This window comes from Cupriavidus sp. 05N39 (genome assembly GCF_056397325.1).
Window position 1 is genome coordinate 113434 of sequence record NZ_JBFTNE010000013.1, and the last position, 57671, is coordinate 171104.

Annotated in this window: 44 protein-coding genes (1 of these 44 running past the window's edge); 24 read left to right on the forward strand and 20 right to left on the reverse strand. The window is 65.5% G+C overall.

Going from position 1 to position 57671, the window contains the following annotated elements; all coding sequences use genetic code 11:
• Nucleotides 1-281 precede the first annotated feature (281 nt).
• The 9 genes from AC1DN0_RS08820 to acs all read left to right on the forward strand — a co-directional run bounded on the left by AC1DN0_RS08820 (nt 282) and on the right by acs (nt 11940).
• Nucleotides 282-632 (forward strand): hypothetical protein, encoded by a 351-nt coding sequence (locus tag AC1DN0_RS08820; protein ID WP_441625929.1) that lies wholly within the window; start codon nt 282-284, stop codon nt 630-632.
• A 538-nt stretch (nt 633-1170) separates the two neighbouring features.
• On the forward strand, nt 1171-1476 hold the full coding sequence (locus tag AC1DN0_RS08825) for a DUF485 domain-containing protein (RefSeq protein ID WP_441625931.1): 306 nt from the start codon (nt 1171-1173) through the stop codon (nt 1474-1476).
• A complete protein-coding gene (locus AC1DN0_RS08830; RefSeq protein WP_441625933.1) occupies nt 1476-3140 on the forward strand; it encodes a cation acetate symporter in 1665 nt (554 codons plus the stop codon). The genes AC1DN0_RS08825 and AC1DN0_RS08830 overlap by 1 nt, the downstream gene beginning before the upstream one ends.
• Before the next feature lie 10 nt (nt 3141-3150).
• Complete coding sequence (locus tag AC1DN0_RS08835; RefSeq protein WP_441625935.1) at nt 3151-3399, forward strand: hypothetical protein; 249 nt, start codon at nt 3151-3153, stop codon at nt 3397-3399.
• 1 nt (nt 3400) lies between these two features.
• Nucleotides 3401-6142: an ATP-binding protein gene (locus tag AC1DN0_RS08840; RefSeq protein WP_477145656.1), complete on the forward strand. Its 2742-nt coding sequence runs from the start codon at nt 3401-3403 to the stop codon at nt 6140-6142.
• A complete protein-coding gene (locus AC1DN0_RS08845; RefSeq protein WP_477111129.1) occupies nt 6139-6525 on the forward strand; it encodes a response regulator transcription factor in 387 nt (128 codons plus the stop codon). Before AC1DN0_RS08840 ends, AC1DN0_RS08845 begins: the two co-directional genes overlap by 4 nt.
• A complete protein-coding gene (locus AC1DN0_RS08850) occupies nt 6522-8675 on the forward strand; it encodes a 3'-5' exonuclease (protein WP_441625941.1) in 2154 nt (717 codons plus the stop codon). Before AC1DN0_RS08845 ends, AC1DN0_RS08850 begins: the two co-directional genes overlap by 4 nt.
• 14 nt (nt 8676-8689) lie before the next feature.
• Nucleotides 8690-9808 (forward strand): DUF294 nucleotidyltransferase-like domain-containing protein, encoded by a 1119-nt coding sequence (locus AC1DN0_RS08855; protein ID WP_477145657.1) that lies wholly within the window; start codon nt 8690-8692, stop codon nt 9806-9808.
• Between the two features lie 158 nt (nt 9809-9966).
• The gene (acs, locus tag AC1DN0_RS08860; RefSeq protein ID WP_477145658.1) at nt 9967-11940 is read left to right on the forward strand and encodes an acetate--CoA ligase; all 1974 of its coding nucleotides are present in this window, start codon (nt 9967-9969) and stop codon (nt 11938-11940) included.
• Between the two features lie 61 nt (nt 11941-12001).
• On the opposite strand, the gene AC1DN0_RS08865 is transcribed toward acs, so the two are convergent.
• Nucleotides 12002-12463 (reverse strand): PRC-barrel domain-containing protein, encoded by a 462-nt coding sequence (locus AC1DN0_RS08865; RefSeq protein ID WP_477103993.1) that lies wholly within the window; start codon nt 12461-12463, stop codon nt 12002-12004.
• Nucleotides 12464-12903: 440 nt separating this feature from the next.
• On the opposite strand from AC1DN0_RS08865, the gene AC1DN0_RS08870 reads away from it, so the two are divergent.
• From AC1DN0_RS08870 to AC1DN0_RS08880, 3 genes are all read left to right on the forward strand, one after another.
• A complete protein-coding gene (locus AC1DN0_RS08870; protein ID WP_441625949.1) occupies nt 12904-13854 on the forward strand; it encodes a DnaJ C-terminal domain-containing protein in 951 nt (316 codons plus the stop codon).
• Between the two features lie 4 nt (nt 13855-13858).
• A complete protein-coding gene (locus AC1DN0_RS08875; protein WP_441625951.1) occupies nt 13859-14176 on the forward strand; it encodes a chaperone modulator CbpM in 318 nt (105 codons plus the stop codon).
• Between the two features lie 75 nt (nt 14177-14251).
• Entirely contained in the window at nt 14252-15925 is a 1674-nt protein-coding gene (locus AC1DN0_RS08880; RefSeq protein ID WP_441625953.1) for a PHA/PHB synthase family protein, read from the forward strand.
• A gap of 75 nt (nt 15926-16000) precedes the next feature.
• Here the strand turns inward: AC1DN0_RS08880 and AC1DN0_RS08885 are convergent, their stop codons facing one another.
• The 5 genes from AC1DN0_RS08885 to AC1DN0_RS08905 all read right to left on the reverse strand — a co-directional run bounded on the left by AC1DN0_RS08885 (nt 16001) and on the right by AC1DN0_RS08905 (nt 25157).
• On the reverse strand, nt 16001-16153 hold the full coding sequence (locus AC1DN0_RS08885) for a hypothetical protein (protein ID WP_441625955.1): 153 nt from the start codon (nt 16151-16153) through the stop codon (nt 16001-16003).
• Between the two features lie 291 nt (nt 16154-16444).
• Nucleotides 16445-17875, reverse strand: a complete 1431-nt coding sequence (locus AC1DN0_RS08890) for a C25 family cysteine peptidase (RefSeq protein ID WP_441625957.1) — start codon at nt 17873-17875, stop codon at nt 16445-16447.
• Nucleotides 17876-17919: 44 nt separating this feature from the next.
• Complete coding sequence (locus AC1DN0_RS08895) at nt 17920-19242, reverse strand: hypothetical protein (protein WP_441625959.1); 1323 nt, start codon at nt 19240-19242, stop codon at nt 17920-17922.
• 85 nt (nt 19243-19327) lie between these two features.
• Nucleotides 19328-23107, reverse strand: coding sequence for a WD40 repeat domain-containing protein (locus tag AC1DN0_RS08900; RefSeq protein ID WP_477111130.1), 3780 nt, complete (start codon nt 23105-23107; stop codon nt 19328-19330).
• 1 nt (nt 23108) lies between these two features.
• Nucleotides 23109-25157 carry a CHAT domain-containing protein gene (locus AC1DN0_RS08905; protein WP_441625963.1) on the reverse strand — a complete coding sequence of 683 codons (2049 nt, stop codon included), beginning with the start codon at nt 25155-25157 and terminating at the stop codon, nt 23109-23111.
• Nucleotides 25158-25655: 498 nt separating this feature from the next.
• Here AC1DN0_RS08905 and AC1DN0_RS08910 point away from each other — a divergent pair, with 498 nt between their 5' ends.
• Complete coding sequence (locus AC1DN0_RS08910; RefSeq protein ID WP_441625965.1) at nt 25656-25844, forward strand: hypothetical protein; 189 nt, start codon at nt 25656-25658, stop codon at nt 25842-25844.
• A gap of 3 nt (nt 25845-25847) precedes the next feature.
• Complete coding sequence (locus AC1DN0_RS08915) at nt 25848-26042, forward strand: hypothetical protein (RefSeq protein WP_441625967.1); 195 nt, start codon at nt 25848-25850, stop codon at nt 26040-26042.
• Nucleotides 26043-26082: 40 nt separating this feature from the next.
• Here AC1DN0_RS08915 and AC1DN0_RS08920 read toward each other — a convergent pair whose 3' ends face one another.
• Nucleotides 26083-26985 (reverse strand): oxidoreductase, encoded by a 903-nt coding sequence (locus AC1DN0_RS08920; RefSeq protein ID WP_477145659.1) that lies wholly within the window; start codon nt 26983-26985, stop codon nt 26083-26085.
• 130 nt (nt 26986-27115) lie between these two features.
• Here AC1DN0_RS08920 and AC1DN0_RS08925 point away from each other — a divergent pair, with 130 nt between their 5' ends.
• Nucleotides 27116-28021 carry a LysR family transcriptional regulator gene (locus tag AC1DN0_RS08925; RefSeq protein WP_441625971.1) on the forward strand — a complete coding sequence of 302 codons (906 nt, stop codon included), beginning with the start codon at nt 27116-27118 and terminating at the stop codon, nt 28019-28021.
• A gap of 46 nt (nt 28022-28067) precedes the next feature.
• Here AC1DN0_RS08925 and AC1DN0_RS08930 read toward each other — a convergent pair whose 3' ends face one another.
• Nucleotides 28068-28946: a LysR family transcriptional regulator gene (locus tag AC1DN0_RS08930; RefSeq protein ID WP_441625973.1), complete on the reverse strand. Its 879-nt coding sequence runs from the start codon at nt 28944-28946 to the stop codon at nt 28068-28070.
• Between the two features lie 337 nt (nt 28947-29283).
• On the opposite strand from AC1DN0_RS08930, the gene AC1DN0_RS08935 reads away from it, so the two are divergent.
• Both AC1DN0_RS08935 and AC1DN0_RS08940 read left to right on the forward strand, forming a co-directional pair.
• Nucleotides 29284-31047: a sensor domain-containing protein gene (locus AC1DN0_RS08935; protein WP_441625975.1), complete on the forward strand. Its 1764-nt coding sequence runs from the start codon at nt 29284-29286 to the stop codon at nt 31045-31047.
• A 70-nt stretch (nt 31048-31117) separates the two neighbouring features.
• Nucleotides 31118-32692, forward strand: a complete 1575-nt coding sequence (locus AC1DN0_RS08940) for a methyl-accepting chemotaxis protein (RefSeq protein WP_441625977.1) — start codon at nt 31118-31120, stop codon at nt 32690-32692.
• Nucleotides 32693-32737: 45 nt separating this feature from the next.
• Here AC1DN0_RS08940 and AC1DN0_RS08945 read toward each other — a convergent pair whose 3' ends face one another.
• Nucleotides 32738-33442: a Crp/Fnr family transcriptional regulator gene (locus AC1DN0_RS08945; protein WP_477145660.1), complete on the reverse strand. Its 705-nt coding sequence runs from the start codon at nt 33440-33442 to the stop codon at nt 32738-32740.
• A 188-nt stretch (nt 33443-33630) separates the two neighbouring features.
• On the opposite strand from AC1DN0_RS08945, the gene AC1DN0_RS08950 reads away from it, so the two are divergent.
• Nucleotides 33631-34350: a Coq4 family protein gene (locus tag AC1DN0_RS08950; protein ID WP_441625981.1), complete on the forward strand. Its 720-nt coding sequence runs from the start codon at nt 33631-33633 to the stop codon at nt 34348-34350.
• A 49-nt stretch (nt 34351-34399) separates the two neighbouring features.
• Here the strand turns inward: AC1DN0_RS08950 and AC1DN0_RS08955 are convergent, their stop codons facing one another.
• Nucleotides 34400-35821 (reverse strand): aminotransferase-like domain-containing protein, encoded by a 1422-nt coding sequence (locus tag AC1DN0_RS08955; protein WP_441625983.1) that lies wholly within the window; start codon nt 35819-35821, stop codon nt 34400-34402.
• A gap of 380 nt (nt 35822-36201) precedes the next feature.
• Between AC1DN0_RS08955 and AC1DN0_RS08960 the strand changes: the two genes are divergently transcribed.
• The 5 genes from AC1DN0_RS08960 to AC1DN0_RS08980 all read left to right on the forward strand — a co-directional run bounded on the left by AC1DN0_RS08960 (nt 36202) and on the right by AC1DN0_RS08980 (nt 41278).
• On the forward strand, nt 36202-37557 hold the full coding sequence (locus AC1DN0_RS08960) for an amino acid permease (RefSeq protein ID WP_441626078.1): 1356 nt from the start codon (nt 36202-36204) through the stop codon (nt 37555-37557).
• Nucleotides 37557-38789 (forward strand): NAD(P)/FAD-dependent oxidoreductase, encoded by a 1233-nt coding sequence (locus AC1DN0_RS08965; RefSeq protein ID WP_441625985.1) that lies wholly within the window; start codon nt 37557-37559, stop codon nt 38787-38789. Before AC1DN0_RS08960 ends, AC1DN0_RS08965 begins: the two co-directional genes overlap by 1 nt.
• Before the next feature lie 78 nt (nt 38790-38867).
• Entirely contained in the window at nt 38868-40022 is a 1155-nt protein-coding gene (locus AC1DN0_RS08970; RefSeq protein WP_441625987.1) for a branched-chain amino acid ABC transporter substrate-binding protein, read from the forward strand.
• 238 nt (nt 40023-40260) lie between these two features.
• Nucleotides 40261-40656, forward strand: a complete 396-nt coding sequence (locus AC1DN0_RS08975) for a nuclear transport factor 2 family protein (protein WP_477145661.1) — start codon at nt 40261-40263, stop codon at nt 40654-40656.
• A 19-nt stretch (nt 40657-40675) separates the two neighbouring features.
• Entirely contained in the window at nt 40676-41278 is a 603-nt protein-coding gene (locus AC1DN0_RS08980; RefSeq protein ID WP_441625989.1) for a hypothetical protein, read from the forward strand.
• Nucleotides 41279-41362: 84 nt separating this feature from the next.
• Here AC1DN0_RS08980 and AC1DN0_RS08985 read toward each other — a convergent pair whose 3' ends face one another.
• From AC1DN0_RS08985 to AC1DN0_RS09015, 7 genes are all read right to left on the reverse strand, one after another.
• On the reverse strand, nt 41363-41626 hold the full coding sequence (locus AC1DN0_RS08985) for a hypothetical protein (protein ID WP_441625991.1): 264 nt from the start codon (nt 41624-41626) through the stop codon (nt 41363-41365).
• Between the two features lie 95 nt (nt 41627-41721).
• A complete protein-coding gene (locus tag AC1DN0_RS08990; RefSeq protein WP_441625993.1) occupies nt 41722-43284 on the reverse strand; it encodes a DHA2 family efflux MFS transporter permease subunit in 1563 nt (520 codons plus the stop codon).
• A gap of 119 nt (nt 43285-43403) precedes the next feature.
• Entirely contained in the window at nt 43404-44687 is a 1284-nt protein-coding gene (locus AC1DN0_RS08995) for an HlyD family secretion protein (RefSeq protein WP_441625995.1), read from the reverse strand.
• A 51-nt stretch (nt 44688-44738) separates the two neighbouring features.
• Nucleotides 44739-46211 (reverse strand): efflux transporter outer membrane subunit, encoded by a 1473-nt coding sequence (locus tag AC1DN0_RS09000; RefSeq protein ID WP_477145662.1) that lies wholly within the window; start codon nt 46209-46211, stop codon nt 44739-44741.
• Between the two features lie 37 nt (nt 46212-46248).
• Entirely contained in the window at nt 46249-46686 is a 438-nt protein-coding gene (locus tag AC1DN0_RS09005; RefSeq protein ID WP_441625999.1) for a MarR family winged helix-turn-helix transcriptional regulator, read from the reverse strand.
• Nucleotides 46687-46949: 263 nt separating this feature from the next.
• A complete protein-coding gene (locus tag AC1DN0_RS09010; RefSeq protein ID WP_441626000.1) occupies nt 46950-47180 on the reverse strand; it encodes a hypothetical protein in 231 nt (76 codons plus the stop codon).
• 89 nt (nt 47181-47269) lie between these two features.
• A complete protein-coding gene (locus AC1DN0_RS09015) occupies nt 47270-47524 on the reverse strand; it encodes a hypothetical protein (protein ID WP_441626002.1) in 255 nt (84 codons plus the stop codon).
• Nucleotides 47525-47834: 310 nt separating this feature from the next.
• Here AC1DN0_RS09015 and AC1DN0_RS09020 point away from each other — a divergent pair, with 310 nt between their 5' ends.
• On the forward strand, nt 47835-49367 hold the full coding sequence (locus tag AC1DN0_RS09020; protein ID WP_441626004.1) for a CYTH and CHAD domain-containing protein: 1533 nt from the start codon (nt 47835-47837) through the stop codon (nt 49365-49367).
• A gap of 250 nt (nt 49368-49617) precedes the next feature.
• Here the strand turns inward: AC1DN0_RS09020 and AC1DN0_RS09025 are convergent, their stop codons facing one another.
• The 3 genes from AC1DN0_RS09025 to AC1DN0_RS09035 form a co-directional block, all read right to left on the reverse strand.
• Nucleotides 49618-50256, reverse strand: coding sequence for an MFS transporter (locus tag AC1DN0_RS09025; RefSeq protein ID WP_441626006.1), 639 nt, complete (start codon nt 50254-50256; stop codon nt 49618-49620).
• 39 nt (nt 50257-50295) lie between these two features.
• On the reverse strand, nt 50296-53061 hold the full coding sequence (locus AC1DN0_RS09030; RefSeq protein ID WP_477145663.1) for a UPF0182 family membrane protein: 2766 nt from the start codon (nt 53059-53061) through the stop codon (nt 50296-50298).
• 572 nt (nt 53062-53633) lie between these two features.
• A protein-coding gene (locus AC1DN0_RS09035) for an AAA domain-containing protein (protein ID WP_441626010.1) crosses the window boundary here: on the reverse strand, nt 53634-57671 show its 3' portion. The gene runs 1491 nt beyond the window's last position; 4038 of the gene's 5529 nt are visible here — the last part of the coding sequence; its start codon lies beyond the right edge, outside the window — the gene reads right to left on this strand; the stop codon is at nt 53634-53636.

A 57671-nucleotide genomic window follows, 5' to 3' on the forward strand; every position in this document is an offset into this window, starting at 1 on the left:
GAATCCAGGGCGATATGATTTTGCAAATTGGTACGCTTGCGGACAGTAATTATTTCAAAAACAAGCTATAAATACACGTAGGGGCGCACATGCCGCAACATACCAGAATCGGCGCCGGGATTTTATGGAAGATGTCCGGCATGGGGCCCCACCAGTTTCAGATTCGGATTTGCTGGTTGGCGATTTTTTATAAAAATTGAAAGAAATAAAATCGATCCCTATCCGGATATTTTCATATTGAATGTGGGATAAAGAACCAGATTCTGGTTGGGGGTAAGGGTATGTCAAAGGAAGTTTGTCGCGCCGTCGTCGTTGTCTATCGAAGTAGTCCGGCCAGCTGGTTCTTTGCTGAAGTGGATGGCAATGACATCTACCGGTTCGGGCCGTTCGAGAGTGAACGCATCGTTAGCGAAATCCTCCCCGTGATCTACCCTGCCGACCTGCAGCGTGAAACCATCACCGCGATGATCGATTGCGACGATGCCACCCTGCTATGCGCGGCGCGCGGAAACATCGCGCCGCCGCCTCCCGGCCCCAGGGCGAATGAAAAGCCGCAGGCGCAGGCATCCGTCTCCTCTGGCTCCGTCTGGCGAGCCTTCTTCAGTCGCCATATCCAGGGCCGGATGGCGTGAGGAACAGTCTCGCGCGCCGTCACGGGAAATTCCCGCGATGGGGGCACGGCCATTCCGCATGACACTACGTGAATGCCGGCACCGCGTCGGTACGCAAGCGGGCATGCCCGCTTGCGATTGCGGGACTTGGCTGATGAACCCATATCGCATTGCTGCCTCTGCCTCGCCAGCGAATGTGTCAGTCCTGCCGGGCAGCTTTGCTGCCGTCGCGCTTCAGCTGGAAACTGTCCGGCAAATGTCCGGAGAATGTCTGAAGAAGAAGTCTGAAATGCCGAAGCGCGGGCGCGCATCAAGCCGTAAGACAACCGGTACGGGACCGTACCGATTCTTATTTCAATCCCGGGCATGATGCCGCCGGTTGCCTTTTGACTTTCCGCGCATACCGGATGCCATGAACGAGACTGCAGCGAAGATCGGCTTTACGTCACTTGCCCATGGGCTGCATGCATATCGCCATTGATTGTTGCCGCTGTTCGACATAAGACTGAAGACAGCGCGTCGCATGCGCACCTCCTGCCCGAAGAACCGGAGATAAGACATGGAAGAAGATCTCGTTCAGCGGATACGGTCCAATCCCAACTATCAGCGGCTGGTATCGACCCGTTCTACCTACGGATGGGTGCTCGCCGGGATGATGATGGTCGTGTATTACGGCTACATTCTCCTGGTTGCCTTCGGCAAGACCCTGCTTTCCACCAGGATCGGCGACGGCGTGATGACCTGGGGTATTCCGATCGGACTCTTTGTGATCGTATTTACCGTGGCCATCACCGGCATCTACGTCTGGCGCGCCAATCGCGAATTCGACGACCTGACGGCTCAGATTCGCAAGGAGGTGCTGTAATGTCGACCCGGAACCGCATCCTGAGCACACTGACGCTGCTTGCCCTGTGCGGGGCGGTCTGGGGAGCCGGCGGCGACCTTGGCCAAATGCAGAAGCAGCCGACCAACTGGACTGCGATCTCCATGTTCGCTGTCTTTGTGGTGTTTACCCTGTTCATCACGAAATGGGCCGCCAGCAAAACCAAGTCCGCCGCGGATTTCTATACGGCCGGCGGCGGCATCACCGGCTTCCAGAACGGCCTGGCAATCGCGGGCGACTATATGTCCGCGGCATCTTTCCTCGGGATATCGGCCGCGGTTTATTCGAACGGCTATGACGGCCTGATTTATTCGATCGGCTTTCTGGTCGGCTGGCCCGTCATCACCTTCCTGATGGCCGAGCGGCTGCGTAACCTCGGCCGCTTCACCTTCGCCGACGTGGCTGCCTATCGCTTCGAGCAGACACCGATCCGCGTATTCGCGGCCTCGGGCACGCTGGTGGTGGTGGCGTTCTACCTGATTGCCCAGATGGTCGGCGCCGGACAGCTGATCAAGCTGCTGTTCGGCCTGGAGTACTGGCTTGCCGTGGTGATCGTCGGCACGCTGATGATGGTTTATGTTCTGTTCGGGGGCATGACGGCGACCACATGGGTCCAGATCATCAAGGCCGGCCTGCTGCTCGCGGGCGCGACGTTCATGGCAGTCATGGTGCTGGCGCAGTTCCATTTCAATCCCGAAGCGCTGTTTGCCAAGGCGGTCGACGTCCATGCCAAGAAGGATGCCATCATGGGTCCCGGCACCTTCATCAAGGATCCGATTTCCGCCATTTCATTCGGCATGGCGCTGATGTTCGGCACGGCAGGGCTGCCGCACATCCTGATGCGGTTCTTTACCGTGCCAAGCGCCAAGGAAGCGCGCAAGTCCGTGTTCTGGGCGACGACATGGATCGCCTACTTCTACCTGCTGACATTCATCATCGGCTTTGGCGCCATCGTGCTGGTCAGCACCAACCCGGTATATAAGGATGCGCTTGGCGGCTTGCTGGGCGGCAACAACATGGCTGCCATCCACCTTGCGAACGCCGTTGGCGGCAATGTGTTCCTCGGTTTTATCTCCGCGGTGGCCTTCGCCACGATTCTTGCCGTGGTCGCCGGGCTGACGCTGTCCGGCGCTACTGCGGTTTCGCATGACCTTTATGCGACCGTGTTCAAGAAAGGCAAGGCGGCCAGCGATAAGGAATTGCGCGTTTCGCGGTATACGACAGTCGCGCTGGGCGTCGTGGCGGTGATTCTCGGGATTGCGTTCGAGAAGCAGAACATCGCGTTCATGGTGTCCCTGGCCTTTGCCGTTGCGGCATCGGCTACCTTCCCCGTGCTGTTCATGGCTGTGCTCTGGAAAGACTGCACGACGCGCGGCGCGACCATCGGCGGCTTTCTCGGCCTGATCACCGCGGTCGGGCTGACCATTGTCTCCAAATCGGTCTGGGTGGATGTATTCGGCTACAAGGATGCGATCTTTCCGTACACATCGCCTGCCTTGTTTTCGATGACCGCAGGCTTTGTCGGCATCTGGCTGTTCTCGATTCTCGACAATAGCGATCGTGCCCGGGTTGACCGCGCAGGGTACGAGGCGCAGAGAGTCCGGTCGGAAACCGGCATTGGCGCGTCGGGCGCTTCCGGCCACTGAAGGACGTGCCGTGTTGCGCCGCAACCTTGTCGGACACCGCCTGATCGCGCTGTTTGCCCTGGGCTGGCTGCTGTTCAACTATCCGCTGCTGGCCCTGTTCAACAACACGCTCACCTGGTTCGGCATCCCGCTGTTGTACGCCTATCTGTTCGCCGCATGGGCGGTGCTTATCGTTCTGCTGGCAGTCACCGCGGAGCAGGAAGCACCGCGAAAAGGAAACCCTCAGTTCGCCCCGCCCGCACCTGCGCCGAGGGACTGACATGCTGCAGGGCTGGGTCGTTGCGCTGGCGTCGTTCACGTACCTTGGCATGCTGTTCGCCATTGCGTATTACGGCGACAAGCGCTCGGACGCGGGCGCCAGCGTCATCAACAACCCATACCTGTATGCGTTGTCGCTGGCCGTGTACGCCACCTCGTGGACATACTACGGCAGCGTCGGCCGCGCCGCCGTCAGCGGCATCGGCTTCTTGCCCATCTACCTCGGCCCTACACTGATGGCGGCGCTATGGTGGACCGTGCTGCGCAAGATCATCCGTATCAGCAAGAACAACCGCATCACGTCGATTGCCGATTTCCTGGCTTCGCGATACGGCAAGAGCGCGCTGCTTGGCGGCCTTGTCACGCTGGTGTCGGTGGTGGGCATCGTGCCTTATATCGCGCTGCAACTAAAGGCCGTCTCGGCGAGCGTGGCGGTACTGGTGCATTCCGCCGACATCGGCATCCGGCGCGGCACGGCAGGGCCGGTGTGGTCGGACACCACGCTGTACCTCGCGCTGATGCTGGCCATATTCACCATCCTGTTCGGCGCCCGCCATATCGATGCTGCGGAGCGCCATGAGGGCATGGTCGCCGCGATTGCGTTTGAATCGCTGGTAAAGCTGGCGGCCTTTCTCTCGGTAGGGATCTTCGTCACCTTTGGCCTGTACGATGGCTTCGGGGATCTGTTCGGGCGCGCGGGCGCGGTTCCCGCGCTGAAGGCGCTCCTGACATTGAATGGCGGTACCGTGACATTCGGCAGCTGGGCCGCGCTGGTATTCCTGTCGATGCTGTCGATCCTGCTCCTGCCGCGCCAGTTCCAGATCGCCGTGGTCGAGAACGTCGACGAGAATCACCTCAGGAAAGCCATCTGGATGCTGCCCTTGTACCTCCTGGCGATCAATCTCTTTGTGTTGCCGATCGCCTTCGCAGGCGTGCTGCGCTTTCCGGGCGGCCAGGTCGACCCGGATATGTTCGTGCTGGCGTTGCCGCTGCAGGAAGGCGCTCCGGCGCTGACGCTCCTTGTGTTCATCGGCGGGCTGTCGGCCGYGACCGGCATGGTCATCGTCGAAACCATCGCGCTCAGCACCATGGTCTGCAATGACCTGGTGATGCCCTTGCTGCTGCGCCTGAAGCCCCTGCGGTTCGGCCATCGCGCCGATATCAGCGCGATGCTGCTCGCGATCCGGCGCGCGGCCATCGTGCTGTTGATGATGCTGGGATACGCCTACTTCCGCCTGGCCGGCGAAGCGTACGCGCTGGTCTCGATCGGCCTGATCTCGTTCGCGGCCGTGGCGCAGTTCGCGCCCGCGATGCTGGGCGCCATCTATTGGAAGAACGGCACGCGGCGCGGCGCGCTGGCTGGCCTCGGCGCAGGCTTCCTGCTCTGGCTGTACACGCTCCTGCTGCCATCGTTCGCGCAGTCCGGCTGGCTGCCGGCCAGTTTTGTCGAATACGGGCCGTTCGGCATCGGGTGGCTGAAGCCGCAGCAACTGTTTGGCCTGGCCGGGCTGGACCCGGTCTCGCATGCGCTGTTCTGGAGCATGCTGGCGAACGTCGGCGGCTATGCCGGCGTGTCGCTCACCAGTCCGCAAAGCGCGGCGGAACGGGTGCAGGCCATCCTGTTCGTGGATGCCTATGCCCACGGCGGCAGCGCACTGGGTTCCCATGTGTGGCGCGGCAGCGCTTCGGCCGAAGCGGTACTTGCGTTGTTGCGGCGCTTCCTTGGCGGCGTACGGGCCGACGAAGCGTACGCGCGGTTCCACCGCGAGCGTGCCGGCGCCARCCCGCTGGCCGCCGACGCCGCGCTGGTGCATTTCGCGGAAATCCAGCTGGCAGGTGCGATCGGCGCCGCATCGGCGCGCGCGATGATCGCCTCGGCGGTGAATGAAGAGCCGCTCGGCCTGGACGAAGTCATGGCAATACTGGATGAGACCTCGCAAGCGGTCGCCTACAGCCGGCAACTGGAACAGAAATCGCGAGAACTGGAGATGGTATCGGCCGGACTCAAGGCCGCCAACATGCGGCTCACCGAGCTTGATCACATGAAGGACGACTTTATTTCGACAGTGACGCACGAGTTGCGCACCCCGCTTACGTCAATCCGCGCGTTCTCCGAAATTCTTCGCGACCATCCCGATCTTGCCGCTGCCAGGCGCAGCGAATACCTTGACATTGTGATCAAGGAAAGCGAGCGCCTCACACGTCTCATCAACAACGTGCTCGACCTTGCCAAGATCGAATCCGGCAGCACCGAATGGCACCCCGTGCCACTAGACTTGAAACAAGTGATCGAGGATGCGGTAAGCGCCACCCGGCAACTGTTTGCGGACCAGCGCATTCAGCTTGAGCTGCACCTGCCGCCGCAGGTCCCGCTGATACTGGCCGACCCCGACCGGCTGATGCAGGTGATGCTCAACCTGCTGTCGAACGCGGCAAAGTTCTGCGACCGCGCGGACGGCCGGGTCGCGGTGAGCCTGGAGGCGGCGGGCGGCAATTTGCGCGTCGCGGTGCGCGACAACGGTTGCGGCGTGCGCCCGCAGGATCGGGAGCTGATCTTCGACAAGTTCCGCCAGGGCGGCGACAGGCTGGCGGGCAAGCCCCAGGGCACCGGGCTCGGATTGCCGATCAGCCGGGAAATCATCCGCCATTTCGGCGGTGCGCTGTGGCTGGAGACCACGCAGGACAACGGCGCGGTATTCGTATTCACGCTGCCGCTGCCGAACGCACCGGAGACAACGTCATGACCCACAAAGTCCTTATCGCCGACGACGAACCGAACATCGTGATCTCCCTGGAATTCCTGATGCAGCAGAGCGGCTACGAGGTGGGCATCGCGCGCGACGGGGAGGAAGCCCTGGCGCAGATGGCCGCGTTCCAGCCCGATCTTGTCCTGCTCGACATCATGCTGCCGCTGCGCAGCGGCTTCGAGGTCTGCCAGAAGATCCGCGAGAACAAGGCCTGGGATCGGGTCAGGGTGGTCATGCTATCGGCGAAGGGGCGGGACCTTGAGGTGAGCAAGGGCCTCGCGCTGGGCGCCGATGCGTACATCACCAAGCCGTTTTCCACCAAGGAGCTGGTTGAGAAGGTGGGCGCATTGCTCGCGAGCTGTCAGAGAGACCCCGAATGATTCGAACGTGGATCGCCGGGCACCGCTTCGGCGTGACATTGGCGCTGCTCTTCCTGGCGCAGTTGCTGCTCGCCGGCGCGATCCTCCTGCCGCTCGCGATCGACCTGCCGGACGCGCAGCGCACCTGGTTGCGCGCGTTGCTGCTGCAGCGCGGCGCGCTGTGGATTGCCCTCGCGTTGCTGCTGCTGCTTGGCCTGGGCATTGGCCTGAAAGCCCTGTTCGACGCCTACCTGACGCCGGTCGCGCGGCTGGCCGAAGACGCCGCGCTGCTTGCGGCCAACCCCGGTCATCGCATCGCGCCACAGGGCGCGCGCGATGTGCGCATCCTGGTCGACAAGCTTAACCTGCTGGCGGCGTCCCATCAGGCCGTGCACGACGACGTGCAGGCCAGGATCGAGCTGGCGAACCGCGCGCTGGCCGAGGAGAAGAACCGGCTCGCCGCGCTCATGGCGGAGCTTGCGCTGAGCGTGCTGGTCTGCAATATCGAAGGGCGAATATTGCTCTACAACGACAGCGCCAGGCAGTTGCTGGAAGCTGGCCGGGGCGGCGCGCCCGCGGCTGGCATTGCGGCAATCGGCCTGGGCCGCTCCGTGTTCGGCGTGATCGAGCGGGGTCTCATCCTGCACGCGCTGGAACAGCTGCAGCACCAGCTCCGCGAGGGCGGGGCCCGCGGGGCGCGGCCGGTATCCGGATTCGTCGCCACGCTGTCGCAGGGCCAGATCGTGCGCGCGCACATGGCACCCGTGTTCGACAGCGCGCATACCCTCAACGGCTTCGTGCTGACGCTGGAAGACATCACCCGCAACGTCGAGGCCGACAACCGCCGCGACGCGTTGCTGCAGTCGCTCACGCAAGATGCGCGCGCCACGCTGGCGAATCTCCTTACGGCGGTGGAAACCCTCCAGGCGTTCCCGGCAATGAACGCTGAGAAGCGAGCCCAGCTTACCGGCATCATCGACGACGAATCGCAGCGCCTGGTGGGCCAGATCGGCCGTGCCGTGGATCAGCGCGGCGCCGGGATGGACAGCCATCAGGAGCTTGAAGAGATGCGCGGCGCCGACCTGCTCGCGCTGCTGCTGCGGCGGATCGGCAGCCCGTCGCTCAGCGTAGCCGCCAGCGATGCGGTCGACGCCACGCTGTGGCTCAAGGTGGACAGCTATGCCTTGACCCAGGCGCTGGCTTATCTGGCGCAGCGGCTCGCTACCGAAGCCGGCGTCACCGAGTTGCGTTTCGGCCTGTGCCGTGCCGGCCGTCTGGCCTATCTCGACCTTACCTGGCGCGGCGCGCCGCCAACCGCCGACATGCTGCGGGCGTGGGAGAACGCACCATTGCAGGCCGGTGCGGCCCTCTCACTGAGCGCGCTGATGGCGCGTCAGGGCGGCGAGACCGTATGTTCGTCCGGCTCGTCGCCCGACATGGCCCGCTACCGTCTGATGCTGCCGGTCTCCGAGCCGCGGTCGGCGCTGGACAGCCTGCCGGCACAGCAAGGCCGCCCGGAGTTCTACGATTTCGACCTGTTCCACCAGCCGGGACAAAACGCCGAAATCGACCAGTGCCTGCTCGCGCAACTCAGCTACACGGTGTTCGATACCGAGACCACGGGGCTGGAGCCTGCCGCCGGCGATGAAATCATCTCCATCGGCGCCTTGCGCATCGTCAACGGCCGGCTGTTGCAGCGGGAGAGTTTCGAGCAGCTGATCCAGCCGCGGGGCGCGCTGAGCGCCGGGTCGATAGCGGTTCACGGCATCACGCACGCCATGCTCAATGGCCAGCCAATGATCGAAACCGTGTTGCCGCAGTTTCACCGTTTCGCCGCGGATACCGTGCTCGTCGCGCACAATGCCGCGTTCGACATGAAGTTCCTGCAAATGCTGGAGGAAAGAACCGGCACCGCCTTCACGCAACCCGTCCTCGATACGCTGCTGTTATCGCAGGTGATCCACCCCCATCAGACCGAGCACACACTGGAAGCGATCGCCAGCCGTCTCGGCGTGGCGGTGATTGGCCGCCATACCGCCCTGGGAGACGCGATCGTCACTGGCGAGGTCTTTCTCAAGATGACCCCGCTGCTCGCGGAAAAAGGCATTGTCACCCTGAAGGATGCCCGCGATGCCGCGCAACAGACCCTTTACGCGCGGCTCCGGTACTGAGGAACGTACAACCCATGAATGAGCCGCCCACGATCCATCCCGACGCCGTTTTCGACCCGCCCGATGCCCAGGCGGGCGCATTCATGCGAGACATGGAGGGCGCCCGCCGCCGCATCGCCGGCGCGCAGGACGGAGGCGGGCTGCAGCGGGCCGCCGCGGAGATCCGGGCGCTCTGGCATCGCGTGGCGGGCGAGACGGAAGCGGAGCCGCTTACGCGGCTGATCTCGACGCTGAACGATGCGTTGACACGGCGCGTGATAGACCTGGCCTGTGCGGGGCAGCAGTTGCAGGACGTACGCTGGTGCTGGATCGCGCTCGGCAGCGAAGGCCGCCAGGAACAGACGCTGTCGAGCGACCAGGACAACGGGCTCATCCTGGCTGGCAGCGGCGGCGCCCAGGCACTGCGCCAACGGATGCTGCCGCTGGCGCTACGCATCAACGAAGCGCTCGACGCCTGCGGGTTCCCGCTGTGCACCGGGCAAATCATGGCAAGCAATCCGCAGTGGTGCCTCGACCTGCACGAATGGCGGGAGCGCTTCGCGAGCTGGATCATCGAAGGCGATCCGCGGGCGCTGCTCAACGCCACCATCTTCTTCGACCTGAGGCCGCTTCATGGCGCGCACGATCTGGCACAGGCGTTGATCGACTGGCTCGCGGACATGGCGCCGGACAACCCGCGCTTTCTGTACCAGATGACCGAGAATGCGCTGCGGCGCAAAGCGCCGCTCGGCCTGCTGCGCGACTTCGCGGTGGCCAGGAGCGGGAAGTTCGCCGGTACGATCGATCTGAAACAGGATGCCGCCACGCTGTTCGTCGACGCGGCCCGCATCTACGGCCTGGCTTGCCGCGCCCGCGCCAGCAATACGGCCGATCGCCTCCGGCGCGCCGGCGAGGCGCGGCGCCTGGAGCCACAGGATGTGCAAGCGTRGATCGGCGCGTTCAATGGCATCCAGACGTTGCGCCTGAAGACACAGCAGCGCTGTTTCGCACGCGGCTCGGCCATGCACAATCGTGTGGACCCGAACGAACTGGACGCGGGCGAGCGGCGCGCCTTGCGCGACGCCTTGCGCCAGGCCCGCGCACTGCAGAAACACCTGGCGCTGGACTACCTCGGTTTTCGCCAGGGAATCTGATCCCGCCGGCACCGGGTACGGCAGCGTACCGACGTCCGGGCCGATTGCGCGCACCGTTTGCTGAATGCCTTGATCCACTTGTCGCAGGATGCCCGAACCCGCGGCGCGAGCAAGCGGATGGCGTGGCCCTATGCCCAACCTGCGCGCAGGAGTACGAAATGCAATCCATTGAATCGGTTCTCCAGGAACACCGCCTCTTTCCGCCGCCCGCTGATCTGGCGGCCCATGCGGCCATCTCAGGCATGGACGCGTACAAGACGCTGTTCGCTGAATCCGAACGCGACTACGACGGCTTCTGGGGGCGTCTCGCGCGCCAGGCGCTGACCTGGAAGACGCCGTTCTCCAAAGTGCTCGACGAGTCGAACGCACCTTTTTACACCTGGTTCGAGGATGGCGAGCTGAATGCCTCGTATAACTGCCTGGATCGCCATGTCGAGTCCGGCAGCGGCAACCGCATTGCCATTGTCTTCGAGGCCGACGATGGCACCGTGGCCGCCGTCACCTACCAGGACCTGCTGCAACGTGTGTGCCGCTTCGCGAATGCGCTCAGGAAGCGGGGCGTGAAGAAGGGCGACCRCGTGGTGATCTACMTGCCGATGTCGGTGGAAGGCGTGGTTGCCATGCAGGCGTGCGCGCGGATCGGCGCGACGCATTCGATTGTATTCGGCGGCTTCTCGGCAAAATCGCTGCACGAACGCCTTGTGGATGTGGGCGCCGTTGCACTTGTCACCGCGGATGAACAGATGCGCGGCGGCAAGGCACTACCGCTGAAGAATATCGCGGACGAAGCCCTGGCGCAGGGCGGCTGCGACGCGGTGAAGAGCGTGATCGTGTACAAACGCACGGGGGGCAAGGTGCAGTGGAACGCGGATCGCGACCTGTGGATGCACGAATTGACGCAGGCCGAAGCGGGCACCTGCGAGCCGGAGTGGGTCGGCGCCGAGCATCCGCTCTTTATCCTGTATACCTCCGGGTCGACCGGCAGGCCCAAGGGGGTCCAGCACAGCACCGGCGGCTTCTTGCTGTGGGCCGCGCAGACCATGAAGTGGACCTTCGACTGGAAGCCCGCGGATGTGTTCTGGTGTACCGCCGACATTGGCTGGATCACCGGCCACAGCTATATCGCCTATGGCCCGCTCGCGGTCGGCGGCACCCAGGTGATGTTCGAAGGCGTGCCGACTTACCCGAACGCGGGCCGCTTCTGGGACATGATCGCCAGGCACAAGGTCACGGTCTTCTACACCGCGCCAACGGCGATTCGTTCACTCATCAAGGCCGCGGCGGTCGACGCAAAGGTGCACCCGTCGAACTACGACCTGTCGTCGCTGCGCATCCTCGGCACCGTCGGCGAGCCAATCAATCCGGAAGGGTGGATCTGGTACTACACCAACGTCGGAGGATCACGCTGCCCGATTGTCGATACCTGGTGGCAGACCGAGACCGGCGGCCACATGATCTCGCCGCTGCCGGGCGCGACCCCGCTTGTGCCGGGCTCGTGCACGCTGCCGCTGCCAGGCATCATGGCGGCGGTCGTCGATGAAACCGGGCAGGACGTGCCTGCCGGCCAGGGCGGGATCCTGGTCATCAAGCGGCCGTGGCCCGCGATGCTGCGCACCATCTGGGGCGACCCGGAGCGCTATCGGACCAGCTACTTCCCGGAAGAGCTGGGCGGCAAGCTGTACCTTGCCGGCGATGGCGCGGTGCGCGATCCCGAGACGGGCTACTTCACCATCATGGGCCGCATCGACGATGTGCTCAATGTGTCCGGCCACCGGCTCGGCACGATGGAGATCGAGTCGGCACTGGCCGCGAACGCGCTGGTTGCCGAGGCTGCCGTGGTCGGGCGGCCGGACGAGGTCACAGGCGAAACCGTGATCGCGTTCGTGGTGTTGAAGGGAGCGCGCCCGGAGGGCGAGGCGGCGGAGAAGATCGCCAACGAGCTGCGCGCGTGGGTGAGCAAGGAGATCGGGCCGATTGCGAAACCCAAGGACATCCGGTTCGGCGACAACCTGCCCAAGACGCGTTCGGGCAAGATCATGCGCCGCCTGCTGCGCTCGCTGGCGAAGGGCGAAGAGATTACTCAAGACATATCGACGCTGGAGAATCCGGCGATCCTCGATCAGCTCCGCTGAGCCGGAGCGGCGCCGCCGCACGTCGCTTCGGGCTACCCCAGACGGTGGGAGACGCACGCGCTCAGCGCTGCGTCTCCCGCTCGTACCGGTCCTGCTCCCAGTACGGCGGCCGGCCATAGTATTCGTGGATGCTGGTGGCCCACTGCGGGTCCGCCATGCTTGGCCAATGGTCCTTGTCGAAACCGGGCGCGGCCTCCAGCACTTCCTTGTCGATGCCCAGCACGAAGCTCTTGCGCTGGATGTCGAGCGTCAGCGCGGACCAGGGGACGGCGAAGAGCTTTTCGCCCATGCCCAGGAAGCCGCCAAAGGACAGCACCGCATAGGCGATACGCCCGCCGGGCACGTCCAGCATGATGTGGTCGACCTTGCCGAGCTTGTCGCCGCCCGGGCCGATCACCGGGTTGCCTTCCAGCGTATCGGCAGCCATCAGGAAAGGCCCGGGCCCCGCGCCGTTCTTCTCGATGTTGCCGACGATGGCGGCACGCGGGCCGCTGCTGATGTGGTCAAGTTCATACGGATTCATGATTGGACTCCAGGGAGGGTGGTCATGCCATGCGCCAGACATTGGCCCGCGCATCCGCGCAGCCGCCGATCGCACCCGGCATTCGATAGACCGAGACTGACATCGACCGGCCATGGTGTCGGTACGATGGCGGACACGCAGATGTCTTTATTGGCACTTCGCGTGGGTTGGCCTCATGCGCGCATTGTCGCCAGCATGGCGCAGACAGCCGCCGCCATCAGCATGGTCACGACCATGCTCGGCACGGAGATCACGCCGTTGATGACGGCGCTCCAGTACAAGGCTTGCCACCAACATAGCCGGTTCCCGGACGCTTTCCCTCCCGCTCACCCGCGGCGTGCGTCTTGAGAGGCGCACGCCGCCCCCTTTGCCTATACTCAGTGACAAGTTGTTCGCAAGCGCCGTGCGCGTCCCGCACGCGAGCCGCCGGAGGGCCACTCATGGAGTTCAAGGACTACTACGCGATGCTGGGCGTGGAGCGCACGGCCACGCAGGATGACATCAAGCGTGCCTACCGCAAGCTCGCGCGCAAGTATCACCCTGACGTCAGCAAGGAGCCGGATGCGGAAGCCCGGTTCAAGGACGTGGCCGAAGCGTACGAGGCGCTGAAAGACGCGGAAAAGCGCGCGGCCTAYGACGACGTGGGGGCGCGCTACAAGCACGGCCGCGAGTTCACTCCGCCGCCGGGATGGGATAGCGGCTTCGAGTTCAGCGGCGGCGATGCCGGTCGCGACCCGGAGATGGATCACAGCGATTTCTTCGAATCGCTGTTCGGGGCGAGGCCGGCGCAGGGCCGCGGCGCGCGCCATGCCGGCCGTATGGCCGGGGCGGATCATCACGCCAAGGTGCAGATCGATCTGAAGGACGCATACCGGGGAGGGCGCCGCACCATTTCGCTGCGCACGCCGCAGGTGGACGCCAACGGCCATGTCCGCTTGCAGGAGCGGCAACTGGACGTGAATATTCCCAAGGGCGTTCGCGGGGGACAGCATCTCCGGCTTGCCGGGCAAGGCGGCCCGGCGATTGGAGACGCGCCCGCCGGCGACCTGTACCTCGAGATCGAGATCGCGCCGCACCCGCGGTTCCGCGTCGACGATCGCGACGTCTACCTGGACCTGCCCGTCGCCCCTTGGGAAGCTACCCTGGGCGCCAGCGTCGACATACCCACGCCGGACGGCAGCGTGCTTCAACTCAGCGTGCCGCCGGGCTCGTCGGCTGGCCGCAAGCTGCGGCTCAGGGGCAAGGGCCTTCCCAGCACGCCGCCCGGCGACCTGTACGCGGTGCTCTCCATCGCCTTGCCGCCTGCCGACACGGAGCAGGCCAGGCAGGCGTACCGGGAGATGGCCAAGACCTTTAGCGGTTTTTCGCCGCGCCGTTCAACGGAGGCTTGATGCGATGAGCAATCAAAGCGGTTCGACGCTACAAGGCGTGCTTGTCGAGGAAGAGGTTCAGTTCACGCTGGTCGAACTGAGCGTGGCCTGTCACGCCGACATGGAGCAGGTGGTGGCCCTTGTCGAGGAAGGCGTGCTGACGCCGCGCGGCGAGGATGCGCAGGGCTGGCGCTTTGAGGGCGCCGCCCTGTCGCGCGCCCGCGCGGCGCTGCGTTTGACACGCGACCTGGAGCTGGGGCCCGCGGGCGTTGCACTCGTGCTTGACCTGCTGGACGAGATCGGGGCGCTCAAGGCGAAACTACGCCGCGCCAACCTGGCCTGAATGGCGTCCCTGTCCGGCCGCGCACAGATAATGCCACCGGAGGCCGCCGCGGGACCCGGGGCAATGGAGACAACGATGGCATTCCCCTACAACGTTCCTGACGAGTTTGTCCAGGGTTTCATCAAGTCGGGGCAAAGCCTGTGGCAGGCCATGGCGCCGACCGGCGCCGGCCCCTTCGCCGATCTGCAGTTGAACTACTTCCAGCAGCAGTTGGCGCTGTGGACACGGATGATGGTCAACATCGCGGGCGAACCGGCGGAGCCGGTGGTCGCACCCGAGCGCGGCGACCGCCGCTTCGGCGCCATCGAATGGCGCGACAATCCCGCCTACAGCCTGCTCAAGCAGAGCTACCTCCTCAACGCCAGGCTGGCCAGCGACATGGTGGAGGCCGCGGATCTGGACGAACCCGCCAGGCAACGGCTGCGCTTCTATACGCGCCAGTTCATCGACTCGATGAGCCCGGCCAACTATGCCGCCACCAACCCGGAGGTGATGCAGCTCGCATTCGAGACGCAAGGCGAGAGCCTGAAGGCCGGGCTCGGCAACCTGCTCGCGGACATGCGCAAGGGCGGGCTGTCGATCACCGATGAGTCCGCGTTCGAGATCGGCAAGAACGTGGCCGTGTCCGAAGGCGCGGTGGTGTTCGAAAACGCGCTGTTCCAGCTGATCCAGTACGCACCCCTGACCGGGCGGGTGGCAACGCGCCCGCTGCTGATCGTGCCGCCGTCCATCAACAAGTTCTACATCCTCGACCTGCAGCCCGAGAACTCGTTTGTGCGGTTCGCCGTCGGACAAGGCTACACAGTCTTCCTGGTGTCGTGGCGCAACCCCGATGCCAGTTGCGCCCACGTCACGTGGGACGACTACCTGAGCCTGGGGGTGATGAAAGCGATCGAGGTGGCGCTGGCCATCGGCGGTGCCGACAAGCTCAACGCGCTTGGCTGGTGCGTAGGTGGCACGATCCTCTCTTCCGCGCTCGCGGTGCTGCGCGCGCGCGGCGACACCTCCGTGGCCAGCCTGACCCTGCTGACCACCATGCTCGATTTCCGGGACCCCGGCGACCTTGGCGTATTCATCGACGAGCAGGGCGTAGCAGCGCGCGAGCGGGCGATCGGCCAGGGCGGCATCTACCCCGGATCGGAACTCGGCTTCGTGTTCCAGACGCTGCGCGCCAATGACCTGATCTGGCCGAATGTCATCAACCACTACCTGAAGGGCAAGTCGCCCGAAGCATTCGACCTGCTTTACTGGAATGCCGACAGCACCAACCTGCCGGGGCCGATGTATACCTGGTACCTGCGGAACATGTACCTGGAGAACAACCTGTGCGTGCCGAAGCGGCTGACAATGTGCGGCACGCCCGTGGACCTCGGCGCGATCGATCTGCCCAGCTATGTGCTGGCGACGCAGGACGACCACATCGTGCCCTGGAAGTCCGCCTACCGGACGACGCAACTGGTCGGTGGCGAGACGCAGTTTGTGCTTGGCGCGAGCGGGCACATCGCGGGTGTCATCAATCCGGCGTCGAAGAACAAGCGCAGCTACTGGGCTGGCGGCACCCTGGGGGATGACGCCGGGCAGTGGCTTGCCAGTGCCACGGCGACGCCGGGGAGCTGGTGGCCCCATTGGATCAAGTGGCTCGCGCCCAAGGCCGGGAAGGCCATCGACGCACCCCGCCAGGCCGGCAGCAAGACGTACCCCGTGATCGAACCGGCACCCGGGCGCTACGTCAAGGAACGGGCGGGCTGAGCGATGGCGCGCTGAATCGGGAAACTGCGTGACGTGAAGGAGCGCGCTCCCGCTCAGGGGAGCACGCGCCGCGTCTTAGCGAAGCTGCTCGTCGATATAGCAGAACACGGCCGTGCCACTGCCGTATTCGGTGTCGCGCGTGGTGAATGCCCCGGACAAGCAGATAAACACGGTCATGCATGCGACGGCGGCAAGCAGGCAGAGCGTCAGGATGGATAGCTTTTGCATGGCTAAGCCCTCCGGCAATCATTAGACGTCGATACCACGTTCATTCTCCTGACGAGGCCGCAAGCACCGGGGCCGGCGCTCACACGTCTATACGCATTTCTCATGCCTGCGTCCGGCAGGCGACACTGCCGCCGGATTATGCTTCACGGGATACGCGTGGAGGGGAAATCGTTGGGCCGCACCATACAGTCCTGGCGACTTGTGTGTGTCCGGGAGCGACAGTGCATGACGCCCCGGATGGCCGGTCAGGCCATTGGGCGACGCCTCGCCGGGCGAGGCGTGAGGCAATGGTCAGGCGATGTCGCGCACCCTCAGCCGTACCGCCGGATCGCCCAGCACCACGTAATTGCGCGCATCGTCCCGCGCCACCCAGCGTAGCGCGATCTCGGTATCGGAAACGGCGGCACCCGCGCCGCGGTCGCGCAGCAACTCGGCCAGTTCCGTGCTGAGCGCGGCCCAGCGGATGTTGAAGCGATCCGTGGCCTGCCCCACGCGCTCGCCCCGCAGCAGGCTGCCGATCACGTCGCGGAATCCCTGGGTCTGCGGGTCCGCGCGCTCTGACTGGAAGCCGTAAGCCCAGGCCCTGTCGACATGCCCGAGCACCGCCAGCGCGCCGCCGTGGGGATGCGCAAGCAGCCGCTGCGGCAGGCGGGCGGTGAAGGGGGCCGGCGCGAGCCGCGCGGGGGCGACGGCGTCGCGGCCGAAATTGTCGAACTCGGGGCAGCCGGCGCCATAGCAGGCAAAGCAGAACTGGATGAGGCCGTGGCACTGCGCGTCGTCGGGCACATCTTGCGCGGCGAACCAGTGCTCGGGGCCGATTGCGCCGTAGCCTGGCCAGTCCTGGCAGACGATGGCGCCCTGGGCGCCGGCAAGGCGCGCATCGTCCGCGCGAAAGCCCATGCCGTGGGAGCCGGTGAAGAGCAGGGCGGGCGGGCCGTCCGGGCCTTTGCCGCGCAAGACTTCGGCCAGGGCGGATTTGGTGGCCGCTTCCCCCAGCAAGGCTTGCATGGCAAAGCCCTGGCGCTCGCCGAGGGCTTTGGCTTGCGCGGTGCCAAGGCTGAGCGGGGTGGCCAGTTGCCGCGTGAGCAACTGCGTGGCGCGATCGAAGTCGTGGCAGGTGGCGAACAGCGCGATCCGGCGCCGGGCTGTCACGCTGGCCATGGTTTCGTAGGCCGTCACGCTGTCCGCGTAGCTGCGAAAATCAGCCAGCTGCGGAAAATCCAGCCGCCCCACCGCCCAGTACAGGTCGAGCGTGTATTGGAAGGCAAACGATATCTTGTCGGGCGGCCCGACCAGCACGAGGTAGTAGGGCACGCCCAGGGCCGGATCCACCACGTTGAGCGAGACCTTGTGCCGCGCCAGCCAGGTGGCGGCGCTCTCGCCGGGCAGGCAGCCGTCCGCGCCCTGGAATATCGTGACCTGTCCGGCCTCCCGGTGCCGCCAGGCGATCAGCGGCGCGAGGGCGTCCAGGTAAGGCGCGGGATCGACGTCGGAGGGAAACAGCAAGCCCCAGCCGGCCTCGTCCAGCTTGTCGCCGTCGACATCGCCCAGCACGGCGTAGGTCTCGGCCTGCCGGGCCTTCTCCGCGGCGCGTTCGGGCGCACGGCGTCCCGCGTGCTCGTGCGCGGTGAACGCGGCGACAGCCTGCGCGTCGATGTCCGCGAGCGGGCGTCCGGTGTCGGCCTGGATGCCGAGCGGGATGGGCATGGATTCGTCGGTCATGGTAGTGCTCCCGGTCGCGCTCGTCATCTCGCTCAGGTTCGGATTCAGGCCCCGGCCAGCGCGGCCTGCCAGATCAGGTGGGCGACTTCGGGGCCGTCGATGTCGTTGTGCGCGCCCGAGACGCCGCTCTTGTGGCAGATGTACTCGCTGGCCTCGATGTTCAGCACCTTGCCGCCAGTCATGGCGTAGTGGCCGTCGTAGGGCTGCAGGGGCGCGTCCGTGGCGCCGTCGATGCCCTGGATGCCGAACGCGCCGATGGCGCCGAAGGCGGGATAGGCCTGCGCGGGTTCGAAGGCGACCTGGCCGGCCACGCCGGCGGCCCACGGATACAGCGAGCCGACTGCCGTATCGTGCCGCGAGCGGGTCACCACCAGCGGCCCGCTGACCTTGCCGTCCGGCAGCACCTGGTGGCAGTAGCCCGCCGTGCCGGGCCGCACGGGGATATCCGGCGCGTAGGCCCATAGCGACATCGCGCCCTGTACCAGCACGCACGACGCCACGGGGCGCCGCAGCGCCGCCGTGCCGCCCGGCCCGCCCAGCGCGGCGGACATGACGACGGCGCCGAAGCTGTGGCCCATCAGGTGGATGCGCGCCGCCGGCAAGGCATCGCCGATGCGGTTGACCAGGGGATGCACGCCGCTTTCTCCCACGGTCTGGGCGCGCTTCTTCATATTCCAGAAGGACAGCTGCCGCAGCGGTGCCAGCAAGCCGCCCAGCACGGAGCCGCCGAACGTGGCGCCCAGCTGGGTGGCTTCGGCGAAGGAGGCATCGGGATCGAACGGCAGGCGGTCGGCGCCGGCATCGCCTCCCACCCCCTCGCTGCCGAGCGCGAGCGCCTGGTCGAGTTGCAGGTAGGCCAGGCGCGCGGCTTCCGGCAGGCTGGCGGCATCCGCCTGGGTGCGCGCGGCCTCGAAGATGGCCGCCAGCGCGGCACGCACTGGCGGCGTGTCGCCCAGACGCTGCGCATAAGCATCGACCATGGCTTGCGCGCCCGCCCCTGCGAACGGCGCAAAGCTGGTATCGCCGCCCAGTTCCTCGTCGCCCCACGGCAGGCTGGGCCAGTGCACGCCGATATGGGCAACGGCGAAATCCGGGTGTCGCGCGCGCATCTCCTGCTCGTCGCCGACGCTGCGCGCGAAGGCGCCGATCCAGCGGTCGTACTGGTTGCGCGCCGCGGGCAGGTCGCCCTGCCAGCCGTGGCTCCAGAGAAAGACATCGGTGGGCGCGCTGTCCCGCCATTGCGGCAGCAGACGCTCGGACAAATGTCCGCCGACGCCGTCCGGGTCGTCGTTGCGTTCGTTGCCGGCGGCGTCCAGTGCCAGCAGCGCATAGCTGGCGCTGGTACCCGCAATGGTCTGGATGGGCATGGCGTGCTCCTCTTCCGGTCAACTCAGTCGATAAAGGCGTCGATAAAGGCGTCGATCAACCTGTTGATCAACGCATTCACCGTATTCAACGTGCTTCACATGCGGTCGGCGATGGCGTATCGCCCTTGAAGAAATCGGCTTTCTGCCGGGCCGTAAAGCCACCGCCGGCAATGGCGCAGGCCTGCTTGCGCCATTGCTCCATATCGAGATCCCAGATCGCGGCAAGCCCGGTGCCCGCCGCATACAGCCAACGGCCGTCGTCGCTGACGGAGAGGGCGGCCACGGGTTGCCGCGGGTCGCGATAGAGCGTTTGCGGGATCGGCAGTGGCCGGTCGGTCTCGCGGTCGAGCAGGAAGAGATTGCCATGGTCGTCCCCGGCGACGACAAACGGCGCGTCTGGCGCGGCCAGCGCGGTGATGACGCCCGCGGCATCTTGTTTGAGGATGGTGGCCCGGGCGCGCACCGGCTGGCCCGGCGAGGCCGGGGACTTCGGCAATGCCAGGCGGTACACCTTGCCCAGATAGTTGCCGGCCACCAGCGTGTCGCCGCGCGCGCCGAAGGCAAGACTGGTGATCTGGCCGCGCGGCAGGTCTTCGAAACGCTGGACCATGACCGCCCTGGCGTCGGCGCAATCGGTCCCGGCGAGCTCGATCCGCCACAGGCCGATGCTGTCGTCCTCGGCCACGGCGAGTTCGCTGGCGCCGGGCCGGAAGGTGGCATAGGCCGCGCGCGCCAGCGGCTCGGGCAGCGGGATCCGGCAGGCGTCGGCTTCTGCGGTGGCTTCGGTGGCGGATGCAGCGGCCGCGGCAGGCGTGGCCGCGCCGGCGTCGGGCGGCAGACGCCATAGTTCCAGGCGCCGGGCTTCGGCGGGTTCGCCCGAACGGATCGCCAGCAGGCGCGCATCGTCGCTGAGTGTCAGGCGCGCGCTGGTGCCCGCCATTACGCCAGGCAGGATCGCATTGCCGGTGCCATCGGCCGCAAGCATCCAGACCTGGCCGTTGTCATCCGCCACCACAAGGCGCCGCGCGCCACGCGCCCAGTCCAGCGCGCGCACCGGCGCGGCCGGCATGGAAACCGGCCGCCGGCTCGCTGGATTGCCGGCCTCCGCCTGCAATATGACCAGCCTGCCGCTTTCGGTCGCGGCGGCCACCGGCGGGGTGACGCCCGTCAGCGCCAGCAGTAGCGGCGGCGCGCCATCCTGCCCGCGCGAGAGGATCCGTGCCATCGGATGGCGCGGCGCGTCGAAGCGCATCTGCAGCAGCTCGCCCTGTTCGGTGGAGGCAAACAGGCGCTGGTCGCGGCCGGCCAGCGCCAGTCCGGTGATCTGGCTCGGCAGGTCCAGCAGCTCGTTGCGCGTGAACTGCATACGCTCGGGGTCGAGCCGCCAGCGGATCACGCGGCCATCCCAGCCGCCGGAGAGCAATTGCTTGTCGTCGGTGAAGACCAGCCGCACCACGGCATCGTCGTGGCCCAGCAGCGCGCGCGGCCACAGCACGCCATCGGCGGTGCGCCACACGCTGATGCGGCCGCCGCGCGTGCCGGCCACGGCCAGGCTGCCGTCCGGACTGACGGCGATGCTGTGGTAGCCCGCGAACCAGTCGGTATTGTCCGCGGGCGCCGACAGTTCCTGTGCGGGGGTCTTCAACACAGCGGGGTCCGCCCCGGAGTCGGACGGCAGGCGCCACAGCCGGGCCTTGCCGTCGCGCGACGCGGTGGCGAGCTGCCGGCCTTGATCGAACAGCGCCACGTCGGTGATGCGCAGGGCGTGTGCGCGCCCGCTTGCCACCGGGCGCCGCCACGTGTCGCCGCCCTTGGCGAGATCCCACACAACGACGCGGCCGCCGTCGTAGCCCGCGGCCAGGCGCCGGCCGTCGCCGGACAGGGCCGAGACCGGACCCCATCCGCTTGCGCGGCTCGCCCCCGGCGGCTGCAGCACCGTGGCACGCGCGGGCTGCGCGATGTTCCACAACGCCACGCTGCCGTCCTGGCCGCCCGTGGCCAGCGTGCCGGCGCCGGTCAGCGCCAGCACGCGCATGCCGTCGGGATGCTGGTTGCGCAGCGCGGCCTCGTCCAGCCGCACCGTGCGGGCGCCGGGACCGAGCCCGGTGACGTCCACGATCCAGTGATTCGCGCCGAGCCTGGCGCTGACCCGATAGCCGGCATCGGCCTGCACCTCCAGGGTTTGCTCATCCGCGCGCGCCAGGTAGGCTTCGATATGGCGGGCACGATTCATGGTGCTGACCAGGGAGCGCCGGAAATCGAAGCCCGCCGGCGGGGAGTGGCCATGCAGGTCGCGCGTGCCCTCCACGGCCGCCAGCAGCGCGGCGTCCGGCGCGGGCCGCGAGCCGAGCAGCGAGAAAAGGGCGTTTTGCCGGGCGATGTCTTGCTTGGTGGCGCGCAGTTGCCAGGCCAGGATCGCAACGCCGATCAGAACCACGAACGTGACGAACGCCAGCGAATAGCCAAGGATATGCCAGCGCCGCGCGCGCTCCTGCTCCGCGCGATAGCGCTGGTAGGCCGCCAGGAAACGGTTTTCCGCTTCGCTGTGCCGGTCCTCGGCTTCGAGCAAGGTGTCGTCGAGTTCCTCGGTGGAGCTGAGCTTGCCGAAGACGCCGGGATTCTCGCCGGACAGGGCCCAGGCGCGCGCCAGCTGTTTCCAGTGCGGCAGGTACTGGGTGCGCCATTGCGCGTTGCTGGCGCGCACCGGTTCGATCAGCCGGTCGTGCGCAAGCTCGAGCCACTGCGCGTCCTGGCGGCTTTGCGCGCGCACCAGGTGATATTGCTGCAAGAGGTCGAGCTCGGCCGCCGTGGGTGCGCTGCGCGAGCCGGCGTCCAGCGTTGCCTGGGCGCGCATGTTGGTGGCGGTGATCAGGCGGCTCTCGACCCAGTCGCGTACCACGCGCTGCCGTGGGCGCGTGGCGGCGGCCGTGTCGAACACCGTATTGCAGTACGAAGCCAGCGCCGCGCCGGTGTCCAGGCGCCGAACCTGCTCGAGCGTGATCGCGCCCCCGCCGGCCGCCGGCCCGTCCTGGCCGAAGCAGGCTTGCCACAGGCTCAGGCCGACCACCTGCAATTGCACCGGCTCGACAAAGCGCCCCTCGCGCAGGCTTACCTGGCCGGCCGCATCGCGCGTGCGCACCTGGGCCAGATCCTTCACCAGTTGCCGCGCCGCGTCCTCGCGAAAATCCACGCCCGCCGCCAGCGCCGGTCCACGCAGCGCCTCCAGCGCCTGTTCGCGCGACAGCAGGTCGATCCGCATGGTGTTCATCAGGTGCGTCGGCACCAGGTCGCGATAGGCATCGAGCCACGAGAAGTATTCCTCGCGCATCGCCACCAGGGCCCATACCGGGCTGCCGCTGCGATCCAGCAGCTCGCCCAGCTGCGTGAAGAACACCTGCTTGGCGCCGGTGTCGGTGCTGTCGAGCGTGAAGATCTCCTCGAACTGGTCGAGCACGATCAGCAGCCGCCGCGTGCGGCCACCCGGATTGTGGTCTTCCAGGCGGGACAGGCAGGACAGCAGCGTATCGTCCGCGCGCGGCTTCAGTTCGGCGCGCGCAGCCCAGCAGTGCAGCACGCTGGTGACATAGCGGTTGCTGCCTTCATACGGCACGCTGACCCGCGCGGTGGGCAGCACGTCGAAGCGATCCGCCAGGCGCGGACGCAGGCCGGCCTCGATCAGCGACGTCTTGCCCGCGCCCGAGGGCGAATACAGGAGGACGACGCGGTCGGCTATCAGGCGGTCGCGCAGTTCCTCGATCTCGGCATCGCGGCCGAAGATGGGGTCCGTCTCGTCCAGCGGCATGGGGCCGATGTACGGGCCGTGGGCGTTGCGTGTCGTGTCCGGAAGTTCGGGATTGGCCGCCATCTCACCCCTCCAGGCGTCGCAGCAGTTCGGCGGTGAACATGCCGACGTCGCCCCAGTACAGCTTGAGCCGGGCCTTGTCCTGGAAGTAGCGCTCCAGGTAGCGGCGCGCGCTCACCGGGTCGACGATGCTGTTGGGATCGAGCTGCGCGGAAAGGTGCTGGTATTCCTGGCGCAGGTCCGCGCCCTCCAGGTTGAGGATGCTGCGGAACAGGATGCGGAATTCCCACGACTGCACGTCGAAGCCGACGAACAGCAGCGCACTGTCGTTGAGCCGCGCCCGCACGGCCAGCGGGATGGCGTTGCGGTTCATCGACACGCTGGTGAGGTAATCGAAATACTGGTCCTCGGTCAGCACCAGCGAGCCGGGCTCGCGCAGGTCGCCGAACAGCTTGAGCACCATCGGCGCCTGCGCGGTGGGATTCGCGCGCTTGCGGCCTTCGGACAGCGCGTCGTCGCAAGCTTCGGCCTGGCGGTTCCAGCGGCACAGCCGGATGCCGGGATCGGCGCCGCCCTCGCGCAGGGCATCGGCAAGCAGGTCGCTGGGATCCGTCGTCAGGTACACCGGCAACTTGAGCCGCGCCATCGCGCGGTAGGGGCTGGCGGGATCCTGCTGGCGCTGCGCGCGGCCCACGGTGCAAACCACCTCGCCAAGCTGCGCGATGATGTCTTCGTTGCGCAGCGCCGACAGTGCGGGTGGCAGGATGTCGCGGTACTGCTGGCTCAGGTGCTGGTACGCGAACTTGAAGAAAAGCCGCCGCGGGAACACCCCTTGCTGGGACACGGCCAGGTACTGTGCCACCTGCGGCAGCTCATCGCGTTCGTGCGCCGCCATCGGGAAGTGATAGGCCTCGGCCCACATCTGCGCCAGTTGCAGGCGCGAGCCGAAGACCGTCTCGCTCATGGCCGGTCCGAGGATCGGCGTGGTCTCGCCATGCTGGATGTTCTCGATGACGGCGCGCCAGGCATCGGCGCCATCGCCTTCGTCGGGTCCGAAGCCCGGCGGATAAAAGATGCGGCCGCTGTCGAGCCGCGTGAACACCGCCGGCATCCACCAGTCGGGCTGCTGGCTGACCGCCGCGCGCGCGATGCCCGCGGCGCGGTCCACCTCGCCGTGGTCGCGCAGTTCGGTAAAGAACACCGGCATGAAGGCGTCCATGGTGGCCACGCTCACATTGCCCTGCATGGCGAGGACTGCCGGTACGCCGGCCTGCGCCAGCAGCGGGCCGAGCGCCATCAGCGTGCTGCCGCCGCGCGCCGCGCCCGCGCTCTGGCAGGAACAAAGCACCACCAGGCTGGGCGGGCGCTCCAGCGTGCCGATGCGGTCCACCAGCACGCTGCCGGCCACCAGGTCGCGCGTGCCGTCGGTGCGTTCGAGCCACAACATGGGCGTGTCATCCACCAGCGCGCCGTGGCACACGATATAGAGCACGTCCACGCCGTCGCGCAAGGCGGCGAGGATTCGTTCCACGGTGGCRTGTCCCGGCTCGGCCAGCGTGGTCACCGGGACCGGGGCGAGCGCGGCAGCCGCGCGCGCGGCTTCCCCGGCGGCATCGATCGCCGCCATCTCCGGGCCGAGCCCGCTTGGGTTTGCCACCACCACCAGCGCTGTCACATCGCTCTTTGCACGCAGCTTGGGCAGGCGCATCTCCCGCGCGAACAGGTAGCGCGAAAAAAAGCAGTGTTGCCCGATAAAGAGGGGATGCTCGCCGGCGGGGTCGAACAAGGTCTCCCATGGCAGCGCATGCAGTTCGCGCGCATCGATGCTGATGCGCAGGCGCACGCGCAGGTCCAGGCGGCGCTCCTGCGCCGCGGTCTGCGCGGCGACAAAGGCATCGCGCACAGCCGGCGCCGCGAACAGGCTGGCCGCCAGCGCGCGCCCGCACACCCGCGGGTCCGCATCGCGCAGGGCCGGGTCATCCGGTGACAGCGCCAGCGGCACGCGCGGCGTAATGGCGTCCCCTTCAGGCACCCGATGACGGGCTTCCACCTCGTACCTGCCGCCGCCATCGTTGTCGATGACGATTTCTAGCTCGGAGTAGTTGCGTGGCATAGGCCGTCTCGCGGAGTCCGTGACGCGGGGCCGGAATGCGTTGCCGGCGACGGGTGTCCCGATGGAGACGCGCCCGTCCAAGAACTAATGAATATGATATTTGCGAAAAATGCAATTTGCGTCGCTGCCGCACGGATCTGGAACGATGCCTGCGGTGATGCAAGCTGCATCCGGCGCCGCCCGCCACGGCGAGAAGCCGCCATGGCGCAACTGTTGGCCGGGACGCCACATCTCGCATTTCTGTTGCCGGAAAGCCAACATCGCATCTCGCCGCACGAGCCGGCGTCGGACACGGAATAGGCCGCTTCAGCCGCATTGGGCGGGTTTGCCCGGGAAGCAGCGAAGCAGTGTGCCCCATGCGTGGCGCAGACAGCCCACGCGCGCGAATGGCACGCTCCATGCTCACCTGACATCAAGCCTCGTAACAGGCCCGATACGGATCCCCCGATCCGACACGTCAACATCCCGACCTGTTTTACCGACTATTAGGAGACTGTAATGAACACGCTAGACATTAAAGACCTGCCGGTGTCCGAAGTGCTGGACGAGAAAGCGATGGCGGAACTGCGCGGCGGCATTGGAAGAACGCCCGTCCAGATCCTTGCATGGGAGTTGTCGGGCAAGCCGGCCACCTGGCAAGGCATGATCCTCGGCGACGATGGCCGCCTGCATCCCGGACCGGTCTGAGCCATGACGTCGACCCCAGTGGGAGACGCCGAGCCGGGCGCGAGCCGCCCCGCCTGCCCGATCGCGCTGTCCGCCGGGCAGCGCATGCTGGCGTTTGTGGACGCTTGCCGGTGCGAGACGCGCCAGCTTGCCTGGTGGCCGCAGCCGCGTACGCGGATCGTCAGGCAATGGCGGCTCGCGCCAACAGGCAGGCCTTGAACGCGAGCCCGATGCGGCTGACGTGGCGCGCCGCACGCACTCAGGCCGGGAAGTCAGTCGACCGTGACAGCGCTTCCCACGCCTGCAGTTCTTGCTCCACCAGCGCATGTTTTTCGCGCACGCGGTTCACCGCGTCGGTGCCGAACTGAAGGCGCTGCGGAGGCTGCTGTGCCGCTACCAGCGCAAGCAATACCTGCGCGAGTTTCCTGGGGTCGCCGGGCTGCTGGTGGTTATAGGCCTTGGCCGTGCTGCGCACCTTGCCTGCCGTCCCGGCGTAATCGCCGATCACCGTGGCGGACTCCACTACCGAGGCAGCATCCAGGAAGTCGGTGCGGAAGTAGCCAGGCTCGATCACGGTGACGTGGATGCCAAGCGGTGCAAGCTCGTCATGCAGCGCTTCCGACAGGCCTTCGACGGCAAACTTGGTCGAGCTATAGACCCCGAAACCGGCGGCTGCCCGGTAACCGCCCAGTGACGACACATTGATCACGTGCCCCGCGCGCTGGCTGCGCATCTGCGGCAGCACGGCGCGCGTCACGTTGAGCAGGCCCATCACATTGGTTTCGAAGAGGTTCCGGACTTCGGCCGCGCTGGCCTCCTCCACCGCGCCGGCCATGCCAAAACCCGCGTTGTTGACGAGCACGTCGATACGGCCGAATCGTTTCACCGCCAGCTTTACCGCTTCCCGTGCGGACGCTTCGTCGGTGACATCGAGGTCCACCGCCAGCAGGCCGGRCAAGGCGCCGAACTTGCCGGCCACGGTCTTCGAATTCCGCGCGGTCGCCACGACGGCGTCGCCGTGGGCGAGCGCCGCCGAAACGATCTCCGCGCCGATGCCGCGCGATGCGCCCGTGATCAGCCAGACGCGCTTGAATCGGGTTTGCGTTTGTTGAGTCTGATGAGTCTGTTGCGTGTGTTGCGTGTGTTGCTTGCTCATATTCATTGCTCCTTGGTCGGGTTCGGCAACCGGAAGAGCCGGTGCCGATGAAGCAAATCCTACGCATCCGATTGCCCGGCAAAAAGCGGATCGAGGTACATTCGTCATGAACCAGAGGTTCATAATGGAGTGAGCAATGGACAAGGACGCCTTCGACGGTATCGCCATGTTCCTGGCGGTGGCGGAACACAAGAGCTTTACGGTTGCCGGCAGCCGGCTGCAGGTCTCGCCGACTGCCGTCAGCAAGGCGATCCGGCTGTTGGAGCGGCGGCACGGCGTGCCGCTGTTCCAGCGCACCACCCGCAGGGTGGCCCTGACCGAGGCCGGCGCCGCGCTGTACGCGCGGCTACGTCCCGCGGCGGAGGAAATCGGCGGCGCGCTGGAAGCGCTCGGCGGCTTCAGTACCCATGCCTCGGGCACCTTGCGCATCACCATGACCCGCGCGGCCTGCGCGCTGCTGGTTGAACCGATGATCGAGCGTTTTCGCCTGCTGCATCCCGAGGTACACCTGGACCTGACGCTGGACGAAGGTGTCGTCGACCTGGTGGAAAGCGGCTTCGATGCCGGGATACGCCTGGGCGAGACGCTGGCCAAGGACATGGTTGCGCTGCGGCTCACGCCGGACGTCACCTGGTGCGTGGTCGGCAGCCCCGCCTATTTCGCCAGGGCAGGGCGGCCGAAGGCGCCGGCGGACCTGATGCGCCACCAGGGCATCCAGTATCGCTTCGTCAAATCGGGCCTGATCCATCGCTGGGATTTCCAGGTGGGCCGCCGCAAGGTATGGGTCGATATCGACAGCAAGGTCACGGTGAACGATCGCAACACGCTGGTCGATCTTGCCCGCAGGGGGCTTGGGCTGGCTTACGTCGCGGAGTTCGAGGCCGGGCGGGAACTCGCGGCGGGCGAGTTGGAGGCCGTGCTGGCGCCGTATGTGCCGCGCAGCGATGGCTTGTACCTGTATTTCCCGGTGCGCACGCAGTCGCAGGCGAAGCTGCGCGCGTTTATCGATATGCTCAAGACGGTGCTGCCGCCGGCAGGTTGAGCGGTTTTGCGAAATGCAATGCAAGGATGGCGGCGATGGATTCCTGCTATTCGGCCGCTGCAGCCACTGCTTTCCAGCGTTGGGCAGCCTGTCTCAGCACTTCACCAAATTGCCTCGCCTCGGGCGGGGCGACGGTATTGCTGGTCGCCATGACAATGTCTAGCCGCTCGATATCCACCAATCCATCGTCGCGGTCAAGAATCCGCAGGTGCTCACGGGCGGCTTGCGAGGGTACTGCCGCCACCACCATGCCAGCGTTCACCCCTGCCAGGATGCCGGGTACGGATGTACTCTCATATACGCAGCTATAGTCGGCTTCGGCATGCTCCAACGCGGCCAGGATATGGGCGCGGACCGTGCTCCCAAGCTCGTACAGCCCAATGGGGATTGGATTCTGCTGCCAGATGTGAGGCCCGTCCGGGTGCGCAACCCAGCGTAGCTCCTGGGTGAACAAGGGGTCTCCATCCATATGGGCCCCTCGCACGCCAATGGCAAGGTCCACCTGGCCGCTCTGCAGCTTTCCGTTCAGGTGCGCGGTCGACGCGCAAACCAGCTCAATGAGGACGGTCGGGTGGGTAGCATGAAAGTTCCGGATTGCAATGGGAAGCAGTTCGTTCGCATAGAACTCGGGAGCCCCGACTCGCAGACGGTGCTTTGCGCTGCCGCGAATCGCCACCCAGGCTTCTTCCTCCAGCGCAACCACACGCATCGCGTACGCGTAAAGCGCTTCCCCGGAAGCGGTCAGCTTTAGCTGTCTATTCTCCCGACAGAACAACTTGGCCTCGGCCATTTGCTCCAGTTGGCGCATCTGCATGCTCACAGCAGCTTGCGTCTTGTGACAAGCCCGCGCTGCAAGCGTAAAACTCTGACGGTCTGCGGCTGCCAGAAAAACCCGAAGTTGCTCGATGCTAGGTCTACGGCCCATAAGCGAAGTTTGTCCACCCCATCAATTTTTCTTGCTTTATTCGTCGGCGCAGTCTACGCCATACTTGGGGCGCGCCGGGATGACCTACGTCAAAAAAGGATCGTCTTTACGATAGCGTTGTAAATCGAAGTGTGTAGAGAACATGCAAATCGACCCAAGAGTCGGCTGCATAGGGCCAGAGGCTGCTGAATTAGTTGCGGGGTTATGCTACCCCTGGTCCGTTCGTGACTCGCTCATACCCGGCGCATCCGGTAAAAAAATAGGCCTCAATTGTCGGGGCTTTCGGGTGCAGGCGTCGTCGTCACGGCGACGCGGGCTTTACGGGGGGTGCAACAGGATGGTCGATTTGTGCGGCGATGCGGTGGAGCGAATCGAGTCAACATGGGGTGTGGACAATTTGTCCTTGTACGCATTTGCGATGGAGCAAGTGGCCGATTCCATCGTCATTACGGACTCGATGGGAAAAATCACCTACGTCAACAAGGCGTTCGAAGCCCAGACGGGTTATGACCGTTCGATGGCGCTTGGCAATACGCCCGGCATAGTGAAGTCGGGGAAGATGGCGGAGGCATTCTACGAGAGACTATGGGCGATTCTAGGCGCGGGTGAGACATTCAAAGGGATTTTTGTAAACAGAAGAATAGATGGCGTGCTCTTCTCCGAGGAGAAGGTCATCACGCCGCTTCGCGATCTGAACGGCGCGATTACCCACTTCATCTCGGCGGGAAGGGACGTCACCTCGCGCCTGGAATCCGAGCGCAGACTGCGAGAGCTGGCGTGCTTCGACGATTTGACGAAGCTATACAACAGGGTTTCTTTCTTCGAGCAGCTTGACGTACTGATCTCAGCCAGCAGCGAACGCTGCAACGGGGTCACGCTCCTGCTGATCGACCTTGACCGCTTCAAAGGCATCAATGACGCGTTGGGGCATGACATCGGGGACCAGGTCCTGATCAAGGTGGCGGAGCGCCTGGTCGATGCCACCCGGCTTGGCGATATCGTTGCGAGGCTCGGGGGCGATGAATTCACGGTGGCTCTTGCCGGCCCGCTGACGGATACCGACAGGGAGTCGATTCTCCAGCGCATTTGCGCCACGGTCGAGGTTCCGATCGTGGTATCCGGAACGCCGCTCTATGTAGGCGCCAGCATTGGCGTAAGCCGGTTTCCCGACGACGGCGGCGATAGCAAGGCGCTCTTCAAGCAGGCCGACATTTCGCTGTATGAGGCCAAGCGTGAAGGGCGCGGCAGGGCGAAGCACTACTCCCCTGCGCTAAGAAAGAATGCCGAGCGATATCACCAGATCTACCAGGCGATGCGGCATGCCTTTGGCGCCAGGGAACTGTGGGTTGCCTACCAGCCGGTCTTTGATCTGAAGACCAGGAAGGTAGTCGGGGTGGAAGCCCTCGTCAGGTGGAATTCCCAGACCCTGGGTACGATCATGCCTGCCGAGTTTCTCCCGGTGGTCTGTGACCTGGGGCTCGGCCACAAGCTCACGGACTTCGTTCTCGAGAAAGCATCCTCCGATATCGCTCGCGCCAACGCGGAACTTGGCGTGTCCCTGACCGTGGCGGTAAATGTCCCGGCCGAAGAGCTGCATGCTTCCGGATTTGCGGGCAAGGTCGAAGCGGCGCTGCGCAGGAGCGCGCTTGCGCCGACCTCGCTGAAGGTCGAGATTACAGAAAGTGCGCTCATCCCACAGGGGGAGTCTTCCACCTCCGCGCTGGAGGCGCTCGCGAACGCCGGCGTCGAGATCGTGATCGATGACTTCGGAACGGGGTACTCGAATCTCGGCTACCTAAGTACCCTTCCCGTAAGCTCACTGAAGATCGCGCGCTCATTCATTGAGAAAAGCGGACGAAGCGAGAATTCAAAAAAGATAATCCGGGCAATCATGATGCTCGCCTCGAATTTCGGCGTTGGCGTGATAGCCGAGGGTGTCGAAACTTCAAGTGAACTGGAATTCCTGGAGGAAGAAGGCTGTCGTCTTATACAAGGATTCCTGATTGCCCGTCCTATGCCGATAGGAGATCTGATTAACTATATGAATTCATATGGAAGGGAAGCAGACTGGACGAGAGGCGGCACTGGAAAGGAGAAGTAAGAAGTGTCAAAAAACATGATCTTATTTCTGCGTATTTTTTATGCAACGGGATACTTGTCGGGGAAACGGAATGCGCGGGAATTTTCCAGTCAAAAATGAAGAGTACGTGCTGCCGGATGGTGAGGTCATCATTACGCGCACGGATATTTTCAGCCGCATTACCTATGCTAACGAAGCGTTTGTCAGGAGCAGCGGATTCTCCAGGGCTGAAATCATCGGCGAGCCGCAGAACATCGTCCGCCATCCGGACATGCCGGCGAAGGCGTTCGAGGATATGTGGGCAACGCTGCAGGATGACCGTCCGTGGACAGGGGTCGTCAAGAACCGGCGCAGGGACGGCGGGTTCTATTGGGTGGTCGCAAATGTCACGCCCGTCTTCAAATCGGGGCAGAAGGTCGGCTATATGTCAGTGCGGACCAAGCCTTCCAGGGAGCAGGTGGCAACCGCAACCGAGCTCTACCGGCGGATTCGGGAGGGGGAGGACAAGCGTTTCCGGTTGCATCATGGTGAAGTCAAGCGCGTAGGAATCGCTGGCCTCTCGAGCCGGATTCTGGGACTGCCTGTCGGCATCCGCCTCTGGGCCGTCATGCTTGTGCTCGTAGGCATTCTGTTGGCACAAGCCATCGGCGTCAGCCTCCTGAAAGCGGAGGCTGGCATCTTCGTGGAAGGGATATGGATGCTCACCGCATCCGGCGTGGTGATTGGCCTCGGGGCGGCGTTCTATCTTTCGCGGCAGGTGCTGGAGCCACTCAAGAGGCTGAATGAGACGGCCTTTGCCGTTTCTTCGGGGCAGGTACAGGCCCGGTTCCCGGAGCGCGGCGACGTTCAGGCAAAGATGCTGGGACGCGTATTGAACCAGATGAACGCCAAGCTGGTAGGCGTCTTGCTGGACGCGAGGGTGGCCGTCGATACCATCCGGGTGGCGGCGGCAAACCAGGAGCGCGGCAATGCGGATCTCTCCCGGCGCAATGAGGAAACGGCGAGTTCAATCGAAGAAACGACAGGAAGCCTGTCCCAGATCACTGAAACGGCGCGGCGGAACGCATTGGGCGCGGAACACGTCAACGAGGCGGCACAGGCGGCTTCCAGCGCGGCGATGTCTGCGGCAAGCGATGTTCGCAAGCTGGCGAACCTCATGGGCGACCTGGACCGTCAGTCCAGGAAGATCGCTGAAATCACGTCGATGATTGACGGCATTGCGTTTCAAACGAACATTCTTGCGCTGAACGCCGCCGTCGAAGCCGCCAGGGCTGGCGAAAGCGGCAGGAGTTTCTCTGTCGTGGCTACCGAGGTTCGAGGCTTGTCGACCAGGACGGCAAGCGCAGCCAAGGAGATCAAGCTCCTGATCGACGATTCAAATCAAGCCATATCCCAGGCCGGGGCAGTGGCCGTATGCGCAGGCGGGGCGATGGCGGGCGTCGAAGAGAAGGTGAGGGCGCTGATGGACTCTGTGTCGATCATCGCCAGCGCCAGCAGGGAGCAGAGCCAGGAGATCGGGCATATTGATCTGGCGGTAGGGCAAGTGGCGCAGCTGACGCAACGAAATGCGGGTCTCGTCGAGCAGGCCGCGGAGTCAGCATCCAGGTTGGGTCAGCAGGCGCAGCATCTGGAGGACTGCGTCAATGTATTCATGCTGACCGAATGAGCTGCCGCGCAGGGATCGGGCGCTCAGTGTTCCAGGCCCGGGACATTAGCCCGCATTCGCAAACGCGCGCAACTGCTCGATATCCAGGATCTCGATCGCGCCTCGCGTGCGGTGCAACACGCCCCGCAGTTCGAGATCCTTGAGGATCTGGTTCACCGTCTGCCGGGAGACGGAGAGCATCAGCCCGAGTTCCTCCTGCTGCACGTGGATGACCCGCTTGCTGCGGCCATGCCGCTCGCCGTAGCCGCCGGCTATGGCCAGGAGCCGGTGGGCCAGCCTGACCGGCGCCGGCAGCAATGCCGACGCTTCGATGGCGTTTAGCGTCAGTCTCAGCTTTTGTGTGAGCAGGAGCCCGAACGCTCTCCAGTGCGATGGGTTTTGCGCAAGAAAGTGAAGCAGATCCGACTGGGGTGTGTGCAGCAGCAACGCATCGCTTTGCACCCAAGCATCGTGGGTGCGCGGCAAGCCGTCGAACAGGGAAATTTCCCCGAACCATTGCGGCGCCTCGGCAAAGGCAAGCAGCGCCTCCTTGCCCTGCTCGGAGGTTCTTGTCATCCGGACCGCGCCATCCACCACGAAGTAGAGGCCGTCCGGCGCATCGCCGCGGCGGAACAGGGGCTCGCCGGCGGCCAGGGCCCTGACCCGTGAATGCTCGGCGATCCACCCTTGAAGCCCGGCAGTCAGGCCTGCAAACCAGGCACTGGATTTCAGGGCGGCCAGGCGGTCGTCGAYGGTAAATGGCTTTGACACAGCGACATTCTTGGCTTTATGTCAGGAAGACGACATTGTATTCGGCCATTTCCGGCAAAGATCCTCACTTGTCGTGACGACCCCTAGATGAAAACCCTCGTAAACGAGGGCGCAAGCATGAAAACCGCAACGTCAGCGGCTGGCGGCGTCGCGGTCCCGGCAATGACGTCATCAACAGGAACGAGGCAATGGCCACCCAGACCGCCCCCGATCTCTACAAGCGTGATTTACCCGCCGCATTTCGCGCGATCCGCAAGCTGCTCGCGAACGGCGACGATACGACGCAGGTGTTCCTCATCATGCGCGCGCTCAACGGGCCCGCCGCGGCGAAGAATTTCGACCGGCTCATGAAGACGCCGCAGGGGCGCAAGCAGGCCTATCGGCGCGTCGAGCTGGCGGAGCGGTTCTCCGATCCGGCGTTTATCGCGAGCTTCGCGCCGGGCACGCTCGGCGCTGCCTACCGCGCGTTTCTCGAGGAAACGGGATACAGCGCCGCCGGCCTCGCCGAAGTCTCGAACATCAACCGGGAGCCGCTCATCGAGAGTCCCTACGCCTGGAGCGCCAGGCGAACCCGCGACGTTCACGACATCTGGCATGCGCTGACCGGCTACAAGGCCGACGAGAACCTGGGCGAGGCGGCGCTGGTGGCGTTCAGCTACGCGCAGACCGGCGGCCTTGGCTGGGCGTTCATTGCGGCAGCCGCCGCGCTGAAGAGCCTGCGCAAGACTGGCACCACCGCCTATGCGCGTGCCGTGATCGAGGGGTATCGCAACGGCCGCAAGGCAACGTGGCTGCTCGGCGAGGATTATGAGGCGCTCTTGCACGAGCCGCTCGACGCGGCGCGCGCACGGCTCGGCATCGCCGAGCCCATTGCGTACCTGGATTGTCCCGAGAAGCAATGGGCCTGACCGGGCCGGTGGGACCGGCCAAGGGCCGCGCCATGCCGGGCGGCCAGCCTCAGATGGTTCCGAACAGCGCGCGCGGCCGGTCGCGCAGCGTCTGCGCCACGATCCGCAATGCGCTCACCAACTGATCGCGCGAGGCGGCGCAGGCGAGGTTGATCCGCACGCCGTGCTCGCTGGTTGAGCGGTCCACAGCGAATGCCGAGGCCGGCATGGTGTTGACGCCGCGCGCCAGCGCATTCGCCGCGAAGTCGTCCGAGCGCCACGGCGCCGGCACGCGCAGCCAGACGAACATGCAGGCCGGATCGCTCTTCAGATGCGCCTTGGGCAACAGTTCGCGCGCAAGCTCCTGCCGCACCGCGAGCTCCGCGCGCTGGGCATCGAGAATGCACTGCGCCGTGCCGTCCTCGATCCAGCGCGTGGCGATCAGCGTCGATAGCGGCGCGGGCATCCACGCCGTGGTACGCACCGCTTCGGCCGCCAGCGCGGCGCCGTTGGGCGGCGTCAGCACATAGCCCACCCGCAGTCCCGGCGCGAGGACCTTCGATGTCGACGTGACATGGAAGGTCAGCTCCGGACACAGGCTGGCAATCGTGGGCAGGCGCGTGCGCAACAGCGGGCCGTAGACATCGTCCTCGATGATGGCGATGTGGTGCCGGCGCGCAATGTCGACCAGCGCCGCGCGCCGCGCCAGGCTCATCGTCACTACCGTTGGGTTCTGCAGGTTGGGCACGGTGAAGATGGCCTTGACGCGCAGGCGCCGGCACGCATCTTCGAGTTGCTCGGGCAACAGGCCTTCGTCGTCGCTGGGAATGCCGACGAGTTCAAACTGGAACACCGGTGCGAGCGCCTTCAGCCCGTAGTAGGTGAGCTGGTCGGAGAGGATCACGCCGTCGTGGCCCATCAGGCTGCTCAGCACCGCGTAGAGACCATGCTGCGCGCCACTGGTAACGACCACGTTCTCCGGCGCGGGCGTGAAACCCGGCGCCGCCATCCATCGCGCGCCGGCGGCGCGCGCCCAGTCCGGTCCCTGCGGCGGCTGGTACTCCTGCGTTTCCGGATAGCGCGGATCGCGCGGGACGGCGCCCATCGTCCGCGCAAGCTGCGCCAGGAACTCGCCCGTTGCCGGCCGGTTGACCGTGAGGTCGATGACGGTATTCGACGCTTCGCCGGTCGCGCTGCGCGCCGGCCTGGCCTGGACGGACGGCATCGCACCCCCGGTGACGATGGACCCGCGCCGCTTGCTGGCCACGATCAGACCGCGGGCCTGCAATTCCTTGTAGGCCCGCGATACGGTCGAGACATTGATGCCCAGCTCCACGGCCAGGTCGCGCTGGGCGGGCAGCCGGCTGCCAGTGGGGTAGACGCCGCTGCGCACCTTCTCTTCCAGCGCACGCGAGACTTCCAGGTATGGCGCCTGACGTACTTTTGTCTGGAGATCGTCGCCGTCGTTTGTGTGGTGTGTCTCAGTATTCATCCCGTTTTGATCTCCATACAAATACCCTTTGGCTTGCGGTCGCGCCGCGCGGAGAGTCAGATCCACTCGCTAGCCACATATTAACCTGTCGCGTCGCTATCCGGCCAGCGGCAGGCTTTCCACGCAACAATTCCACTGGGCTCAGGGAAAATACCGACGTCCACACAAAGACAAACAAATTGCACTCAAAAAAGTTTTGTGTGACGATATTTGTGTCGTTTGTATGCCCTCAGTCCGGCAGCACGACCCGAACTGTATTACAGGAGGAGACACCCGTGGCAGATCAAGCATTATCGCGACCGGCACGCCCGACGCCGGCCCCATCCAACCCCCCGGCCCCGGCCGACCTTGGCAAGTCCCTGCGGCAGCGGCATGTGACGATGATTTCGCTCGGCGGCATCATCGGCGCGGGGCTGTTCGTCGGCAGCAGCGCCACGATCAGCGCGATGGGGCCGGCGGCATGCCTGAGCTACCTGCTGGCCGGCATCGTCGTGCTGTTCGTCATGCGGATGCTTGGCGAAATGGCGCTCGCCAACCCCGGCATCGGTTCGTTCACCGAATACACGCGCCTCGGGCTGGGCAACTGGGCCGGCTTCACCAATGGCTGGCTGTACTGGTATTTCTGGGTCATCGTGGTCGCCGTGGAGGCGGTGGCCGGCGCCGCCATCCTGCAGCGCTGGATACCCGCGCCGGTGTGGGCGATCGGCCTCGTGCTGCTGTCGGTGATGACCGTCATCAACCTGATGTCGGTGAAGTCATATGGCGAGTTCGAGTACTGGTTCGCATCGATCAAGGTAGCGGCGATCATCGTGTTTATCGCGATCGGCGCGGGCTATCTGCTTGGCTTTTCGTCGTGGCACGAAACGGCCGCGCACCTGACCGGCGACCGCGGCTTCCTGCCCTTCGGCGCCATGTCGATCTTTGCCGGGGTGCCGACCGTGATCTTCGCCGTGGGTGGCGCGGAAATCGCAACCATTGCCGCCGCCGAATCCGACGACCCCGGCAAGAGCGTTGCGGCGATGACGCGCTCCGTGATCCTGCGCGTGATCACGTTCTACGTTGGCTCGATGTTCGTCATTGCCTGCATCGTGCCGTGGGCGCAGATCAAGGTCGGCTATTCGCCCTTCGTCGCCGCGCTGGAAACGATGCACGTGCCCGGCGCCGCGGACATCATGAACGCGATCGTGCTGGTCGCCGTGCTGTCGGCGCTGAATTCCGGGCTGTATGTGTCGTCGCGCATCCTGTTCCGCCTGGCCGAGCGCGGCGATGCGCCGGGCCGCCTGCTGAAGCTTTCGGCGCACAAGGTACCGCGCCTGGGCGTGCTGCTGAGCAGCATGGTCGGCTATGTTGCCATCGTCGCGGCCATTGTCTCGCCGCAAGGCGTGTTCCTCTATCTCGTCAATGCGTCGGGTGCGATCATGCTCTTCGTCTACCTGGCGATCGCGGTCTCGCAGATACGCCTGCGCAGGCGCATCGAGGCCGCCGCGCCCCAGCGCCTGACGCTCAAGATGTGGCTGTTCCCGTGGTTGTCGTACGCTGTGGTAGCGGCCATCGCCGGCGTGCTGCTGGCGATGGCCGCCGATGCGGAGCTGCGGCCGCAACTGCTGGCCAGCGTCGCGAGTCTTGCGGTTGCGCTGGCGGCCTACTGGCTGTGTGCGAAGCGCCGCACCGACGACGCGACGGCAACCGGCTACCGTTCGGCCATCGGTGTGCCCATACTGCAAGGGAGAAAGTAATGGCGAAAGTCGCCATCATCGGCGCCGGCTTCATCGGGCTTGCCAGCGCCGCCTGGCTGATGCGCGACGGGCACGACGTGACCCTGTTCGACCCGTCCGGTGTGGGGCAAGGCGCGTCGTACGGCAACGCGGGCACGTTCGCGCACTATGGGTGCATTCCCGTGAACAACCCATCCGTGTTCCGGGACCTGCCGCGCTTCCTGCTGTCGAGCCAGAGCCCGCTCCGGCTGCGCTGGGGCTACCTGCCGCAGCTCGCGCCCTGGCTCGGCCGCTTCATGATGAGTTCGCTGCCGCGCCGCTATGAGGCCAGCGCCGGCGCCCTGGCCGCTTTGCTGAGTCATGCGCAGGACGGATATGCGCCGCTGCTGGCCGATCCCGGCCTTGCGCAATTCGTGCGGGCGCGGGAATGCCTGTACCTCTACTCCAGTGCATCGTCGTTTGACGGGGCACGGCCCGCGCTGGATCTGCGGCGCAAACTTGGCGTGAAATTCGACGTTGTCGGCGCGGGAGATATCCAACAGCTCGAACCCGCGCTTGCGCCGATCTTCGAGCGCGGCGTTCTCTTCAGCGACAGCTGGCACTTCTCCGATCCGCATGCCTTCCTGCTGGCGCTCCACGCGCAATTGGCCGCGCGCGGATTGAAACTCGAACATGCCGGGGTAAGCGCCGTGCAACCCACGGCGGGCGGCGTGACGGTGGTTGCCGAAGGCATGGCGCAGCGTGGCTACGATCATGTGGTGATCGCCACCGGCGCGCGTTCGGCGAAGTTCGCAAAGCAGTGCGGCGACAGGGTGCCGCTCGATACGGAGCGCGGCTATCACGTGCGCTATGCCGGCGCGGCGCAACTGATCTCGCGGCCGGTCGGCTGGGCCGAACGCGGCTTCTACATGACACCGATGCGCGACGGTATCCGGGTGGCGGGCACGGTCGAACTGGGCGGATTCAGCGACACGCGTAGTCGCTCGCTGCTGGACCTGCTGACATTTTCCTCGCGGCGCGCCTTGCCCGCGCTCAGGGAGCCGGACAGCAGCTGGCTGGGCTTTCGCCCGACGCTGCCCGATGGCGTGCCGGTGCTGGGGCATTCACGCGCCAGCGACCGCGTGATCTACGCATTCGGCCACCAGCACCTGGGCCTGACGCTGGCGGGCATCAGCGGCCGCGTGGTCGCGGACCTGGTCGCGCGGCGCAGCCCCGTGCTCGATCTTGCGCCGTATGCGGCAACCCGTTTCTAGCCATACGACTCCGACATGTCGCGCATCGGCCGGTCGCTTATCCCCAGGCGCGACACCATATCTCGCAAGGAGCGCATCATGAATCGCCGCCATTGTCTGTTGAGCCTGGCAGTTTGCGCACTGTCCGCGCAAGCGCCGCTGACCCGGGCCGCCGAGCCCAAGGTCGTGAAAATCGGTTTTGTCGCGCCGCTGACCGGCTCGGTCGCGCGGGTCGGCAAGGATCTGCAGTATGGCGCGCAACTGGCGCTCGACGAGGAGAACGCCAGGAGCCCGACGGTCGGCGGCGCGCCGGTCAAGTTCGTGCTGGATGTGCAGGACGACCAGGCGGACCCGCGCGTGGCCATGCAGGTTGCGCAGAAACTGGACGACGACGGCGTCGTCGGTGTGATCGGCCACTACAACTCGGGATGCAGCATCCCCGCATCGGCGGTGTATCACCAGGCCAGTATCGCCATGATCACGCCCGGCTCGACCAATCCGCAACTGACCAAGCAAGGCTTCAGGAATGTGTTCCGCACGATGGGGCATGACGGCGTGGGCGGCGTCGTTGCCGGGCGTTTCGTGGTCGAACAGGTCAAGGCCCGGCGGATCGGCATCATCGATGACAGCACGGCCTTCGGACAAGGCCTCGCGGATGCCTTCGAGAGGGGCGTGAAGGAAGCCAAGGGCAGCATCGTCCGCCGCGAGTTCACCAGCGACAAGGCCGTCGATTTCCGCCCGATCCTGACCACGCTCAAGGGCCGGAATGTCGACGTGATCTTCTTCGGCGGCCTGGATGCGCAAGGCGCGATGGTGGTCAAGCAGATGCGCTCGCTGGGCATGCAGGCGCAATTGTTCGGCGCCGGCGCGCTCAAGAGCAATGCCTTCCTGCAGATCGCCGGCACGGCCGGCGAGGGCACGCAGGACCTGGAGCCCGGACCCGCGCTGGACAAGCTGCCCGCGGCGCAGGAGTTCGGCAAGCGCTACAAGGCGCGCTTCAACCAGGATGTCGAACTGTACGCGCCGTTTGCCTACGACGCGGCGCTCGCGATGATCAAGGCGATCCACGATGCCAACTCGCTCGACCGGAAGAAGATCGTCGACAGCCTGGCGAAGGTGACTGTGACTGGCGTCACCGGCAAGATCGCATTCGATCCCTACGGTGACCTGATCAAGCCGCCCTATACGCTGTTCGAAGTCCGGCAGGGGCAGTGGAAGAGCGTCAGGACGCTGGGCGGCGAAGGCGGGAACTGACCGCGCCTGGTCCCGGACCGGCGGCGGGGAAGAGAGTCCCGATAGCGTCAAGGTGGGATGGAGCGGGCAAATGCCTTTATTTGACGGTCCGTTTCCCACGCTTGCTGCCAAGAGCCGCCAGCCAATAAAAGAGGCGCCATCGCCGTTGTTTTTGTATGCAAAAATAGAATACAATCAACCGCAGTAAAGAGCGCGGCGCGGGCATCGGCCCAAGCTGATCATGGGTTCGGAGGACAATATGACATTTTGTGAAGCAGGCCTGACGTCACCACATGTACCGGCTCTCGAGCCGATCGAGAACTACCTGAAAGCCCATATCACCGGCAAGGCCGAATATATGCGCCTGGCTTTCCATCCGGACGCGAGGATTGTCTCGTTTCGCGATGGCGTGCTGCACTCCCTGAGCGTCGATGAATTCTCCGCTCGCTTTCAGGGCCAACCCGCACCTGATGAAGCTCAGCGCAAACGCTTCATCACGCATTTCGACGTCGTCGGCAATGCCGGCAGCRCCAAGGTTGTACTGCAATATCCGGAAGTGACATTCACGGACTACATGACGCTGCTGGAGATCGACGGCGTGTGGAAGATTTCCAACAAGACGTTCAGCGCAGCGCCGCAAGAAAAAACCAGATAAGCGGCGGCGGGTGCGGCTTGTGACCTTCCGCAGGCAGAACCCGGATGCTAGCTGGTCCACCGACGCGTGCATCCGAGCCTGGTCGCCGGGGCACCGGCTGCACCGCACCGGCGAACTCGAACCGGCGCGGCGCGGGAAGTCGCCGATAAACGGTATATACTGTTTATTCCGTTTTTCATTCAAATCTGCCGTGAACTCACCGATCATCAAGCCGCCCACGAAAAAGGCATTTCATTTTCCGAAGAGCGCGGACGTGGCCACTAGTGCCGCATCCGCAACCAAGGGCAAAGCGCCGCGGGGCTTGGATAGCAAGAAGTCAGTGACGAGGGCCGACAAGAGCAAGGCACCAAAGGTGGAAGCTCGCGCCGGCTCGGCCGTGCCGAAAAAGGCGCCGGGTGCCAAGAAGGAAAAGGTGCTGCGTGACAGCTTCACGATGCCAAAGTCCGACTACGCAAGAATCGATGAACTCAAGCAGCGATGCCTCGATGCGGGTGTGCACATCAAGAAGAGCGAGCTTCTGCGAGCAGGCTTGCTGCTTCTTGCCGCGACGTCGCCAAAGCAATTGCTGGCTGCGGTCTCGAAAGTCGAAGCCGTCAAGACCGGGCGTCCACCGAAGGCCTAGGCGCTTGTAGCGTGCCTGCGCGGCTCGCCGCGGTTGGCTGGCCTCGCATGTGTCCTGGCGTCGAAAGACGCGCAAGTCCTGGCGTTAAGGGCTTTCATTGACGGCCGCGACGAGCGGGGAGGAGCGCGAGTAGCGCAGGACGCCGCCCACATGTCCCAGTCCCATTCCGATGGCGTACAACGAGCACGCCAGTGTCATCAGCAGCAGGGCGCCGACCATCGAAGCGGTCATCGTTTGCGTTGCCATCACCAACAGGAAGGACGCGCTGCGCCAGCTAGCGGCGGCAAGGCGGTACGACGCACGGCCGATTCGCTTGCCGGCGGCAATGCGGAAAGTGCGTTGCATCATCGATGGCTCCGGCTTATCAGTGGATGGTCCTTGCTGGGAGGCAATCCGTCCTTGCGACGCGCAAAGTCAGATTGACCTCATGCGAAACGGACGCTTCAGTGCGCGGCCGCGGCGGCCTCCGATACCTGGCCCTTGACCGGCTTGGTTAGCCAGATCAGCGGCACGATCATGATGAAGATCACACCCGAGATCCAGAAGATGTCGTTCAGGCCCAGCATGATGGCTTGCGTGTTCAGGCTGCGCTCGAAATACGCGACGGCCTGGCCCGGCGTGAAGCCCAGTGTCGACTGGATCGACTGGAGGGCGGCACCGTACAGCGGGTTGTTCGGACTGGCTTGCTCGGCCAGTTGGGCGTGGTGCAGCACGGCGCGGTTGTTCCAGCCGGTCGTGGCCAGCGACGTACCTACCGCCCCGCAGAAGACGCGGGCGAAGTTGGACAGGCCGGCGGCGGCGGGAATCTTCTCTGGCGGCTGGCCCGAGAGGATGATCGCGGTCAGCGGGACGAAGAAGAGCGCGGTCGGAATGCCTTGCAGCAGGGTGGGCAGCACCAGGGTGAAGGTATCCACGCCGGTGGTGTAGTGGGAACGCATGAAGAAGACAGCCGCGAAGCCGACGAAGGAGAGCGTGGCGAGCACGCGCAATTCCGCCTTGGGCATCAGCTTGCCCAGCACCGGCGTGAGCAGCACGGCGAAGATCCCCAGYGGTGCGGTCGCCAGGCCGGCGTTGACGGCCGGGTAGGCCAGGTACTGTTGCATCCATTGCGGCAACACGACCAGGTTGGCAAAGAAGACCGCGAAGGCAACCGAGATGGCGACGGTGCCGGCCAGGAAGTTGCGGCCCTTGAACAGGCGCAGGTCGATGATCGGATTCTCTTCGGTCAACTCCCAGATCACGAAGAAGAGGAAACTGAGCAGCGCCACCACGGCCAGGATGATGATGACCGGGGAGTTGAACCAGTCCAGGTCCTTGCCTTTGTCGAGCATGATCTGCAACGAGGCGACCCAGGTAATCAGCGAGGCCAGGCCCACCAGGTCGATCGGCAGCTTGCGGGCCGGCGTCTCGCGGTCGCGGTAGACGGCCCACGTAACGGCCGCGGCAAACAGGCCGACCGGCACGTTGATGTAGAAGATCCAGGACCACGAGTAGCTGTCGGTCATCCAGCCGCCCAGCGCGGGGCCGGCGATCGGGCCCACGGTGGCGGTCATGGCCCACAGCGCCAGCGCCATGGCGCTCTTCTCCTTGGGATACGAGCCCAGCAGGATGGATTGCGACAACGGGATCAGAGGTCCTGCCACCGCGCCTTGCAGGATCCGCGCGGCGAGCAGCACGGTCAGGTTGGGGGCAATGCCACACAGCCAGGACGACAGCACGAACAGGAGGATCGCGGTGACGAACAGGCGGATCTGACCCACACGCTGGGTCAGCCAACCCGTCAACGGAATCGCGACGGCGTTGGCCGCGGCGAACAATGTGATCACCCAGGTGCCTTCGTCGATCGACACACCGAGGTTGCCGGAGATGGTCGGGATCGCGACGTTGGCGATCGACGAGTCCAGCACGTTCATAAAGGTGGCCAGGGCCACGGCGAAGCTTCCCAGCACGAGCTTGCCGCCGGTGAGCGGGGCGGGTGCGGTCTGGGTCTGGGCTGGGGATTGCATGGGGGCGTTCCGAAAGAGATTCGCTCTGGGGCAGCCGCCGCACGATCTGCGGCAGCGGTCCGGCTAGTAATCTGATATGTCAGATAAATGGACGAGAGAGGGCTGGTGCATTGCGGTGCTCAGGCCCCGGCCGCTTGCATGAGCGGCTGAGGCTTCGCGCCTTGCGCCGTACGCTGCGCCGGCAGCTTCGCCACGTCCGTGCCGGACTTGCCGTTGCTGTTCTGTGCAATGATCCGCGTGATCTCGCGGTCGGCCTCTTCGCCATAGCGCTGGAACACATCGGTGCGATAGGTCGTGCGATATGGCGTTTCGCCGCCGGTGGCGAGCTGCGAGCCGGTGGCCGTGTGGGTTGCCACGTCGACCTGCATCGACAGGCCGATCTGCAGCGGGTGCGCGCGCAGTTCCGCCGGATCGAGCAGGATACGCACGGGCAGGCGCTGCACGACCTTGATCCAGTTGCCGGTGGCGTTCTGCGCGGGCAGCGCGGAGAAGGCGCTGCCGGTGCCGGCCGAGAAGCCCACCACCTTGCCGTGGTAGGTCACGCTGCCGCCGTACAGGTCGGCATGCAGTTCGACCGGCTGGCCCATGCGGATGTGCTTGAGCTGGACTTCCTTGAAATTGGCGTCCACCCAAACGCCGTCGAGCGGCACGATGGCCATTAGCGGCGTGCCGGGGGCAACGCGTTGGCCTACCTGCACCGAACGCCGCGCCACGTATCCCGTGACCGGGGCGGGAAGCGTGTTGCGGGCATTGGCCAGATACGCGTCACGCACCTTGGCCGCGGAGGCGAGCACGCCGGGGTGGTCGGCAACGGACGCCTGGTCCGTCAACGCATGGTTCGAGGCCAGTTGCTGACGAGCGCTATCAAGCGCGGCTTCGGCGGCCTTGACCGCATCGCGGGCGTGCGCCACGTCTTCGGCGGCTACGGCGCCGGCTTCGCCCACCTCGGTACGGCGGCGCAGGTCGTCCCTGGCGCGGGCGAGGTCCGCCTGGCGTTGCCGCACCGTGGCGTCGAGCACGTTGTTGTTGACATAAAGGGCGCTGACCTGGCGTACGGTCTGGCCCAGCGCGGCCTCGGCGCTGGCGAGCGCAACCCTGGCATCGGCGGCGTCGAGGGATACCACCGGCTCGCCGGCCTTCACGATCTGCGTATCGTCGGCATTGACCGCGATCACCGTGCCGATGACTTGCGGCGTGAGCTGGACCAGGTTGCCGTTGACATAGGCGTCATCGGTTTCCTCGTGAAAGCGCGCCACGCTGTAGTAGTAGGCGCCGTAGCCGGCCACGGCGAGCGCGCTGGCCAGGCCGAGCAAGGCAAGCAGCCGCTTGCGGGTGTTTTGCGTGGAGGACTTGGCGGGTTGGGCTTCGGCGGTAGCCTGGTCGGTCTTGGTCGTTTCGTTCATGGTGTCACCTGTTCGTTTTCGCGTTCGTGTTTGTTTTCGTTGAGAGCGGAGTTAGCGGGACTGTGCCGCCTGTCTGGTTGAGTCAGAGGCATCCGTGTAGCCGCCACCCAGCGCCGCGGCGAGGGCAATCTGCCGGTCGCGGCGATTCATGCGCAGGTTGGCTACCGCCTGGCTGCTGGAGAGTGCATTGGTCTGCGCGTTCAGAACGGTGAGCTGGTTGGTCAGGCCTGCCTTGTACTGCGCCAGAGCCAGGGTCAGCGCGCGCTGCGCGGCGGTGTCGCTGCGCAGCGCGCTGTCGATCTGCGTGTCGAAGGCGCGAATATCGGAGAGCTGGGTCGCAACATCGGTCAGGGCGTTCACCAGGGTCTCGTTGTAGTTCGCGACGGCAAAGTCGAAATCGGCGTAGCGGCCCTTGAGCTGCGCGCGCAGCGCGCCGCCATCGAAGATCGGCAGGTGAATCGCGGGACCGGCCGAGGCCGTGCGGCTGGCAGCGCGCAGGAAGCGGCCCCAGCCAAAGGCGTCGAGGYCGATCGCGGCGGACAGGTTGATGTCCGGATAGAACTCCGCCTTGGCCACCTTGATGTCATGCAGGGTGGCATCGACGCGCCAGCGAGCGGCGACGATGTCGGGACGGCGCGAGACCAGATCGGCCGGCAGGTTGTCGGGCAGGCGGACTTCGTCGCCGGTGGCCAGGGCAGGGCGGCTGATCGCCAGGCCACGGTCCGGACCCTGGCCGAGCAGCGCGCCCAGTTGGTAGCGCGTGCGCTGGATATTGCCGTCGAGCGAGGAGAGCGCGACTTCGCTGGCGGCCAGGTTGGCTTCGGCGGTGCGCTTCTCGACCTCGGTCTCCAGTCCCATGGTCACGCGCCCGTTAGTCACGCGCAGCACGCCACGGCGCTGCTTCACTTCGTCCTGCGCAATGTCGTGCAGCGCGTAGAGGCGGGCCAGTTCGTTGTAGGCCCGGGCAATCGCGCTGCTTAGCGTCAGCTTCACCTGTTCCGCCTCGGCCTCGCTGGCGTGCACCGCGGATACGGCGGACTTCAGGGCTTCGCGGTTCTTGCCCCACAGATCGAGTTCATAAGAGGCGTTGATGACAGCCTTGTTCTCCGACTGCCAGGACCCGGCGAACGGGGGCGGCACGAGCGTGCTTTCCGAGAAACGTTGCCGCGTCCAGGAATAGCCGGCGCCTACCTGCGGCAGCGTATTGGCATTGGCTCCCTCGCTGAGCGCCGTGGCGGCCGCCACGCGAGCCCGGGCCTTTTCCAGCGACGGGCTGCCTTGCAGCGCTTCGCCGATCAGCGTCATGAGCTGGGCATCGCCGAACTGGTCGGTCCAGTCCGCCGAAGGCCAGCGGCCTTGCTCGGCGGGGATGCTCTGCGTGGTGGCRTAGGCAGTGGCTTCGGCGATGTGCTTGTCGCTGTGGATGCCGGCATAGTTGGCGCAGCCGGCCAGGACCGCCGCCATCAACACCGAGAGCGCGGGGCCGGCAAAGCGGCGTGTCGAGGAGGTAATCTGATTGTACATTATCTGACCTGTCAGTTAAATAAGCAAAAAAAAGCGATCAAATATTCGCAAATTTGGCAAGGAGCCGGCGAAATTCAGTGAATTCCTCCGGGCTGAACATCTTCAGTCGGGCATTGAGCACCTTCGGCGCCACTTCCGGAATGCGCTCTGCGACGGCCATGCCCTTCTCCGTCAGCGTCAGGTTGACCATCCTGCGATCGTCGACGCTACGGCTGCGCGCCAGCAGGCCCTTGCTTTCCAGTTTGTCCAGCATGCGGGTCATCAGGCCGCTGTCGATGCAGAGCAGCTTGCTCATCTCGAACGGCGTGTGGGCCTCGCCACGCGTCAGGAGGAGCAGAATCCCCATATGCTGGGCAGTGATGTCCAGGTCTCTCAGAGCCGCATCCATTTCGATCAGGAGGCCGTCGCGGGCACGGTTGAGAAAGAACCCTACGCTCTGCATGAGCTGATAGTTCTCCTTCGAGTAATGATCCACGGTGAGACCTCATCGATGTTATTGACGAAACAGTAGTTGATAAGTCAGATATATGCAAGATGGATTTTTGGCCTGCAGCGCTGCGCGACGGTTGAGCTCGTCCAAGCCGCCGATTTGTATGGTGAGCTTTCAGCAGCATGAAGCCCGGAACCTCATCGCGCGGGAGAAGAGGCCGTGGGATAAGCAAAAAGGGAACTAGTCTACGGCCCGGGTTGCATTTGCGTCATGGCRTCGACGCGGCCTGCCGTCGCCGGAATATCTGCCTATCCGCGCTTTGCCGAATCCTCGAACCTGGCGAATACGCGAGCCTGGACCGCGTCCATGACTGCGAGGACCTGCTCATCGGCGGGCGCGCTTGCTGTCACGCCGGTCGCCTTTTTCGGCTTTGAGCCCACTGGATAGAAGACAAACACCGTGTCGAACCGGCCTGCCGATTCCTTCTTCAGGCGTCGGTTGAGCGCCTTCAGGTACTGCTTCTTGATGGTCTTGGACATAGGTTCCGGGGCTCTCAGTGCTGCTGTAAATGGGGGCTCGAATTTCAACTGGCGTAGCGACCACTTCCACGGCGTTCGTCCCAAGGCAGCTAGCCGGGATGCGCCCGCGAAGACGGGGGCAGCCGACCGCTGCCGATCAGTTCAATGAGATCGGCGACCCGCGTCTCGGCCATGGCAAAGGCCTCGGTTTCTTCCATGGAAGGCCGTCCCGCGCGAAACACCGTCTGCAGTGTCCCGGCAAGTGTGTGATGGCGGACAAGAACGAATCCCTGGTGCTTTCCATTCGTAAGTGGCTCGGTGTAGGCCTTAAATTCGTAATAGCCGGCGCGCTTGTTACTTTCCATGCACTCTCGCTGTTATGGTGTGCACGGAGTCCGCCAGCGCGCAGTGGCGAACTCCGGCTCAACTTTCTTGCGGCTCCACCCGCCGTGTTGGCTGGATGTGCATACGCGGGCGAACGGATGTCTTCCCGACGCAATGTGCGACCCTCCAGGCATTAACGAGGGTCTAACCTTAGGATATCAATTCGCAGGCTAGCGTTCCTCAGGGAATTTCCCGGAGACCGCTTGCGCGGCATGGGTGGCGGCCCGCCCGCCGGAAAATCCCGTAGCACCTTTCAAACGCACGTTCGTGGTTCAGGCGGGGAGACATGCCATGGAGAGGGCACTGAAGTTCGAGCTTGCGCAGGAACAGTCTCACGTGCTGCGCGACCTTCCCCTGCTCCCGACATTGCAGGTGGAACCGCCGCGCGAGGAAGCGTTGCGTAGCGACTATTTCGACACACCGGATCTGCTGCTCTGGCGGCAGGCCGCATCGCTCCGGGTTCGTCAGGCGGCCGGTCACTATGTGCAGACCTTGAAGTCAGCGGGCGCACGCCGTGCGGGCCTGTTCGAGCGAGAAGAGTACGAAACGCCGGTTGCCGGTAACGCGCCCGATATCGCTGCATTGCTGGCGATCGTGCCTGAGACATCGCCACTCTCACCGGTGATGAAGACGCACCAGCTACAGGAGCAACTGGCACCGGCGTTCTGTACGGACGTTTGTCGCACTGTGTGGCTGCTAGGGCTTCCCGAGGGAGATGAAGTCGAGCTCGCGATCGATACCTGTACCGTGGTTGCCGGCGAATCAAGCCAGTCATTTTCCGAACTGGAGCTGGAACTCAAGCGTGGCAAGGCGGACCACCTCTATGCACTGGCGCTGAATCTGGCCGACACGGTGCCGGTGCGCCTTAGCCTGGCGAGCAAAGGCGATCGCGGCTACGGCCTGCTTGTCTGCGAGAAGCCGAAAGCCGTGCGTGCGAAGCCGCTCGTGCTGGAGCGGCAGGGCTCCGTGGGGGATGCTTTCCGGGAGATCGCGCGGAACTGCCTTGCGCAAGTCCACGCCAACGAAGCTGTAGTCGCGAGCGCGCAGTCGCCGGAGGGCGTACATCAGATGCGCGTCGGGCTACGCCGTTTTCGCTCTGCGCTCGATATGTTCTCCGGCGTGGTCACGCTGCCCGCCGAGCTGCAGGACGAAATCAAATGGATTGCAGGCGAGTTGGGCAAGTCCAGGGACTGGGAGGTGCTTGCCCATTCGACGCTGCCTCAGGTTTCGGCGGGGGAGGAGGACCTCCCTGGTCTTCGGCGTGTCAGCGAGGCCGCCGCGGAGATTGCGAGTGCTCGACGGCATGATGCCGCCGAAGCGGTTCGTTCCGCGCGCTATGCGCGGCTGGTTCTCGCGCTGGGACACTGGATGGCGGTTGCGTCCTGGCAGGGGGATGCGGAACCGTCAAAGCAAATGCTGCTGGCCATGCCGGCAAGCGAGCTGGCTCGCGATGTGCTGCGCGCGCGCCATCGCAAGCTTGTCCGTCGCGGGCGAGGGCTGCACAAGCTCGACGCGCCACGGCGGCATCGCGCTCGTATTGCCGCAAAGAAGCTGCGCTATGCAGCCGAATTTTTCGCGTCGCTGTTCCGGCGGAAGTCGCTGGACAATTTTCGCGGCGTGCTCGCCAGGCTGCAGGATGACCTTGGCTGGGGCAATGACATGGCCGTGGCTGGCCACCTCCTCGGTTGTCTTCAGCAGGCCAACGAAAGTGTCTCAGGCGGCGCAATCTATGCCAGAGGATTCCTGTCGGCACGCCTCGTCGCTGATCGGGAAAATCAGCGACGGCTCTGGAAGCGGTTCCGCCGCACGGAACGGCCACAGTAAGGCGCATCTTCTCCCGGGCATGGTTGCCGGTTTGGCGGCGGGTGGCATGGCGCACCACCTTGAAATCCGCACAGATCGTGATTGCTTGCCTTTTGATCTGAAGGACCGCACGCCGGGCGACGCGGTGAGCTACCCCGCCGGCGATCCGCATGCCGCCATGCGCGACGACGGGAAGCGGCGCTTCACCCGCAAGGACGGAGCGCAGACTACCCGGCGGCTTTCCCGTTCGATGTCCGCCCGGCCCGTTGACTCATCCTGCATCCAGGCCGCTTGCCTGCCGTGCCTCATGCGCTTGCAAGGCAAGCGCCGCCGCCAGGCCGGCGCCGCACATGGCCGAAGTCAGCAGGAAGGCGCGTCCGCCGACGCTGGCGAAGAGGAAGCTGCCCAGCAGTACACAGCTGGCTGTCAGCAGGCCAGCGCAGGCTGCGTAAAGCCCGGTGCCGCTGGAGATGACTTGCTCCGGTACGCGGGTGCGGATGTATTGCGCTGCGCCAAGCTGGGTGAAGCCGAGCGTGGCGCCTTGCAGCAATTGCGCAAGCATGGCTACGCTGGCCGTTTCGGCCAGGCCGATCATCGACCAGCGCAGGATGCCCGCCGCGCAGGCCAGCGCGATCAGCGCCGGTGCCGATATCCGCGCAGTGCCTGGCGGGGGATCGCCGCATAGACGGCCTGGACCGCACTGGCGAACGTCTCCGGCGATTCGATGGTCCTGCGATGGTTCGATCCGAACCGCTTTGCCAGCGATGGTATCCGGGTGGTCTCCCGAGGTGGCCTTGCGTATCACTTCGGCAAAGCGGGCGGCGTCGCGCAGCGCGCTGTTCATGCCGCCGCTGGCCATTTCAGTGCCCAGCTGGCCTACCTGGATATGGGCCTCATCCTCGGATGCCATTAGTTACCAGTCACCAGTTGCCAGTGGCATAGCCGGCCGTCATTTTTGTTCATTGGAACGCCCGGCGCCGAGCGCTTCGAGCAGTGGCCGGAGGGCATCGAGTTCCGCGCCAAAACCGGTCCAGTCGCCCGCTTTCAACCGCTCCATGGCGCGGTCATAGTGGGCAAGTGCCTCGCGGGCGCGGCTGTCCGACGTGCCCTGGCGCTGCGCCGCCGCGGGGGCGGCTTCCTTGAAGAGCGCCGCCAGTGCGGCGCCCAAGGTCTCCTCCATGACCACATGGTCGCCGTAGGCGGCGATCACCCGCTTCAGCTCGGGCAATTGCCCGGACTCCGCGCGCAGGTAGAGCGGGGAGACGTAGAGTATCGCGTTCTCGATGGGCACGACCTGGAGATGGCCGCGGATGACGCGCGAACCCATCTGGTTCCACAGGGAAATCTGCTGGGAGATCTCGGTGTTCTGCTGGATGCGCGCTTCGATCTGGAACGGCCCGTAGATCAGCTTGTCCTTGGGAAACGCGTAGACGACGAGCTTGCCGTAGTCGGGAGGATCGCAGCGTGCCGCCAGCCACGCAATCATGTTCTCGCGCCGGCTGGGCACCATCGGCAGCATCAGAACGAACTCGGCGCGCGGCTCCGCCGGGAGCCGAACAATCATGTAGTAGGGCGACATCGGCGCGCCGGCGCCAGTCCCGGCCCCGGTCCCGGCGTCAATGTCGGCCAGCTTGCGGGGGAACTGCCAGAGATCCTCCCGGTTGTAAAAGACTTCCGGCGCTTCCATGTGGTAGGCACGGTAGATCTGCGCCTGGATCAGGAACAGGTCCTCGGGATAGCGGATATGTTGCTGCAGGTCCTGCGGCATCGTGCCCAGTGCCTTGAACAGGCCCGGGAAAATGCGCTGGTACGTCCGCRCGATGGGATCGGCGGGATCGCTGACATAGAAGTCGACAGTCCCGTTGTACGCATCGATCACTACCTTGACCGCATTGCGTATGTAGTTGTCGCCGTCTTCGCTGGCCGGCTGGGAGTACGGGAACCAGCGGCTGGTGGTATAGGCATCCTGGATCCAGTAAAGCCGCCCGCCGCTTGCGACGATGTAGGGGTCATGGTCGAGGCCGAGGAACGGGGCGATCGTGCGTACCCGGTCCTGGATGTTGCGATGGAGCAGGATCCGGCTTGAGGGTGTGATGTAGCCGGTCACCAGGATGTTGGGATCGTCGAACTGCCAGGCGAAGAGGGCCTGCAGCGCCAGGCTGCCGATGCCGATGCCGTCGCGCCCGCTGTAGTTTGTATAGACGTTCTCGTCGCCCTTGGGATAGTCGAACTCTGGCGCGTTGCCGTTGACGATAACGTAGCCCTTGCCGCCTTCGCCGAAGTACAGGCGCGGCTCGCGGATGGCGGGGCCGCCGTTGGAGACGGGCGGAATATCCTTCAGGTAAAGGGAGGGCAAGCCCTCCGCGGATTTCTCCGTGACCGGCGACATCACGACGCCGTTGCCGTGGGTGAACAGCAGATGCAGGTTGACCCAGGTCTGGGCATTTGCCGGCAGCAGCGACGGCTCCAGTTCCCGCGCCGAAAGCATGACTTGCTGATAGCCGGCGGCAAACCGGTAGCGGTCGATGTCCGTCGCCAGGAATTTGTAATAGGTCCTGATCTCCTGCAACTGCGCATAGGTATCCCGCAACGGCTGCAAGTCCCACAGGCGGATGTTGTCGATGGTCGGGCGATTGGCCTGGAGCGTGGCGAGATTCAGGTTCTGTTGGGCCGGAAACGGCTTTACCGCGATCTGCGCCAGGCCATAGGCCTCCCGCGTCAGCGCAATATTGTGCTGGATATAGGGCGTTTCCAGCTGTAGCTCGTTCGGCTTGACATAGAAGCGCTGGAACAGCGCCGGGTAGGCCACGGCGAATACGAATGCGCCGCCGAACACGATCAGCGCCGACGCCGCGGGAATCCGATAGCTCCGCCAGCGTATATTGGCCAATGAGGCGACCGCGGCAGCGGTGGCCAGGCCGATCAGCGGCCACAGGACCGGCAGCCCGACATGGACATCGGTATAGCCGGCGCCCACCACGACGCCGTTGTCGCCGTAGAGCAGCAGGAAGCGGTCGAGCCAGTAAGACCAGGCCTGCAGCAGGAAGAACAGTCCCAGCAGCACAGAGCCGTGGGTGGCGGCTGCTGGCGAAAGCCCGCGCGGCGACTGCAGGAATGCGATGTCGCCGCGCAGTCCGTACACCACCGCGGCGACGACCGCGCTGCAGCCGAGCAGCAATAGCAGCCAGTTCCTGAGCGCGATATAGGCGGGCAGCGAGAAGAGGTAGAAGCCGATGTCCTTGCCAAAGATCGGATCGCCTTTGCCAAAGGGCACCTGATTGACATAGCGCAGCGCGATGTCCCAGTCCGAGGCTTCGCTGACGGCGAGGAACAGGCCCACGAGGACGGCGGCCCCGGCGATGGCGGTGCGCCAGTGGACGTGGGGCGCGACGTCGCCGACCAGTTCGCTCAGGACCTCCGGCATCCCGGGCGGAGATGCCGACTCCAGCTTCCAGGCGCCAGGGCTCGCGTAGCGGTGCGCCAGCCATCCCGACGCCCATATCGCGCCCGCCGAAGCCACGAAGACGGCGGCGAAAAGAAGCGCCTGGGTAAAGAGGATCGTCCAGAAGACGTCCGCGTAGCCGACGGAGGAAAACCACAGCCAGTCAACCAGCATGCCGGTGACGCGGCTGACGACGATCAGCACGGCGACGACCGCCACGATCCTGGCGGCAATGCCTCTCAGCCGCGTGCCGGATCCGCCTGGCGATCGCATCGATCGTGCTCCTTTGCCGGAACGTCATCCATGGCCTGCTGTGACCGGACCTAGGTACGCTGCCGGTCTGCCCGAAACCTGGCCGAACGGGTTGGCGGGGCGACCGCGATAGCCGGCTCCCAACAAAGCAAAGGTCCGCGCCGGATCGCCCCGGATAATCAATTGTAGGTGGGGAATCACCGCGCAGCACGCTTGCCGGGGCGCGTCCGATACCGCCCCCGCCCAAGTACATGAAGCGGCACCGCGGTGAAGACGGGATTTACGAAAGCTCTATGGCAGGGCAATACCTCTTTACGCCATTTGCACGGGCCAGTTCCTAACCTTGTAAGGCCCGGCAATTCGGTGGCGCCGCGGAGCTTGAGTGCTCGCGGGCCCGAAGCGCGCATTGCCTGTGCTTCCCCTGGCCAACCTACCTGGTAAGCAATATGACGCCGCACTTCACCAAAGCACCGCGCACAAGCGAACCCCGCCACGGCGGCAGCTATTACCTGAAGCTTGCCGGATGCCTGCTCGTGCTTGGCCTGTTGTACGCCTTGTGAATGAGGGGGCGGGGCCCCCCGCAGCCGTCCCTCCTACTCCTCTACGTAGCCTTTGCGCAGCTTCTCCGCCACCAGCTTGTCCATCTCGCGACGGGCCCGCTCGGCAGTGTCGAACTGCTTGAGATTGACCTGCCCGCTGCTGCCGATGCGGCCGTAGCTGACGCTCAGCTCGGTGCCGCTAAGGCTGGCGCGCCAGAACTTGCGCGAACTGCCCTGCTCGAAGCGCAGCGCCCGCACCAGTTCCGCTTGCCTGGCGCCGCTTGCGGAGGTGCCGGTGCTGGCGTCGTTGGCCGAACCTGAATCCGAAGCCGGCGCCAGCGGTTGCGCTGGTGGTGTCACCACCGGCGCCAGCGGCTCGACTTCCGCATCCAGCGCGCGGTCCTCGCCGTCGGCCAGCATGGCTTCGATGCGGGCCAGTACCGCGCCGGCATCGTGCAGCCAGTCCTTGCCGGGAATGTCGAGCACCCGCCAGCCGAAGCTGCGCAGGATGCCGGGACGGAACACGTAGCGCTCGGCGGTGTCCGCCACGGCCTCGGCCGGCGCATCGAGCAGGATCGCCAGCGCATAGCCCTGCGCGGACGGATCGGCGATGGCCAGGTCGCAGCGGAACTGGGAGCGGCCGACATTGACGTGCACCTGGTGGCCGCGCGAGCGCAGCGCCTCGGCCATCGCGTCGCGGATGCTGTCGGACGCGGCCTGGCGCGTGAAGGCATCGCGCGCGCCCAGGTTCAGGGCGCCGAGCACCGCCTGCGCGCGTTCGAACTGGCCGCGCGCGCTGGCTTGCGCGAACTGCAGGAAAGCGCGCAGCGCGGCAGCGCCATCGTTGTGCACATTGGTGATGGCTTCCGCCTGGATCGTCGACACCACCGCCATGCGGTGGCGCGCGCGGCTGAAAATCACGTTGAGGCGCTTCTCGCCGCCGCGCTGGTTGATCGGGCCGAAGTTCATCAGCATCTTGCCGTCGGGGCCAGGCGCGTAGCAGATGCTCAGGATGATCACGTCGCGCTCGTCGCCCTGGACGTTCTCCAGGTTCTTGACGAACAGGCCGTTGAACTGGTCGTCGTCCTCGCGCACGTACTCGCGCTCCAGGCGCATGGCAAAGTCCGCGTCCTCGCTGGCCAGCGCCTCCAGCGCGGACTCGATGGCGGTTTGCTGCGCCTCCGAGAAGGCGACAATGCCCAGGCTCAGCCCGGTCTCGCGGCGCAGCATCTCGCGCACGGTCTGGGCGATATAGCGCGCTTCCGGCGCGTTGCGCCGGTCGAGGTAGACGCCATCGCCCAGCCGGTGGAAGCTGACCGGCCGTGCCAGCAGCGCGTCGGCCCCGGCGATGCCGGCGTCTTCCTGGTCCGAGCGCAGCGGCGCTGCCTCGTCCTCGGCCTGCTCCAGCAGACGGTCGGGAATGGTCACTAGGCGGCCGTCGTAGAAGGCGGCGTTGGAGAAGCTGATCAGCGATTCGTGGCGGCTGCGGTAGTGCCACGCCAGCAGGGTGGCGGGCAGGTTGCGCGCGGCCTGGTTCAGCAGGCTGTCCGAGTCCAGGTTGATGGCGATGCGCTCTCCTTCCTCCTCCACCACGATCTCGTCGTCGCCCTCGGCGCCGCTGGCCGAGAAGAAGCTGGTCGGCGGCAGCTGCATCTCGTCGCCGACCACCACCACCTGGCGCGCCCGGCTCAGCGCAGGCACCGCTTCCTCCGTGGGAATCTGGCTGGCCTCGTCGAATATCACCACGTCGAACAGGTCCGGCGACAGCGGCAGCGTGTCGGACACCGACAGCGGGCTCATCAGCCAGATCGGCTTCAGGTCGTTGATGACCAGCCCGGTCTCGTCGTCGCTGAGGTCGCGGATGGAGCGGTGGCGCATGCTCTTGCCGAACTCGTGTTCCAGTTCGCGCCGGCCGGTGGCATAGCGCTTCTTGAATGCCTTGCCGTCGGCATCCAGTTGCGTCGCCGACAGCGAGGACTGGCGCACGTGCTCGGCAAACTGCCGGTGCAACGTTGCGCGTATCACCTGGGCGTTGAGCGCGAGCAGCTCGCGCTGGCCCTGCGCTACCGCGCGCGCGGCCTGCGCCAGCGCCGCCCCGCTGAAGTGCGCCAGCGCCGGGCTCTCGCGCTCCAGGCGGCGCAACGCCTCGTCGGCGACCAGCGCCTCCAGTTGCGCCGGTGCGTGGTCCAGCAACTGCAGCGTGGCGGCGCAGGCCGGATCGGCGGCATGGACGGCGCGCAGCAGCGGCAGCAGGTCGGGCAGGTCATCCAGCGCTTCGCGCAGGTCGCGCAGCAACTCGGCAATGTCGCCCAGGCGCGCGTCCGGGGCCAGGGTCAGTCCGTCGCGCACGCGCAGGGCCAGCTTGTCCAGCGCCTCGCGCGCGCCGGCTTGCGCGCGCGCCGTGGCGGCCGGATCGACAGCCTGGCGCAGATGGGCAACCAGTTCGCGCGGACCGCTGGCTGACTGCGCGCGCTGCTCCAGTTCGGCCAGCGCGCGCAGGAAGTCCTGCATCGCGACGACGCCATAGCGTTTGCGGCTGTCGGCATCGCACGCGGCCAGCGCGGCGCCGGCCGCGTGCTCGGCGGCCAGCGCCTCCAGCACTTTGCCGAAGCCCGGATGCACGGCATGCTTGCCGAAGTCATAGCGGCGCTTCAGCTCGCCGCGCAGGCGCCACCAGGCTGGCTGCAGCCAGCGCGCCAGCGACGGCTCCAGGCGCCGGACCAGCGCCAGCGCCGACTCGGTGTCGCCGGAGCTGAGCTTGTCGCGCCAGTTGGACGTCGCTGCCTGGGCGGCGGTGAGCGCCTGGGCGCGCGTTTCAAGTTCGGCCCGCACCTGGCGCAGCGCGCCTTGTGCCGGCGATGCCGGATCGAGCAGATCCAGGTGCGCGGCCAGGCCGGTGTCGAGCAGCCATTGGCAATCGGCGGCGATCGCACGGGCCTGTTCCAGCGCGGTGTCGTGGCCGATCAGGCTGGCGGTGCTGTCCAGCAGCGGGTCCAGCGCGTCGAACAGCGCCTCGGTATCGCTGCACAACTGCTCGGCGCGGCCGAAAGCGCGCTCGTCGGCCAGTAGCTCCCGCGGCAGCCGGGCGAACGGGTGCGCGGCAAGCGCGTCCATGCCGAAGCGCTCGCGCATGGCGCGATGCACGCGCTGGGTGAGTTCGCGCTGGCGATCCCAGCTGGCCAGCGCCGGCAAGCGCTCCCGCATGGCCGGGCCGGTCTCGGGCGCCGCGGGCAGTCCGGCCACGCGGCGCAGCAGCACGCGCACGCTATCGCCCAGCGCCTCGGGCGCGGCCGCCATCGCCGACTCGAAGCGGTCGATACGCTGCTGCTGCCCCGCCAGGGCCCCGGCCACCTGTGCCCGGCGCGCCGCGGCCGCGTCGCCGTCGTGCGGCTGGGCGATCCACTGCTCATAGCAGGCGCGCAGATCGGCGATAAAGGCCTTCTTGTCGGTCTGCGAGTCATGGATCAGGCAGCACAGCGGATCCAGCCCGCTTTGCTTGAGCCGGTGGAACACCACGTCCAGCGCGGCGCGCTTCTCGCAGACGAACAGCACGCGCTTGCCGCGTCCGGCGTAGTCGGCGATCAGGTTGGTGATGGTCTGCGACTTGCCGGTGCCGGGCGGGCCCTGGATGATGAAGCTGCGCTGGCTGCGCGCCAGGCCGACGGCGGCGTTCTGCGTGGCGTCGGACGCCACCACGCTCCACTGCTCGCCCGGCGCCAGTGGTGCCGGCGCCTGCGTCTCGATGTCACGCGGCTCGATCGAGAACACGCGGTCGAAGGCGGGGTTGGGCCCGGGTTCGTCCAGCAGTTGCGCGTAGTCGCGCACCAGCGACATCTTCTTGTAGTTGAAGTTGGCCAGCGTCACCTGGGTCAGGTCCAGGTCCCAGGCATAGCGGTGGCCTTCGGATTCCTGCAGCACAAAGCCCTTGCGGTCGCCGGCATCGGCAGCATCGGCGGTGCCGGCAGCAGGCTGGGCGATATTCGGCTGGCGTGGGCCGGCGCTGGGCGCGGCGCCCGCCTCGAAGCGCTGTGGCAGCTCGCTCGGCCGGACCCAGTGCTCGAACAGCGCCCGCCCCAGCGGGCGGTAGTCGTC

Bases quoted from the DNA above. Each gene is read 5' to 3' on its own strand.
- AC1DN0_RS08850 (WP_441625941.1), top strand. From the start codon at position 6,522: ATGATTCGAACGTGGATCGCCGGGCACCGCTTCGGCGTGACATTGGCG.
- AC1DN0_RS08820 (WP_441625929.1), top strand. From the start codon at position 282: ATGTCAAAGGAAGTTTGTCGCGCCGTCGTCGTTGTCTATCGAAGTAGT.
- AC1DN0_RS08950 (WP_441625981.1), top strand. From the start codon at position 33,631: ATGGCCACCCAGACCGCCCCCGATCTCTACAAGCGTGATTTACCCGCC.
- AC1DN0_RS08895 (WP_441625959.1), bottom strand. From the start codon at position 19,242: ATGCCCATCCAGACCATTGCGGGTACCAGCGCCAGCTATGCGCTGCTG.
- AC1DN0_RS08900 (WP_477111130.1), bottom strand. From the start codon at position 23,107: ATGGCGGCCAATCCCGAACTTCCGGACACGACACGCAACGCCCACGGC.
- AC1DN0_RS08910 (WP_441625965.1), top strand. From the start codon at position 25,656: ATGAACACGCTAGACATTAAAGACCTGCCGGTGTCCGAAGTGCTGGAC.
- AC1DN0_RS08970 (WP_441625987.1), top strand. From the start codon at position 38,868: ATGAATCGCCGCCATTGTCTGTTGAGCCTGGCAGTTTGCGCACTGTCC.
- AC1DN0_RS09020 (WP_441626004.1), top strand. From the start codon at position 47,835: ATGGAGAGGGCACTGAAGTTCGAGCTTGCGCAGGAACAGTCTCACGTG.
- AC1DN0_RS08935 (WP_441625975.1), top strand. From the start codon at position 29,284: ATGGTCGATTTGTGCGGCGATGCGGTGGAGCGAATCGAGTCAACATGG.
- AC1DN0_RS08845 (WP_477111129.1), top strand. From the start codon at position 6,139: ATGACCCACAAAGTCCTTATCGCCGACGACGAACCGAACATCGTGATC.
- AC1DN0_RS08940 (WP_441625977.1), top strand. From the start codon at position 31,118: ATGCGCGGGAATTTTCCAGTCAAAAATGAAGAGTACGTGCTGCCGGAT.
- AC1DN0_RS08930 (WP_441625973.1), bottom strand. From the start codon at position 28,946: ATGGGCCGTAGACCTAGCATCGAGCAACTTCGGGTTTTTCTGGCAGCC.
- AC1DN0_RS08960 (WP_441626078.1), top strand. From the start codon at position 36,202: ATGATTTCGCTCGGCGGCATCATCGGCGCGGGGCTGTTCGTCGGCAGC.
- AC1DN0_RS09015 (WP_441626002.1), bottom strand. From the start codon at position 47,524: ATGGAAAGTAACAAGCGCGCCGGCTATTACGAATTTAAGGCCTACACC.
- AC1DN0_RS08965 (WP_441625985.1), top strand. From the start codon at position 37,557: ATGGCGAAAGTCGCCATCATCGGCGCCGGCTTCATCGGGCTTGCCAGC.
- AC1DN0_RS08865 (WP_477103993.1), bottom strand. From the start codon at position 12,463: ATGAATCCGTATGAACTTGACCACATCAGCAGCGGCCCGCGTGCCGCC.
- AC1DN0_RS08995 (WP_441625995.1), bottom strand. From the start codon at position 44,687: ATGAACGAAACGACCAAGACCGACCAGGCTACCGCCGAAGCCCAACCC.
- AC1DN0_RS09010 (WP_441626000.1), bottom strand. From the start codon at position 47,180: ATGTCCAAGACCATCAAGAAGCAGTACCTGAAGGCGCTCAACCGACGC.
- AC1DN0_RS08925 (WP_441625971.1), top strand. From the start codon at position 27,116: ATGGACAAGGACGCCTTCGACGGTATCGCCATGTTCCTGGCGGTGGCG.
- AC1DN0_RS08875 (WP_441625951.1), top strand. From the start codon at position 13,859: ATGAGCAATCAAAGCGGTTCGACGCTACAAGGCGTGCTTGTCGAGGAA.
- AC1DN0_RS08915 (WP_441625967.1), top strand. From the start codon at position 25,848: ATGACGTCGACCCCAGTGGGAGACGCCGAGCCGGGCGCGAGCCGCCCC.
- AC1DN0_RS08825 (WP_441625931.1), top strand. From the start codon at position 1,171: ATGGAAGAAGATCTCGTTCAGCGGATACGGTCCAATCCCAACTATCAG.
- AC1DN0_RS09025 (WP_441626006.1), bottom strand. From the start codon at position 50,256: ATGGCATCCGAGGATGAGGCCCATATCCAGGTAGGCCAGCTGGGCACT.
- AC1DN0_RS08885 (WP_441625955.1), bottom strand. From the start codon at position 16,153: ATGCAAAAGCTATCCATCCTGACGCTCTGCCTGCTTGCCGCCGTCGCA.
- AC1DN0_RS08985 (WP_441625991.1), bottom strand. From the start codon at position 41,626: ATGATGCAACGCACTTTCCGCATTGCCGCCGGCAAGCGAATCGGCCGT.
- AC1DN0_RS08955 (WP_441625983.1), bottom strand. From the start codon at position 35,821: ATGAATACTGAGACACACCACACAAACGACGGCGACGATCTCCAGACA.
- AC1DN0_RS08890 (WP_441625957.1), bottom strand. From the start codon at position 17,875: ATGACCGACGAATCCATGCCCATCCCGCTCGGCATCCAGGCCGACACC.
- AC1DN0_RS08830 (WP_441625933.1), top strand. From the start codon at position 1,476: ATGTCGACCCGGAACCGCATCCTGAGCACACTGACGCTGCTTGCCCTG.
- AC1DN0_RS08880 (WP_441625953.1), top strand. From the start codon at position 14,252: ATGGCATTCCCCTACAACGTTCCTGACGAGTTTGTCCAGGGTTTCATC.